The organism is Acidovorax sp. Leaf191, assembly GCF_001424425.1.
Lineage (GTDB): Bacteria > Pseudomonadota > Gammaproteobacteria > Burkholderiales > Burkholderiaceae_C > Acidovorax.
This window is the reverse complement of record NZ_LMPT01000021.1, coordinates 169178-225876: the sequence shown is the minus strand read 5'-3', so window position 1 is coordinate 225876 and position 56699 is coordinate 169178. Positions and strand designations below refer to the sequence as shown.

54 protein-coding genes and 1 tRNA gene (1 of these 55 cut by a window edge) are annotated in these 56699 nt (G+C 64.7%); 18 read left to right on the top strand and 37 right to left on the bottom strand.

Translation table 11 applies throughout. The features are described 5' to 3' along the window. Window positions 1-50: 50 nt before the first annotated feature. Together ASG27_RS22460 and ASG27_RS22455 are read right to left on the bottom strand one after the other, a co-directional pair. Window positions 51-782 (bottom strand): ABC transporter ATP-binding protein, encoded by a 732-nt coding sequence (locus ASG27_RS22460; protein WP_056421058.1) that lies wholly within the window; start codon window positions 780-782, stop codon window positions 51-53. Between the two features lie 238 nt (window positions 783-1020). Continuing rightward, window positions 1021-1791, bottom strand: a complete 771-nt coding sequence (locus tag ASG27_RS22455) for an ABC transporter ATP-binding protein (protein WP_056421055.1) — start codon at window positions 1789-1791, stop codon at window positions 1021-1023. Window positions 1792-2288: 497 nt separating this feature from the next. Between ASG27_RS22455 and ASG27_RS22450 the strand changes: the two genes are divergently transcribed. After that, window positions 2289-4103: an ABC transporter transmembrane domain-containing protein gene (locus ASG27_RS22450; protein WP_056421052.1), complete on the top strand. Its 1815-nt coding sequence runs from the start codon at window positions 2289-2291 to the stop codon at window positions 4101-4103. A gap of 222 nt (window positions 4104-4325) precedes the next feature. On the opposite strand, the gene ASG27_RS22445 is transcribed toward ASG27_RS22450, so the two are convergent. The 22 genes from ASG27_RS22445 to rpsO form a co-directional block, all read right to left on the bottom strand. Further along, a complete protein-coding gene (locus tag ASG27_RS22445) occupies window positions 4326-4829 on the bottom strand; it encodes a DUF1178 family protein (protein WP_056421048.1) in 504 nt (167 codons plus the stop codon). 57 nt (window positions 4830-4886) lie between these two features. Beyond that, window positions 4887-5192, bottom strand: coding sequence for a DUF2818 family protein (locus tag ASG27_RS22440; protein ID WP_056162380.1), 306 nt, complete (start codon window positions 5190-5192; stop codon window positions 4887-4889). A 19-nt stretch (window positions 5193-5211) separates the two neighbouring features. Next, complete coding sequence (nuoN, locus tag ASG27_RS22435; protein ID WP_056421046.1) at window positions 5212-6705, bottom strand: NADH-quinone oxidoreductase subunit NuoN; 1494 nt, start codon at window positions 6703-6705, stop codon at window positions 5212-5214. Between the two features lie 29 nt (window positions 6706-6734). Beyond that, a complete protein-coding gene (locus ASG27_RS22430; protein ID WP_056421044.1) occupies window positions 6735-8210 on the bottom strand; it encodes an NADH-quinone oxidoreductase subunit M in 1476 nt (491 codons plus the stop codon). Between the two features lie 13 nt (window positions 8211-8223). Continuing rightward, entirely contained in the window at window positions 8224-10278 is a 2055-nt protein-coding gene (gene nuoL / locus ASG27_RS22425; protein WP_082486073.1) for an NADH-quinone oxidoreductase subunit L, read from the bottom strand. A 31-nt stretch (window positions 10279-10309) separates the two neighbouring features. Then, window positions 10310-10618, bottom strand: a complete 309-nt coding sequence (gene nuoK, locus ASG27_RS22420; RefSeq protein ID WP_005793248.1) for an NADH-quinone oxidoreductase subunit NuoK — start codon at window positions 10616-10618, stop codon at window positions 10310-10312. Next, on the bottom strand, window positions 10615-11289 hold the full coding sequence (locus ASG27_RS22415; RefSeq protein ID WP_056421037.1) for an NADH-quinone oxidoreductase subunit J: 675 nt from the start codon (window positions 11287-11289) through the stop codon (window positions 10615-10617). The genes nuoK and ASG27_RS22415 overlap by 4 nt, the downstream gene beginning before the upstream one ends. Window positions 11290-11339: 50 nt before the next feature. After that, window positions 11340-11852, bottom strand: coding sequence for an NADH-quinone oxidoreductase subunit NuoI (gene nuoI, locus ASG27_RS22410; RefSeq protein ID WP_056421034.1), 513 nt, complete (start codon window positions 11850-11852; stop codon window positions 11340-11342). Between the two features lie 13 nt (window positions 11853-11865). Continuing rightward, on the bottom strand, window positions 11866-12942 hold the full coding sequence (nuoH, locus tag ASG27_RS22405) for an NADH-quinone oxidoreductase subunit NuoH (RefSeq protein WP_056421031.1): 1077 nt from the start codon (window positions 12940-12942) through the stop codon (window positions 11866-11868). Then, window positions 12939-15086 carry an NADH-quinone oxidoreductase subunit NuoG gene (gene nuoG / locus ASG27_RS22400; protein ID WP_056421028.1) on the bottom strand — a complete coding sequence of 716 codons (2148 nt, stop codon included), beginning with the start codon at window positions 15084-15086 and terminating at the stop codon, window positions 12939-12941. Before nuoG ends, nuoH begins: the two co-directional genes overlap by 4 nt. A gap of 14 nt (window positions 15087-15100) precedes the next feature. Further along, on the bottom strand, window positions 15101-16456 hold the full coding sequence (gene nuoF, locus ASG27_RS22395; protein ID WP_056421024.1) for an NADH-quinone oxidoreductase subunit NuoF: 1356 nt from the start codon (window positions 16454-16456) through the stop codon (window positions 15101-15103). After that, complete coding sequence (gene nuoE, locus ASG27_RS22390) at window positions 16453-16989, bottom strand: NADH-quinone oxidoreductase subunit NuoE (RefSeq protein WP_056421021.1); 537 nt, start codon at window positions 16987-16989, stop codon at window positions 16453-16455. The genes nuoF and nuoE overlap by 4 nt, the downstream gene beginning before the upstream one ends. After that, on the bottom strand, window positions 16986-18239 hold the full coding sequence (locus ASG27_RS22385; protein WP_056421019.1) for an NADH-quinone oxidoreductase subunit D: 1254 nt from the start codon (window positions 18237-18239) through the stop codon (window positions 16986-16988). The genes nuoE and ASG27_RS22385 overlap by 4 nt, the downstream gene beginning before the upstream one ends. Before the next feature lie 27 nt (window positions 18240-18266). Further along, window positions 18267-18875: an NADH-quinone oxidoreductase subunit C gene (locus ASG27_RS22380; RefSeq protein WP_056421122.1), complete on the bottom strand. Its 609-nt coding sequence runs from the start codon at window positions 18873-18875 to the stop codon at window positions 18267-18269. A gap of 10 nt (window positions 18876-18885) precedes the next feature. After that, window positions 18886-19365, bottom strand: coding sequence for a NuoB/complex I 20 kDa subunit family protein (locus ASG27_RS22375; protein ID WP_007849129.1), 480 nt, complete (start codon window positions 19363-19365; stop codon window positions 18886-18888). Window positions 19366-19395: 30 nt separating this feature from the next. Further along, entirely contained in the window at window positions 19396-19755 is a 360-nt protein-coding gene (locus tag ASG27_RS22370; protein ID WP_055393226.1) for an NADH-quinone oxidoreductase subunit A, read from the bottom strand. 74 nt (window positions 19756-19829) lie between these two features. Next, window positions 19830-19914, bottom strand: a tRNA-Leu gene (locus ASG27_RS22365). 114 nt (window positions 19915-20028) lie between these two features. After that, the gene (gene secG, locus ASG27_RS22360) at window positions 20029-20406 is read right to left on the bottom strand and encodes a preprotein translocase subunit SecG (RefSeq protein ID WP_056421016.1); all 378 of its coding nucleotides are present in this window, start codon (window positions 20404-20406) and stop codon (window positions 20029-20031) included. Between the two features lie 42 nt (window positions 20407-20448). Continuing rightward, a complete protein-coding gene (tpiA, locus tag ASG27_RS22355) occupies window positions 20449-21207 on the bottom strand; it encodes a triose-phosphate isomerase (RefSeq protein WP_056421120.1) in 759 nt (252 codons plus the stop codon). 2 nt (window positions 21208-21209) lie between these two features. Continuing rightward, entirely contained in the window at window positions 21210-22196 is a 987-nt protein-coding gene (locus tag ASG27_RS22350; RefSeq protein WP_056421013.1) for an NAD(P)H-quinone oxidoreductase, read from the bottom strand. 107 nt (window positions 22197-22303) lie between these two features. Next, complete coding sequence (gene pnp / locus ASG27_RS22345; RefSeq protein WP_056421010.1) at window positions 22304-24556, bottom strand: polyribonucleotide nucleotidyltransferase; 2253 nt, start codon at window positions 24554-24556, stop codon at window positions 22304-22306. Between the two features lie 215 nt (window positions 24557-24771). Further along, the gene (gene rpsO / locus ASG27_RS22340) at window positions 24772-25038 is read right to left on the bottom strand and encodes a 30S ribosomal protein S15 (RefSeq protein WP_005793232.1); all 267 of its coding nucleotides are present in this window, start codon (window positions 25036-25038) and stop codon (window positions 24772-24774) included. A 179-nt stretch (window positions 25039-25217) separates the two neighbouring features. On the opposite strand from rpsO, the gene ASG27_RS26260 reads away from it, so the two are divergent. The 11 genes from ASG27_RS26260 to ASG27_RS22300 all read left to right on the top strand — a co-directional run bounded on the left by ASG27_RS26260 (window position 25218) and on the right by ASG27_RS22300 (window position 38095). Further along, on the top strand, window positions 25218-25556 hold the full coding sequence (locus ASG27_RS26260) for a hypothetical protein (protein WP_156370865.1): 339 nt from the start codon (window positions 25218-25220) through the stop codon (window positions 25554-25556). A gap of 97 nt (window positions 25557-25653) precedes the next feature. Next, a complete protein-coding gene (locus ASG27_RS22335) occupies window positions 25654-26280 on the top strand; it encodes a GspH/FimT family pseudopilin (protein WP_235504117.1) in 627 nt (208 codons plus the stop codon). A 24-nt stretch (window positions 26281-26304) separates the two neighbouring features. Continuing rightward, window positions 26305-26892, top strand: coding sequence for a GspH/FimT family pseudopilin (locus tag ASG27_RS26255; protein ID WP_082486072.1), 588 nt, complete (start codon window positions 26305-26307; stop codon window positions 26890-26892). Then, on the top strand, window positions 26880-27533 hold the full coding sequence (gene pilV / locus ASG27_RS22330; RefSeq protein WP_235504116.1) for a type IV pilus modification protein PilV: 654 nt from the start codon (window positions 26880-26882) through the stop codon (window positions 27531-27533). Before ASG27_RS26255 ends, pilV begins: the two co-directional genes overlap by 13 nt. A gap of 1 nt (window position 27534) precedes the next feature. Continuing rightward, the gene (locus ASG27_RS22325) at window positions 27535-28494 is read left to right on the top strand and encodes a PilW family protein (protein WP_268751105.1); all 960 of its coding nucleotides are present in this window, start codon (window positions 27535-27537) and stop codon (window positions 28492-28494) included. 8 nt (window positions 28495-28502) lie between these two features. Further along, on the top strand, window positions 28503-29276 hold the full coding sequence (locus ASG27_RS22320; protein WP_056421005.1) for a pilus assembly PilX family protein: 774 nt from the start codon (window positions 28503-28505) through the stop codon (window positions 29274-29276). Window positions 29277-29355: 79 nt separating this feature from the next. Continuing rightward, the gene (locus tag ASG27_RS22315) at window positions 29356-32967 is read left to right on the top strand and encodes a pilus assembly protein (RefSeq protein ID WP_056421003.1); all 3612 of its coding nucleotides are present in this window, start codon (window positions 29356-29358) and stop codon (window positions 32965-32967) included. Window positions 32968-32991: 24 nt separating this feature from the next. Beyond that, complete coding sequence (locus ASG27_RS26250) at window positions 32992-33447, top strand: type IV pilin protein (protein ID WP_082486071.1); 456 nt, start codon at window positions 32992-32994, stop codon at window positions 33445-33447. Between the two features lie 47 nt (window positions 33448-33494). Continuing rightward, window positions 33495-34586: a bifunctional diaminohydroxyphosphoribosylaminopyrimidine deaminase/5-amino-6-(5-phosphoribosylamino)uracil reductase RibD gene (gene ribD / locus ASG27_RS22310; RefSeq protein ID WP_442854102.1), complete on the top strand. Its 1092-nt coding sequence runs from the start codon at window positions 33495-33497 to the stop codon at window positions 34584-34586. Window positions 34587-34825: 239 nt separating this feature from the next. Continuing rightward, a complete protein-coding gene (locus ASG27_RS22305) occupies window positions 34826-36028 on the top strand; it encodes an ammonium transporter (RefSeq protein ID WP_056420999.1) in 1203 nt (400 codons plus the stop codon). A 150-nt stretch (window positions 36029-36178) separates the two neighbouring features. Then, window positions 36179-38095, top strand: coding sequence for a phospholipase D family protein (locus tag ASG27_RS22300; RefSeq protein WP_056420992.1), 1917 nt, complete (start codon window positions 36179-36181; stop codon window positions 38093-38095). Window positions 38096-38161: 66 nt separating this feature from the next. Here ASG27_RS22300 and ASG27_RS22295 read toward each other — a convergent pair whose 3' ends face one another. After that, complete coding sequence (locus ASG27_RS22295; RefSeq protein WP_056420989.1) at window positions 38162-39115, bottom strand: tRNA dihydrouridine synthase; 954 nt, start codon at window positions 39113-39115, stop codon at window positions 38162-38164. Between the two features lie 271 nt (window positions 39116-39386). Between ASG27_RS22295 and ASG27_RS22290 the strand changes: the two genes are divergently transcribed. Continuing rightward, complete coding sequence (locus ASG27_RS22290) at window positions 39387-39977, top strand: hypothetical protein (protein ID WP_056420986.1); 591 nt, start codon at window positions 39387-39389, stop codon at window positions 39975-39977. 104 nt (window positions 39978-40081) lie between these two features. On the opposite strand, the gene ASG27_RS22285 is transcribed toward ASG27_RS22290, so the two are convergent. The 3 genes from ASG27_RS22285 to ASG27_RS22275 all read right to left on the bottom strand — a co-directional run bounded on the left by ASG27_RS22285 (window position 40082) and on the right by ASG27_RS22275 (window position 42773). Continuing rightward, window positions 40082-41290 carry a methyltransferase gene (locus ASG27_RS22285; RefSeq protein ID WP_442854101.1) on the bottom strand — a complete coding sequence of 403 codons (1209 nt, stop codon included), beginning with the start codon at window positions 41288-41290 and terminating at the stop codon, window positions 40082-40084. 171 nt (window positions 41291-41461) lie between these two features. Further along, window positions 41462-41986, bottom strand: coding sequence for a GNAT family N-acetyltransferase (locus ASG27_RS22280; RefSeq protein ID WP_056162314.1), 525 nt, complete (start codon window positions 41984-41986; stop codon window positions 41462-41464). A gap of 187 nt (window positions 41987-42173) precedes the next feature. After that, on the bottom strand, window positions 42174-42773 hold the full coding sequence (locus ASG27_RS22275) for a hypothetical protein (protein WP_056420983.1): 600 nt from the start codon (window positions 42771-42773) through the stop codon (window positions 42174-42176). 181 nt (window positions 42774-42954) lie between these two features. Here ASG27_RS22275 and ASG27_RS22270 point away from each other — a divergent pair, with 181 nt between their 5' ends. Both ASG27_RS22270 and ASG27_RS22265 read left to right on the top strand, forming a co-directional pair. Then, on the top strand, window positions 42955-43590 hold the full coding sequence (locus ASG27_RS22270) for a response regulator (protein ID WP_056420980.1): 636 nt from the start codon (window positions 42955-42957) through the stop codon (window positions 43588-43590). Then, window positions 43577-45526 carry a hybrid sensor histidine kinase/response regulator gene (locus ASG27_RS22265; protein WP_056420976.1) on the top strand — a complete coding sequence of 650 codons (1950 nt, stop codon included), beginning with the start codon at window positions 43577-43579 and terminating at the stop codon, window positions 45524-45526. The genes ASG27_RS22270 and ASG27_RS22265 overlap by 14 nt, the downstream gene beginning before the upstream one ends. Here ASG27_RS22265 and ASG27_RS22260 read toward each other — a convergent pair. From ASG27_RS22260 to ASG27_RS22240, 5 genes are all read right to left on the bottom strand, one after another. Beyond that, window positions 45498-46937, bottom strand: coding sequence for a coniferyl aldehyde dehydrogenase (locus ASG27_RS22260; protein ID WP_056420974.1), 1440 nt, complete (start codon window positions 46935-46937; stop codon window positions 45498-45500). The two genes, ASG27_RS22265 and ASG27_RS22260, sit on opposite strands and share 29 nt — an antisense overlap. A gap of 273 nt (window positions 46938-47210) precedes the next feature. Then, entirely contained in the window at window positions 47211-47576 is a 366-nt protein-coding gene (locus ASG27_RS22255; RefSeq protein WP_056420970.1) for a hypothetical protein, read from the bottom strand. Between the two features lie 86 nt (window positions 47577-47662). Next, a complete protein-coding gene (gene clpB, locus ASG27_RS22250) occupies window positions 47663-50269 on the bottom strand; it encodes an ATP-dependent chaperone ClpB (RefSeq protein WP_056420967.1) in 2607 nt (868 codons plus the stop codon). Window positions 50270-50520: 251 nt separating this feature from the next. Then, the gene (locus ASG27_RS22245; protein WP_056162627.1) at window positions 50521-50997 is read right to left on the bottom strand and encodes a molybdenum cofactor biosynthesis protein MoaE; all 477 of its coding nucleotides are present in this window, start codon (window positions 50995-50997) and stop codon (window positions 50521-50523) included. Window positions 50998-51032: 35 nt separating this feature from the next. Then, complete coding sequence (locus tag ASG27_RS22240) at window positions 51033-51263, bottom strand: hypothetical protein (RefSeq protein ID WP_056420965.1); 231 nt, start codon at window positions 51261-51263, stop codon at window positions 51033-51035. A gap of 77 nt (window positions 51264-51340) precedes the next feature. Here ASG27_RS22240 and ASG27_RS22235 point away from each other — a divergent pair, with 77 nt between their 5' ends. The 3 genes from ASG27_RS22235 to dapA all read left to right on the top strand — a co-directional run bounded on the left by ASG27_RS22235 (window position 51341) and on the right by dapA (window position 53256). Further along, on the top strand, window positions 51341-51595 hold the full coding sequence (locus ASG27_RS22235) for a hypothetical protein (protein WP_056162292.1): 255 nt from the start codon (window positions 51341-51343) through the stop codon (window positions 51593-51595). Between the two features lie 11 nt (window positions 51596-51606). Then, on the top strand, window positions 51607-51984 hold the full coding sequence (locus ASG27_RS22230; protein WP_056420964.1) for a hypothetical protein: 378 nt from the start codon (window positions 51607-51609) through the stop codon (window positions 51982-51984). Between the two features lie 351 nt (window positions 51985-52335). After that, a complete protein-coding gene (dapA, locus tag ASG27_RS22225) occupies window positions 52336-53256 on the top strand; it encodes a 4-hydroxy-tetrahydrodipicolinate synthase (protein WP_056420963.1) in 921 nt (306 codons plus the stop codon). Window positions 53257-53289: 33 nt separating this feature from the next. Here dapA and moaD read toward each other — a convergent pair whose 3' ends face one another. From moaD to thrC, 4 genes are all read right to left on the bottom strand, one after another. Then, window positions 53290-53544 (bottom strand): molybdopterin converting factor subunit 1, encoded by a 255-nt coding sequence (gene moaD / locus ASG27_RS22220; RefSeq protein ID WP_056420962.1) that lies wholly within the window; start codon window positions 53542-53544, stop codon window positions 53290-53292. Beyond that, on the bottom strand, window positions 53541-54776 hold the full coding sequence (locus tag ASG27_RS22215; protein WP_056420961.1) for a molybdopterin molybdotransferase MoeA: 1236 nt from the start codon (window positions 54774-54776) through the stop codon (window positions 53541-53543). Before ASG27_RS22215 ends, moaD begins: the two co-directional genes overlap by 4 nt. Window positions 54777-54807: 31 nt before the next feature. Then, a complete protein-coding gene (gene mobB, locus ASG27_RS22210) occupies window positions 54808-55362 on the bottom strand; it encodes a molybdopterin-guanine dinucleotide biosynthesis protein B (RefSeq protein WP_056420958.1) in 555 nt (184 codons plus the stop codon). 278 nt (window positions 55363-55640) lie between these two features. Continuing rightward, window positions 55641-56699: the 3' portion of a threonine synthase gene (gene thrC / locus ASG27_RS22205; protein ID WP_056420955.1), read on the bottom strand. 378 nt of this gene lie beyond the right edge of the window; only the last 1059 of its 1437 coding nucleotides appear in the window; its start codon lies off the right edge, out of view — the gene reads right to left on this strand; it ends in the stop codon at window positions 55641-55643.

Here is a 56699-nt window from a genome sequence, read left to right as displayed (position 1 = left end):
GGTGTGGTTGGTTGAAGAAAAGAAAATGGGGATCGCTGGCGGACCTGTGGTCAGACACCCAGCAGTTCGGTGAGCACGGGCATCTTCTCCGCCAGTTCGGACGCGCCGAACTTCTCGACGATGCGGCCGTGCTCCATCACATAGAAACGGTCCGCCAGCGGCGCCGCAAAGCGGAAGTTCTGCTCCACCATGACCACGGTGTAGCCCTTCTCGCGCAGCATGGTGATCATGCGGGCCAGCGCCTGCACGATGACCGGGGCCAGGCCCTCGGAGATCTCGTCGAGCAGCAACAGGTTGGCCCCGGTGCGCAGGATGCGCGCCACGGCCAGCATCTGCTGCTCGCCACCCGACAGGCGCGTGCCCTGGCTGTTCTTGCGCTCGGCCAGGTTGGGGAACATGGCGTAGATCTCTTGCACCGACATGCCGGGCGTGCCGGTCTTGAGCGCCGGCGGCAGCAGCAGGTTTTCTTCGCACGACAGACTGGAGAAGATGCCGCGCTCTTCCGGGCAGTAGCCCACGCCCAGGTGGGCGATGCGGTGCGTGGGCATGTTCACGGTCTCCACGCCATTGATCTTGACCGAGCCCTTGCGTGCACCGGTCAGGCCCATGATGGCGCGCATGGTGGTCGTGCGGCCGGCGCCGTTGCGGCCCAGCAGCGTGACGACTTCACCGGGCTGCACGACGATGTCCACGCCATGCAGCACGTGCGACTCGCCGTACCAGGCTTCGAGGCCCTTGATTTCCAGCGCAGGCACGCCGTTCTTGATTGGGGTATTTGCCATTTCAGTTATCCATTGCGCCGCACGCTGTCCGCCGCAACCGTCGCGATCGAAGCCAGCGCCCCCGCGCAAGGGCCGCCCCGCCGCGCTGGGGGCGTCCCCCTCCCGACTCGCGCAGCGAGACGAGAGAAGGGCTGAGGGCCGAGGTTCCAATCCTGCCTGCGCAGGATTGGACGTGCCCGAAGAGACACCGCCTCTGGCGGTGGCACCGAGGCGCGAAGCGACTCAGGGGGAGCTTCATCTAATGCGCTCCCTGAAGTTGGCCGTCGGTGGTGCCCATGTAGGCTTCCATCACCTGCGGGTTGCTCGACACTTCGGCATACGGCCCCTCGGCCAGCACCGCACCGCGCTGCAGCACGGTGATGCGGTCGGCGATGGTGGAGACGACTTTCATGTTGTGTTCGACCATGAGGATGGTGCGCCCCACAGACACCTTCTTGATGAGCTGGGTGACGCGGTCCACGTCCTCGTGGCCCATGCCCTGCGTGGGCTCGTCCAGCAGCATGAGTTCGGGCTCCATGGCCAGCGTGGTGGCGATCTCCAGCGCGCGCTTGCGGCCGTAGGGCAGGTTCACGGTGACCTCATCGGCCATGTCGGCCAGGCCCACTTCGGCCAGCAGCTGCATCGCGCGGCCATCGAGCTGGTGCAGGCTGCGCTCGCTGCGCCAGAAGTGGAACGACGTGCCCAGCTTGCGCTGCAAACCCAGGCGCACGTTTTCCATCAGCGTGAGGTGCGGGAACACCGCGGAGATCTGGAAAGAGCGGATCACGCCACGGCGCGCGATCTGCGCGGGCTGCTCGCGGGTGATGTCGTGCCCGTTGAACCGGATGGTGCCGGATGTGGGTGTGAGGAACTTCGTCAGCAGGTTGAAGCAGGTGGTCTTGCCTGCGCCATTGGGGCCGATGAGTGCATGGATGGACCCCCGGCGCACGGCCAGGTTCACGTCGCTGACTGCGGTGAATCCCTTGAACTCTTTGGTCAGGCTGTGGGTTTCAAGAATGACGTCGCTCATTGCGCCAGGGTCGCTCCGTAAGGGGGCTGAGGAAGAAAGCCTTGGCCAGCAAGGCTCCCATGCATGCGTTGTGTCGCCGTGCATCGTATGCCTGCCTACCCCGCGGTAGATACTGGGACTAATGCCTATGTATAAACGCCTACGGGTCAGGCTCGCCGGCGGTGCACGGGTTGACGGTCATCAACGCGCGCGCCGTGCGGGGCCCGCCTGTGCCTTGCCCGGTGCGGGTTGCGGGCACTTGCCGACGCGCGAAAAAGCCTCGCTCGGCCATGCGATGCGAACCTGGGAGCCTGCAGCGCTTGCTTACAACTGCATGACGGCAAGACAAGGGGTGCGCGGGTGGGCAGACTCCGCGGCGCTGAAGATTTCAGGGCCCTGCCCCTTTCCTGCATCAGCGCAGCGCCCGCGGCGGCAGCGCCTGCCCGGTAGCCCGCAGGTGTGCAGGGCCGCCCTGTGGCAGGCACGTCCGGACAGGCACGCCCGCCTACACTTCGCGCATGGCCACCCTCCCCTCCACGCCCGCGCGCGGCGCACCCCGGTCCCTCAGCGGGCTCTTCCCCTTTCTGCGTCCGTACCGCGCACGCATCGCCCTGTCGGTGGTGTTCCTGGTGCTGGCGGCCCTGGCCACGCTGGCGTTTCCGCTGGCGCTGCGCAACTTGGTGGACTCGGGCCTCGTCAGCGCCGACAAGGGCGCGCAGACCATGGCGCTGCGCAATCACTTCGAAGCGCTGTTCGCGGTGGCCGTGGCTCTGGGGGTGTTCTCGGCGGCGCGCTTTTACATGGTGAGCTGGCTGGGCGAGCGGGTGACGGCCGACCTGCGCAACGCGGTGTACGGCCACGTGCTGCAGCAAAGCCCGCAGTTCTTCGAGACCACGCAGACCGGCGAGGTGCTGTCGCGGCTGACGGCCGACACCACGCTGGTGCAGACGGTGGTGGGCTCATCGTTGTCGATGGGGCTGCGCAACGCCGTGATGGGCATCGGCGCACTGGCGATGCTGGTCTGGACCAACCCGTACGTGATGTCGATCGTGCTGGTGGCCGTGGTGTTGGTGGTGCTGCCGACCATGTGGATCGGACGGCGCGTGCGCCGCCTCTCGCGCGACAGCCAGGACCGGGTGGCGGACTCCAGCGCCATCGCGGCCGAGGTGTTGAATGCCGTGCCGGTGGTGCAAAGCTACACGGCCGAGCCGCGCGAGACGCGCCGCTTCACACAGGCCACCGAAAACGCCTTCCAGGTGGCCGTCACGCGCAGCCGGGCACGCGCCCTGCTGGTGGCCTTCATCATCATCGCCAACGCAGCGCTGCTGCTGTGGGGCCTGTACCGCGGCACCGAGGCTGTGCTGGCGGGCCAGATGACCGCCGGGCACCTGGGGCAGACGGTGGTGTACGTGATGCTGCTGGCAGGCGCCGTGGCCGTGCTGGGCGAGGTGTATGGCGACCTGCTGCGCGCCGCGGGCGCCACCGAACGCCTGATGGAGCTGCTGGCCAGCCGGTCACCGGTGGCAGACCCTGCCGCCCCCAGGGACCTGCCGCTGTCGGGCCAGGGCCTGGCCGTGGAGTTCGACAACGTGCTGTTCCACTACCCCTCGCGGCCCGACCAGCCCGCGTTGCATGACTTCACGCTGCGCCTGTCGCCTGGCGAGACCGTGGCGCTGGTCGGCTCCAGCGGTGCGGGCAAGACCACGGTGTTCCAGCTGCTGCAGCGCTTCTACGACGTGGACACCGGCCCGTATGGGCGGCCGGCGGGCCGGATTCGCCTGAACGGCGTGGACATCCGCGACCTGCCGCTTGCCACGCTGCGCGCCAGCACGGGCACCGTGCCGCAGGACGCCGTGATCTTCTCCGCATCGGCCATGGAGAACATCCGCTACGGCCGCCCGGACGCCACCGACGAGGAAGTGATGGCCGCCACGCGCGCCGCATTCGCGCACGACTTCCTGATGGCGCTGCCGGAGGGCTATGGCACGTTTCTCGGCGAGCGAGGGGTGCGCCTGTCGGGCGGGCAGCGCCAGCGCATCGCGATTGCACGGGCCATGCTCAAAGACCCGCCCTTGCTGCTGCTGGACGAGGCCACCAGCGCCCTGGACGCCGAAAGCGAACGCATGGTGCAGGCCGCGCTGGACACGGCCATGCAGCGCCACACCGGGCGCCGCACCACCCTGGTCATCGCCCACCGGCTGGCCACCGTGCAGAATGCCGACCGCATCGTGGTGCTGGAGCATGGGCGCATCGTGGAGCAAGGCACGCACACGGCGCTGCTCGCGCAAGGCGGGGTCTATGCCCGGCTGGCGGCGCTGCAGTTCACGTCGTGAAGGCGGGCGGGCAGCGACTGCCGGGCGCCTTCCGGTTGCCGCTGCGGGAGCAGTAAAGAGGAAGTGGAGTTCTCAGCGCCGATGCCGTGCAGCAGCTGCTATTAAAAGCATAGCTGCTAGCGCGCTCTGGTAGCGCGGTAGAGCCTCAAAACACTCAAAAACCGCATTCACCGGACTTCGCGGAGGCTTGCCAAGCCCTCCCGCGCCCTGGCCCACGCCCCTCTACTGCAGGGTTTCCTTGGCAGAAGCGGGCAGAGGCAACGGCATCACCGCGATGCCCTCTTCGATCAGTTGCACGGCTTCGTCGGGCGTGGCCTGGCCGCGGATGGCGCGCTCCTCGGCCTCGCCATGGTGCATGCGGCGTGCCTCCTGGGCGAAGCGCGATCCCACGTCCTCGGTGTTGGCGACAATCTTGCGCGCCAGGTGCAGCCAGGCGGCTTGCAGGGCGGGTGGCAACACCCCTGCGTCGAGAGCTGCAGTCGTACCAGCGGGATTGGTCGGCACCACCTGCCCTGCCGAAGGCGGCGCCTGCGTTGCAGAGTTTCCCGAAGGCTCCCGCGCACCCAGGTTCAGGCGGGGTGCGCTCAGGCGCTTTTCAATGTGGTCGTCCGCGCACATGGGGCATTGCACCAGGCCGCGCTCGCGCTGGCCCTGGAAATCGTCCTCCGACGCGAACCAGCCTTCAAAGACATGGCCGTGGCGGCATTGGAGATCAAGCACCTTCATGGCAACGCTGCAACGGGCGAGAAGGACAAGGCGGCAACCGGTGGCACTGCGGGCGCGTCAGCCGTGGCGGCGCAGCAGGTACCGGTAGACGAAACCCGGAAAGGCCAGGGTCAGGAACAAGGTGCCGGTGATGGCGTAGAACTCCCAGCCCTGGGGAGCGATCTGCCCGGCGCGGCGCTCCAGCAGCAGCGCAAGACCCCCGACCAGAAAGTACAGCACGATCAGCTCCGCCAGCCGCCCCGCCAAAGGCTTGCGGGGCGCAGCGGCCGGGCCCACGGCCAGCCAGCGGTGGTTCACGAACGGCAGGTTCGCGGCGATGAGCGCCGCGATGATGACCAGCCAGACAGATCCGGTGAGAGACACAGTGCGACAGCGGGCGAGGTCAGGTCGCCAGTGCGCGCACCACGGCGTCGGCGCACAGCGCCATCAGCCCGCCGGGCAGCAGGCCCAGCACCAGCAGCAGCGCGCCGTTCAAGGTCAGCACCACACGCACGTCTGCGGGTGCCGACACGCTGGAGGCGGTCAGCGGTGCATCGAAGTACATGACCTTGACCACGCGCAGGTAGTAGAAGGCGCCGATCAGCGACATGATCACCGCGAACACGGCCATGGCGATGTACAGGGTCTGGCCCGAAGCCACCAGGGCCTGCAGCACGGCCAGCTTGGCGTAAAAGCCCACCAGCGGAGGAATGCCGGCCATGGAGAACAGGCACACGGCCATGATGCCGGCGTACAGCGGGCTGCGCTGGTTGAGGCCGGCAAAGTCCGAAATCTCTTCGCTCTCGAAACCCTCGCGCGCCAGCAGCAGCATCACGCCGAATGCGGCCAGGGTCGTCAGCACATAGGTCACCACGTAGAACATGGACGCGCTGTAGGCGTTCTCGACGGCCGTGGCATCGACGTTGCCGTTCACCACGCCCGACATCAGGCCCAGCAGCACGAAGCCCATCTGCGAGATCGTGGAGTACGCCAGCATGCGCTTGAGGTTGGTCTGCGCGATGGCAGCCAGGTTACCCACCAGCAGCGAGCCGATGGCCAGCACCGCCAGCATCTGCTGCCAGTCGATGGCCAGCGGCAGCAGGCCGTCCACCAGCAGGCGGATGGTGATGGCAAACGCCGCCAGCTTGGGCGCGCCGCCGATCATCAGCGTGACGGCGGTCGGAGCACCCTGGTACACGTCGGGAATCCACATGTGGAAAGGCACCACACCCAGCTTGAAGGCCAGGCCCGAGACCACAAACACCAGGCCGAACACCAGCACCTGGTGGCGGATCTGGCCGGAATTGACGGCCTTGAACACCTGGCCGATATCGAGCGAGCCGGTGGCGCCGTAGATCATGGACAGGCCGTACAGCAGGAAACCGCTGGCCATTGCGCCCAGCACGAAGTACTTCATGGCCGCTTCGGTGGCCGTGGCGTTGTCGCGGCGCAGGGCCACGAGCGCATAGCTCGACAGGGTCAGCAGCTCCAGGCCCAGGTAGATCACGAGGAAGTTGTTGCCCGAGATCATGATGAACATGCCCAGGAGCGCGAACATCGAGAGGGTGAACATCTCGCCGCCGCGCAGCATGCCGCGGTCTGCCGCATAGGGGCGCGCATACACCAGCGTGACCATCATCGCCACCGTGGCAAAGCACTTGAGCCAGTTGCCCATGGCATCGCTCACCACCATGTTGCCAAAGCCGTAGAAGGTGTTGCCGCTGCTGGCGTACATCGCCTGCAGGGCCGCCACGACGGCCAGGGTCAGCATGGTCAGCACGTAGGTAGCGGTGCGGCGGGTGCTGTGCACCCCCAGGTCGACCAGCGCTATGACGCAGGCCATGGCCAACAGCACGATTTCAGGGTAGATCGCTAGCCAGCTGATGTTGTCAATCATCTCGTATCTCTCAGTTCAGTCTGGTCAGGTCAGTTCAGCTTGGGCTGCGCGACATGCTTGAGCAGTTCGGCGACCGACGTGTCCATCACGTCCGTGAACGGACGGGGATACAGGCCCATGGCCAGCACCGCGATGCCGAGCACCGCCAGCACCAGGAATTCGCGGCTGTCGATGTCGGTCAGGCCCTTGACGTTGTCATTGCCCACGGGGCCCAGGTACACGCGCTTGAACATCCACAGGGTGTAGGCCGCACCGAAGATCAGCGCCGTGGCCGAGGCCAGGCCGATCCAGAAGTTGGCCTTGGTTGCGCCCAGGATCACCATCCACTCGCCCACGAACCCTGCAGTGCCCGGCAGGCCGCAGTTGGCCATGGCGAACAGCAGCGCGAAGGCCGTGAAGTTGGGCATGGGGTTGACCACGCCGCCGTAGGCTGCGATTTCACGCGAGTGCACGCGGTCGTACAGCACGCCGATGGACAGGAACATCGCACCCGAGACGAAGCCGTGCGCAATCATCTGCACCAGGCCGCCGGACACGCCCAGGTCGTTGAAGATGAAGAAGCCCAGCGTGACGAAGCCCATGTGAGCGACGGACGAATACGCCACCAGCTTCTTCATGTCCTTCTGGACCATGGCCACCAGGCCCACGTAGATCACGGCGATGAGCGACAGCGCGATCATCAGCCAGGCCCACTCGCGCGATGCGTCGGGGGCGATGGGCATGGAGAAACGCAGGAAGCCGTAGGCACCGAGCTTCAGCATGATCGCGGCCAGCACGGCGGAGCCGCCGGTGGGCGCTTCCACGTGCACGTCGGGCAGCCAGGTGTGGAACGGGAACATCGGCACCTTGACCGCAAAAGCGGCAAAGAATGCGAAGAACAGCATCGTCTGCGCGCGGGCGCTCAGGGGCAGCTGGTGCCACGTGGCGATGTCGAAGCTGCCGCCGGACTGGTTGTACAGGTAGATCAGCGCGATCAGCATGAGCAGCGAGCCGAGCAGCGTGTACAGGAAGAACTTGAACGCCGCGTAGATCTTGTTCGGACCACCCCAGATACCGATGATGAGGTACATCGGGATCAGCGTGGCTTCGAAGAACACGTAGAACAGCATGCCGTCCAGCGCCGTGAACACGCCGATCATCAAACCGGACAGGATCAGGAACGCGCCCATGTACTGGTTCACGCGCTCGGTGATGGACTCCCACGACGCGACCACCACGATCACCGTGATGAAGGCGGTCAACGGCACGAACCAGAACGAGATGCCGTCGACACCCAGGTGGTAATGCACGTTGAAGCGCTCGATCCACGCGGCCTTCTCGACGAACTGCATCGCTGCGGTACCGAGCTGGAAGCCTTCGTACAGCGGCAGCGTCACCAGGAAGCCGATGACGGCGCCCACGAGTGCGAGCCAGCGAACGGCGCGGGCATGTTCATCCCGCCCAATGGCCAGCAGCAGCACACCGAATGCGATCGGTGACCAGATTGCAAGACTCAACAGACCCATTTTGTTGTTTTCCTTATTTGATGAGCTGCAGGAACACGTCGCCCCAGACAAACCAGGTCATCAGCGCGAAGACCCCCAGGATCATCACCAGCGCGTAGTGGAAGATGAAGCCGGACTGCATCCAGCGCACGACGCCGGACACGCTGCGCACGACCTTCCAGGAGCCATTGACGAGCGTGCCGTCGATGATGGCCTGATCGCCACCCTTCCACAGGCCCGTACCCAGGGCACGCGCGCCGCGGGCCAGGATGTTCTCGTTGATCCAGTCGAGGTAGTACTTGTTTTCGAACAGCGTGTAGATCGGCATGCAGGTGCGCTTGATCGCTGCAGGCAAAGCCGGGTTCACCATGTACATGTAGTACGACAGCGCCACGCCCGCCACCGCCAGCCAGAAAGGCGCGGTCTGCAGCCCGTGCACGGCCATCGCCACCGGGCCGTGGAAGATCTCGGCCAGCTTGGACATCGCAGGGTGCTTGGCTGCGTCGACAAAGATCACGTCCTTGAAGAAGTCGCCGAACAGCATGGGCTGGATGAACATGAAGCCCACCACCACCGAAGGAATGGCCAGCAGCACCAGCGGCACCGTCACGACCCAGGGGGATTCGTGCGGATCATGGCTGTGATGGTCATCATGGCCGTGGCCATGGTCGTCGTGGTGCGCATCATGGTGGGCATCGGGGTTCTGGTCGTAGCGCTCCTTGCCGTGGAAGACCAGGAAGTACATGCGGAACGAATAGAACGCCGTGATGAACACGCCGGCCAGCACCGCGAAGTGCGCGAAGTGCGCCGCCGGCAGGTGGCTGAAGTGCACGGCCTCGATGATGCTGTCCTTGGAGTAGAACCCCGAGAACAGGGGCGTGCCGATCAGTGCGAGCGAACCCAGCAGCGAGGTGATCCAGGTGATGGGCATGTACTTGCGCACGCCGCCCATCCAGCGGATGTCCTGGTTGTGGTGCATGCCCATGATGACCGAGCCTGCGCCGAGGAACAGCAGCGCCTTGAAGAACGCGTGGGTCATCAGGTGGAACACGGCCACCGAGTAGGCGGAGGCACCCAGGGCCACGGTCATGTAGCCGAGCTGCGACAGCGTGGAGTACGCCACCACGCGCTTGATATCGTTCTGGATGATGCCCAGGAAGCCCATGAACAGCGCCGTGATGGAGCCGATGATCAGGATGAAGTTGAGCGCGGTGTCCGACAGCTCGAACAGCGGCGACATGCGCGACACCATGAAGATGCCGGCGGTCACCATGGTGGCCGCGTGGATCAGCGCCGAGATGGGGGTCGGGCCTTCCATCGAATCGGGCAGCCACACGTGCAGCGGGAACTGCGCGGACTTGCCCATCGCGCCGATGAACAGACAGATGCAGATCACGGTGATCAGCATCCAGTCGGTACCGGGGAACGCCAGGCCACCGAGCTCACCCGATTTGGCGAAGATTTCGCTGTAGTTGAGCGTGCCCGTATAGGCAGCAATCAGGCCGATGCCCAGGATGAAGCCGAAGTCACCCACGCGGTTGACCAGGAACGCCTTCATGTTGGCGAAGATCGCCGTGGGCTTGTTGAACCAGAAACCGATGAGCAGGTAGGACACCAGGCCCACGGCTTCCCAGCCGAAGAACAGCTGCAGCAGGTTGTTGCTCATGACCAGCATGAGCATGGAGAAGGTGAACAGCGAGATGTAGGCGAAGAACCGGTTGTAGCCGTCGTCCTCTTCCATGTAGCCGATGGTGTAGATGTGCACCATCAGCGACACGAAGGTCACGACCACCATCATCATGGCGGTCAGGCTGTCGATCAGGAAACCGACCTCCATCTTGAGGCCGCCCACCACCATCCAGGTGTAGAGCGTCTCGTTGAAGCGGGCACCGTCCAGCGCCACGCTCTTGAGCGTCATCGCCGACAGCACGAACGCGACCAGCACGCCCAGGATGGTGAGGGTGTGCGAGAGCCGGCGACCGATCCAGTTACCACCGAAGGTCGTGCCGAAAATGCCGGCCAGCAAGGCGCCCGCCAGCGGTGCCAGCGGCACGGCCAGGAGCGTTGAAGCAGAGAGGGTTTGACTCATTCTTGAGAACCTTGGGAATGCTGGTGACCCATCAACCCTTGAGGGTGTTGAGGTCTTCCGCGTTGATGCTGGACTTGTTGCGGAACAGGAGCACCAGGATGGCCAGACCGATGGCCGACTCGGCAGCTGCCACTGTCAGGATGAAGAACACGAACACCTGGCCATGCATGTCGCCCAGGTAGTGCGAGAACGCCACGAAGTTCATGTTGACCGCCAGCAGCATCAGCTCGATCGCCATCAGCAGCACGATCAGGTTCTTGCGGTTCAGGAAGATGCCGATCACGGCCAGCGCGAACAGCATCGCGCCCAGCGAGAGAAAGTGGCCCAATGTCAGCGTCATGCTTTTTTCTCCTCGGTGGCAGCAGCAGGCTCGGCAGGCACTTCAGGCGCTGCCTTCTGGGTGGCGGCCACCTTCACGACTTCGAGGCGATCACCAGCGCGCACGCGGATCTGCTGCGACGGGTTGATGGCCTTGCTGTCCTTGCGCTGGCGCAGGGTCAGCGCAATGGCTGCAATCATGGCGACCAGCAGGATCACGGCCGCGATCTCGACGGGGTACAGGTACTCGGTGTACAGCAGCTTGCCCAATGCCTTGGTGTTGGAGTACTGCACCACATGGCCCGCAGCATCGAGCGCCGTGGCGACGGCCTTGGGTTCGTCCATGCCGCGGAAACCGCCCATCAGCACGGCGGCCATTTCCAGGGCGATCAGCGCACCCACCGTGGCGGCCAGGGGGAAGTGTTTCCAGAACCCCTTGCGCACGGTGTCGATGTGGATGTCCAGCATCATCACCACGAAGAGGAACAGCACCATGACGGCGCCCAGGTACACCAGCACCAGCGCGATGGCCAGGAACTCGGCCTTGAGCAGCAGCCACACGGCAGCGGCCTGCGAGAACGCAAGGATGAGGTACAGCACTGCATGCACGGGGTTGCGGGCAGTGATCACCCGGAAGGCTGCAAACAGCAGCACCACCGAGAAGAGATAGAAGAAACCAGTCTTGGCGTCCATGAATCGGGTCTTTATAGAAAGTCTGGCAAAGAGGCCGCGCTCTGCACCGCTCAGCGGTACTTCGCGTCCGCAGCCTTGGCTGCCGCGATTTCGCCTTCGTACCGGTCACCCACGGCCAGGAGCATGTCTTTCGTGAAGTACAGGTCGCCACGCTTTTCGCCGTGGTATTCCAGGATGTGCGTCTCGACGATGGAGTCCACCGGGCAGCTTTCTTCGCAGAAGCCGCAGAAGATGCACTTGGTCAGGTCGATGTCATAGCGCGTCGTACGGCGCGAACCATCGGCACGCACATCCGATTCGATGGTGATGGCCATGGCGGGGCACACGGCCTCGCACAGCTTGCACGCAATGCAGCGCTCTTCGCCGTTTTCGTAACGGCGCAGCGCGTGCAGGCCACGGAAACGCGGCGACAGAGGGGTCTTTTCTTCAGGGAACTGGACCGTCACCTTGCGGCGAAAGGCGTAGCGACCGGTCAGGGCCATGCCCTTGAGCAGTTCCACGAGCATGAAGCTCTTGAAGAAGTCTTTGAACGAGAAAGGTGCAGCAGCAACAACGGCAGTCATTTTGTGTCCCCGCTTATTTCCAGATGTTCCAGGGCGACAGCAGCCATCCGCCCACGAAGAGCAGATACACCAGGGTCACCGGGATGAAGATCTTCCAGCCCAGACGCATGATCTGGTCGTAGCGGAAGCGCGGGAAGGTGGCGCGGATCCAGATGAACATGGACACCACGAGGAAGGTCTTGATACCCAGCCAGATCCAGCCCGGGATGAACGAGAGGAACTCGACCGGAGGCAGCCAGCCGCCCAGGAACATGAGCGCGGCCAGGATGGACACGAGCCACATGCTGGCGTATTCCGCCAGGAAGAAGATGGCAAAGCCCATGCCCGAGTACTCGACCATGTGGCCGGCCACGATTTCGGCTTCGCCTTCGACCACGTCGAAGGGGTGGCGGTTGGTCTCGGCCACGCCGGAGATCAGGTACACCAGGAAGATGGGCAGCAGCGGGAGCCAGTTCCACGACAGGAAGGTCAGGCCCATGTTGGCGGCCATGCCGCGGCTTTGGGACATGACGATCTCGGTCAAGTTCATGCTGCCCGACACCATGATCACCACCAGGAAGCAAAAGCCCATGGCGATTTCATAGCTCACCATCTGCGCAGACGCACGCAGCGCACCCAGGAAGGCGTACTTGGAGTTCGATGCCCAGCCGGCAATGATCACGCCGTACACCTCGATGGAGGTGATGGCCATCACCAGCAACAGGCCGGCATTGACATTGGCCAGGGCCACATCGGGGCCGAAGGGAATCGCCACCCAGGCGGCCAGCGCCGGCATGATGGCCATGACGGGCCCGAGCACGAACAAACCCTTGCTCGCAGCGGTGGGCTGGATGATTTCCTTGGTCAGCAGCTTGAGCGCATCGGCAATGGGCTGCAGCAGACCCATGGGGCCCACCCGGTTGGGACCGTGCCGCACCTGCATGAAGCCCAGCAGCTTGCGCTCCCACAGCGTGAGGTAGGCCACGGCACCCATCAGCGGCGCCAGAATGCAGACGATCTTGATCAGCACCCAGAGCACAGGCCAGACGGCGCCCGTCCACCAGCCGAAGGCCAGCAGGTTCAGGCCCGCGTTGTAGATCGCGTCGATCATGCGGCGACTCCTTCACGTGCCGTGCGCGCATCGGCGGTGAGCTGCAGCGACGTGGAACGGCGCACGAGGCCGTCGAGTTGATAGATGGAAGCGACCACAGGCTCGCCCGCGGTTGCCGTGGCTGCTGCGGCGGCAGCAGCAGGCACCGCAGTCACCAGGTTCGACAGCTGTTCAGCAGGCACGTGCGTGACGGTGCCGGCCGCGGCATTGGTGGCGCGTGCCAGCACGTCCTGCGAGGTCTCGAAGTCGAAACCGGACACACCCAGCAGGTTGGCCAGCACGCGCAGGACCTTCCACGCGGGGCGGGTATCGCCCAGGGGGCGCACCACCGCATGGAAGCTCTGCAGGCGGCCTTCGGCGTTGATGAAGCTGCCGGAGGTTTCGGTGAAGGGAGCAATTGGCAACAGAACGTCACTGAACTCCAGGTTGGCCTTGAAGGGGCTCAAGGTCACCACCATCTCTGCACCAGACAGCGCAGCAGCAGCGTTGGCACCGGCCGCCGAGTCATGGACAGGCTCGGTGTTGAGCAGCACAGCCGCCTTCAGTCCACCCGAGAGCATCTGGCCCGCATTCAATCCACCGTTCACAGGATGAGCACCCGCAAACTGGGCACCCACCGTATTGGCAGCTTCCGTGAGGTATCCCACCGAGGCGCCCGTGTGCTCGCCGATCCAGTTGGCCAGTGCCAGCAGTTGCGTGGCCTGCGCGTGGTGCGCGGCGGCGTTGCCCAGCAGCACGGCTTTGCGCTCACCGCCGAGCAGCGCGCGCGCGATGGCCTGGGTGGCGTCGTTGTGGGCTGCAGCGCCCTGGGGAGCGGTCACGCCCTTTTCCTGTGCGACTGCAGAGGCGATGCCGCCGAGTGTCTGCACCCATTCGCTGGCGCTTTGCGCAACGAACGACGACACCGGCATGGCCCAGTCGTGGGCCACAGAGCCCACAGCCGCGACCTGGCAGCCATGGCGGGCAGCCTGGCGGATGCGCTGCGCGAACAGCGGATGGTCCTTGCGCAGGTTGGAGCCCACCACCAGCACGCGTTGCAGCGTGGACAGCGAAGCGATGGACGTACCGAGCCAGCGAATGCCTTCGGGCGCAGCGAACTCGGCGTTGCGCAGGCGGTAGTCGATGTTGTCGCTGCCCAGGCCACGCACCAGTGCGCCGGCCAGGTACAGCTCTTCGACCGTGCTGTGCGGGCTCACCAGAGCGCCGATGCTTTGGGCACCGTGGTCGTTCTTGATGTTCTTGAGGCCGTTGGCCACGTATTCGAGCGCGGTCTGCCAGTCGACTTCCTTCCACACCCCGCCCTGCTTGAGCATGGGCTGGGTCAAACGGTCGTCGCTGTTGAGCGATTCGTACGAGAAGCGATCGCGGTCGGCGATCCAGCATTCGTTGACGGCTTCGTTCTCGAGCGGCACCACGCGCATCACCTTGTGGTTCTTGACCTGAACGATCAGGTTGGAGCCGGTGGAGTCGTGCGGGCTGACGGAGCGGCGGCGCGAGAGCTCCCAGGTGCGGGCGCTGTAGCGGAACGGCTTGCTCGTGAGCGCGCCCACGGGGCAGATGTCGATCATGTTGCCCGACAGCTCGGAGTCCACGGTATCGCCCACCACGGTGGTGATCTCGGAGTGCTCGCCGCGGTGGATCATCCCGAGCTCCATCACGCCGGCCACTTCCTGGCCGAAGCGCACGCAGCGGGTGCAGTGGATGCAGCGGCTCATCTCTTCCATGGAGATCAGCGGGCCGACGTCCTTGTGGAAGACCACGCGCTTTTCTTCCTCGTAGCGCGAGGACGAACCGCCGTAGCCGACGGCCAGGTCCTGCAGCTGGCACTCACCGCCCTGGTCGCAGATGGGGCAGTCCAGCGGGTGGTTGATCAGCAGGAACTCCATGACCGACGCCTGGGCCTTGATGGCCTTGTCGCTCTTGGTGCGTACGATCATGCCCTGCGTCACCGGCGTGGCGCAGGCAGGCATGGGCTTGGGAGCCTTCTCGACGTCCACCAGGCACATGCGGCAGTTGGCGGCGATCGAGAGCTTCTTGTGGTAGCAGAAATGCGGAATGTACGTGCCCGCCTTCTCGGCTGCATGCATCACCATGCAGCCTTCGGCGACTTCCACTTTCTGACCGTCCAGTTCAATTTCAACCATATGTCTTCTCGCGATCAGGCGGAGGTCGCGGCCTGGGAGGCGTTGTTCCGGATCAGTGCTTCAAACTCGGGACGGAAATGCTTGATCATGGCGCGCACCGGCATCGCGGCAGCGTCGCCCAGCGCGCAGATCGTGCGGCCCTGGATGTTGTCTGCCACCGAATTGAGCAGGTCCAGGTCGCCCGAGCGGCCCTGGTTGTGCTGGATGCGGTCGATCACGCGCCACATCCAGCCGGTGCCTTCGCGGCAGGGCGTGCACTGGCCGCAGGATTCGTGCGAATAGAAGTACGACAGGCGCAGCAGGCTTTCGACCATGCTGCGGGAGTCGTCCATCACGATCACGGCGCCCGAGCCCAGCATGGAGCCGGCCTTGGCGATGGAGTCGTAGTCCAGCGTGCATTCCATGATGATGGAAGCCGGCAGCACCGGCGAGGACGAGCCGCCCGGGATCACTGCCTTGAGCTGGCGGCCCTTGCGCACGCCACCGGCGAGCTCGAGCAGCTTGGCGAACGGCGTGCCCATGGGCACTTCGTAGTTGCCTGGTTTTTCCACATCGCCCGAGACCGAGAAGATCTTGGTGCCGCCGTTGTTGGGCTTGCCGCACTCGAGGTACGCAGCTCCGCCGTTGCGGATGATCCACGGCACGGCCGCGAATGTCTCGGTGTTGTTGATGGTGGTCGGCTTGCCGTACAGGCCGAAGCTGGCCGGGAACGGCGGCTTGAAGCGCGGCTGGCCCTTCTTGCCTTCCAGCGATTCGAGCAGCGCGGTCTCTTCGCCGCAGATGTAGGCGCCGAAACCGTGCGCTGCGTGCAGCTGGAAGCTGAAGTTGCTGCCCAGGATCTTGTCGCCCAGATAGCCCGCTGCGCGTGCTTCTTCGAGCGCTTCTTCGAAGCGGTCGTAGGTCTGGAAGATTTCGCCGTGGATGTAGTTGTAGCCCACGGAGATGCCCATCGCGTAGGCCGCGATGATCATGCCTTCGATGACGATGTGCGGGTTGAACTGCAGGATGTCGCGGTCCTTGCAGGTGCCCGGTTCGCCTTCGTCGGAGTTGCAGACGAGATACTTCTGACCGGGGAACGAGCGGGGCATGAAGCTCCACTTGAGGCCGGTCGGAAAGCCCGCGCCGCCACGGCCGCGCAGGCCTGATTCCTTGACGGTGGCGATGACCTGGTCCTGCGTCAGCGGCTCGCCGCCGTCGGTGCCCAGAATCTTGCGCAGCGCAGCGTAGCCGCCGCGCGCTTCGTAGTCCTTGATGCTCCAGTTCGTGCCGTCCAGGCCCGCATAGATCTGCGGGTTGATGTGGCGGTCGTGGAAGCAGGTCTGGACGCCGGTGGCCTGGAACTGCGAGAGGATTTGTGCGGCAGTGGTCATGCTTGCCCCTCTGCGGCCTTGAGCCCGTCGACCAGCTGGTCGAGCTTGTCGTTGTCCATGAAGCTGCACATGGTGCGGTCGTTGACCAGCATCACGGGCGCGTCGGCGCAGGCGCCCAGGCACTCGCACTGCTGCAGGGTGAACAGGCCGTCCGGCGTGGTCTCGCCCATGGTCACGCCGAGCTTCTTCTCGAGGTGGTGCAGCGCCTTCTGGCCGTCGCGCAGTTGGCAAGGCAGGTTGGTACAGACGTTGAGCTTGTACTTGCCCGTGGGCTGCTGGTTGTACATGTTGTAGAACGTGGTGACTTCGTGCACCGCGATCTGGGCCATGCCCAGGTATTCGGCGATCACGGCCTCGCTCTCGACGCTGACCCAGCCCTGCTCCTGCTGCACGATGGACAGGCAGGCCATCACGGCGGACTGCGCCTGCTCGGGCGGGTACTTGGCCACTTCGCGCGCAAAACGGGCGCGCGTCGCCTCGGTGATGGCGGTGGTGCCCGCCGTGGGGTTCTTCGATTCGGTCGTACTACTCATCGGTCAATCTCCCCGAACACGATATCCATGGTGCCGATGATGGCCACGGCGTCGGCGATCATGTGGCCGCGGGCCATTTCGTCGAGCGTGGCCAGGTGGGCAAAACCCGGCGCGCGGATCTTCAGGCGGTAGGGCTTGTTGGCGCCATCGCTCACGAGATAGATGCCGAACTCGCCCTTGGGATGCTCGACGGCGGCGTAAGCCTCGCCCTCGGGCACATGGAAACCTTCGGTGAACAGCTTGAAGTGGTGGATCAGCTCTTCCATGTTGGACTTCATGGACTCGCGCGACGGTGCAGCCACCTTGTGGTTGTCGGTGATCACCGGGCCGGGATTGGCACGCAGCCAGTCCACGCACTGCTTGATGATGCGGTTGGACTCGCGCATCTCCTGCACGCGCACGAGGTAGCGGTCGTAGCAATCGCCCGTCTTGCCCACCGGCACGTCGAAGTCCATGCGGTCATAGACGTCGTAGGGCTGCGTCTTGCGCAGGTCCCAGGCAATGCCTGAGCCCCGCAGCATGGGGCCGGTCATGCCCAGGTTCAGCGCGCGCTCCGGGGGCACCACGCCGATGCCGACGGTGCGCTGCTTCCAGATGCGGTTGTCGGTCAGCAGGGTCTCGTACTCATCCACACAGGCGGGGAAGCGCTGCGTGAAGTCGTCGATGAAGTCGAGCATGGAACCTTGGCGGTTCTTGTTCATGGCCTCCAGGGCCTTGGCGTTCTTGATCTTGCTGACCTTGTACTGCGGCATGGAATCCGGCAGGTCGCGGTACACGCCGCCCGGACGGAAGTACGCCGCGTGCATGCGCGCGCCGGAGACGGCTTCGTACATGTCGAACAGGTCTTCACGCTCGCGGAAGGTGTAGATCAGGATGGTGGAGCTGCCGCAATCGTTGCCGTGCGAACCGAGCCACATCAGGTGGTTCAGCAGACGGGTGATTTCGGAGAACATCACACGGATGTACTGCGCGCGGATGGGCACTTCCAGGCCCATCAGCTTCTCGATGGCCAGACAGTAGGCGTGCTCGTTGCACATCATCGAGACGTAGTCCAGCCGGTCCATGTAGGGCAGCGACTGGATGTAGGTCTTGTGCTCGGCGAGCTTTTCGGTCGCGCGGTGCAGCAGGCCGATGTGGGGGTCGGCGCGCTGCACGACTTCGCCGTCGAGCTCGAGCACCAGCCGCAGCACGCCGTGTGCTGCCGGGTGCTGCGGACCAAAGTTCAGGGAGTAGTTCTTGATTTCAGCCATGGTGGGTCACGTGGGGCGCAGGGCGCCTTAGTGCAGGCCTCCGTACTTGTCTTCGCGGATGATGCGCGGCGTGATTTCACGCGGCTCGATCGACACGGGCTCGTACACCACGCGGCGCTGCTCGGTGTCATAGCGCATCTCGACGTGGCCCGACAGCGGGAAGTCCTTGCGGAAAGGATGGCCGATGAAGCCGTAGTCCGTCAGGATGCGGCGCAGATCGTTGTGGCCGTCGAACACGATGCCGAACAGATCGAACGCTTCGCGCTCGTACCAGTTGGCAGAGCTCCAGAGTTCGGACACGGATGCCACCACCGGAAAATCGTCGTCCGCGCAGAACACCTTCACGCGCACGCGCTGGTTCAGGCTGACGGACAGCAGGTGCGACACCACGCAATAGCGCGCGCCTTCATGCACCTGGTCGGCGTAGGAGGAGTAGTCCACCCCGCACAGATCCACCAGTTGTTCGAAACGGCAACCTTCGGCATCGCGCAGGACGCGCATCGCTTCGAGGTAATCGGCCGCAGCGACCACCACGGTCACCTCTTCCAGGGCGATCGAGATCTGGCGCACCTTGGAGCCCAGGGCCGCGGCGATGTGGTCCTTGAGTTTTTCAGGCCGAATGGCAACAGAAGTCATCATCAACCCTTCAGACACGAGCAATGGTGTTGGTGCGGCGGATCTTCTGCTGCAGCTGGATGATGCCGTAGATCAGCGCTTCCGCCGTGGGCGGGCAACCCGGCACGTAGACGTCCACAGGCACGATGCGGTCGCAGCCACGCACCACGGAGTAGCTGTAGTGGTAGTAGCCGCCGCCGTTGGCGCAAGACCCCATGGAGAGCACCCAGCGGGGCTCGGACATCTGGTCGTACACCTTGCGCAGAGCCGGTGCCATCTTGTTGCACAGCGTACCCGCCACGATCATCAGGTCGGACTGGCGCGGGCTGGCACGGAACACCTCGGCGCCGAAGCGGCCGATGTCGTAGCGCGCTGCCGCCGCATGCATCATCTCCACCGCACAGCAGGCCAGGCCAAATGTCATGGGCCACAGGGAGCCCGTCTTGGCCCAATTCACCACGGAGTCATAGCTCGTGGTGATGAAGCCTTCCTTCATCACGCCTTCAATCATTGCATCATCCTTGCTTGCAGCCGAAGCCACTCATTCCCAATCCAGGGCGCCCTTTTTCCATTCGTAGGCAAAACCCACGACAAGGATGGCCAGGAATATCACGACCGCCACGAAACCAGCGATGCCCACCTCGTGCAAGGTGACGGCCCACGGGAAGAGAAAGGCGATTTCCAGATCGAACAGAATGAACAAGATGGCCACGAGGTAGTAGCGCACATCGAACTTCATGCGCGCGTCCTCGAAGGCCTCAAAGCCGCATTCGTAGGGGGAGTTTTTTGCGGCATCCGGGCGATTGGGGCCCAGTATGTAGCCTAGTACCAAGGGGACAACGCCAACGGCGATGCCAACCAAGATGAACAAAAGGACGGGGAGGTACTGATCGAGGTTCATCTTGAGGATGTGCTCACCGCTGTGGCCTGGCCCGACATGTCCCTTGCCAGGACATGTCGGGGAGGCCTTTGTTTTGGTGCCGTCGGCGAGACTCGAACTCGCACAGCTTTCGCCACTACCCCCTCAAGATAGCGTGTCTACCAATTTCACCACGACGGCTGATGTGTGCATCTGGATGGCATGAGGAACCTTGCGGTTTTGGCTTTCCAGACAATCCGGGATTCTACTCCGGAAAAACCCTGCTTCGGCTTAGCCGAACCAATTTAGCGCAGATTATTTGGTCGGAATCTGGGCAGCGCCCGATGCCGGAACAGCAGGCGCCACGGCAGCACCCGGCGCCGACGCGGCGGGCGCGGAGCCGGCAGGAACTGCTGCAGCCGGGGTCTCCAGCACGCTGCCCGCACCGGCAGGACGTGCATTGCCGAAGTAGGCCAGCGCCAGCGTTGCCACGAAGAACACCGCCGCCAGCACCGCCGTGCTGCGCGACAGGAAATTGGCACTGCCGCTGGCCCCGAACAAGCTGCCCGACGTACCGCTGCCGAAGGCAGCACCCATGTCGGCACCCTTGCCGTGCTGGACCAGCACCAGTCCGATCATCCCCAGCGCCGACAGCATCTGCACCGCCAAAACCACATTCACGATCACGTTCATTCTCTGTTCACTCCTGATTGAATAGCTCTTGGGACCACCACCTCAACGGGCAGCGGCAATGATTTGTAGAAAGTCGGGGGCCTTCAGGGATGCGCCGCCGACCAGCCCGCCATCGATGTCGGGCTGAGACAGCAGCTGCGCCGCGTTGGCGGCATTCATGCTGCCACCGTACAGCAGGCGGATGCGGTCGGCGTGCTCGCTGGCCGCGGCCAACTGGGCCCGCAGCACTGCATGCACCGCCTGCGCCTGCTCGGGCGAGGCCGTGCGGCCCGTACCGATGGCCCACACCGGCTCGTAGGCCACCACCACTTCGCTGATGCAGTGGCCATTGAGATGGATCACGGCAGCGAGCTGGCGCTTGACCACCGACTCGGTCTGGCCCGCTTCGCGCTCCTGCAGGGTTTCACCCACGCAGATGATGGGGGTCACACCCGCCGCCAGTGCACGCTGGGCTTTTTCTGCCACCACCACGTCGGTTTCCCCGTGGTATTGGCGGCGTTCGGAGTGCCCCACCAGGGCATACCGCACGCCAAACTCCTTGAGCATGGCCACCGACACCTCACCGGTGAAGGCGCCCGCCTCATGCTGCGACACGTCCTGTGACGCTACAGCCACCGCAGACCCGAAAGTGAGCGACTGCACCTGCGCCAGATAAGGCGCAGGCACTGCCACCGCCACATCGCACGCCGCACCACCGCCATCACCCAGGCCCGCCATGATGGCCTTGAGCAGAGCTTCGTTGGCTGCCAGGCCGCCGTTCATCTTCCAGTTGCCGGCGATGAGTTTCTTCTTGCTGTTCATGATCACCACGTCAAAACGATCTTGCCAATGTGCTGGTTCGACTCCATCAGCGCATGCGCATCGGCCGCGCGGGCCGCTTCGAACGTGCTGTGGATGACCGGCCGCACCTTGCCTTGCGCCAGCAAAGGCCACACGCGCTCGCGCAGCGCTTGCGCAATGGCACCCTTGAAAGCCACGGACCGCGGGCGCAGCGTGGAGCCGGTGATGGTCAGGCGGCGGCGCAGGACCAAACCCGCGTTGAAACCACCCTTCACCCCACCCTGCACAGCGATGATGACGATGCGGCCATCCTCTGCCAGGCACTCCACTTCGCGCGCCACGTAGTCGCCAGCCACCATGTCGAGCACCACGTCGACACCTTTGCCATCGGTGATGCGCTGGGCCTCCGCCACGAAGTCCTGGGACTTGTAGTTGATGGCATGGTGCGCACCCAACTCCAGGCAGGCTGCGCACTTGCTGTCGCTGCCCGCCGTCGCGATCACAGTCGCACCGAACGCACGGCCCAGTTGCACCGCGGTCACGCCGATGCCGCTGGTGCCGCCCTGCACGAGCAGGCTCTCGCCCGCCTGCAGCCGCCCCCGGTCGAAGACATTGCTCCAGACGGTGAAGAAGGTTTCAGGCAGCGAGGCCGCCTCGACATCGCTGAACCCTTCGGGCACCGGCAAACACTGCACCACGGGAGCCACGCACCATTGCGCATAACCGCCACCGGCGACCAGCGCACACACGCGGTCACCGACACGGATGCCGGCCGCCGCCATGGCGGCGGCATCACCCGACTCCACCACACCAGCCACTTCCAGACCGGGCAGGTCTGACGTGCCCGGCGGCGGGGCATAGTGCCCCATGCGCTGCAGCACATCCGGGCGGTTGATGCCGCTGGCGGCCACCCGGATCAGCAGTTCACCCGGCCCGGGCTGCGGCACAGGCCGCTCGCCCAGACGCAGCACCTCCGGCCCACCAAAAGCGGAGATCTCCACAGCGTGCATAGTGCGGCTCATCGGACAATGAAGGTATGAGTGATTTTGGCCGCTACCGCTTGATCAACAAGCGGCAGCAGCTACAAAATCAATAGCAAATAGACCCGTCAGCCGGATCAGCCCACCACCTGCTCGGACGCACCGTCCGAAGCCAGGGATTGCTGTTGCTGCTGCTGTTGGTCAGCCGATGGGCGGCCACCGTCGCCACGACCATGGTCGCGGCGGGGTTCGCGGTCACCACGCTCTGCAGGTGCAGGACGATCGCTGCCACCGGCAGGACGGTCCGACAACACCTTCATCGACAGCTTGATGCGGCCCTTTTCATCGGTTTCCATGACCTTGACCTTCACGATCTGGCCTTCGGTCAGATAGTCGGACACCTTCTCGACGCGCTCGTGCGCGATCTGGCTGATGTGCAGCAGGCCATCCTTGCCAGGCAGCAGGTTGATCAGCGCGCCGAAGTCCAGGATCTTCGTCACGGGGCCTTCGTAGATCTTGCCGATCTCGACTTCGGCCGTGATCTGCTCGATGCGCTTCTTGGCAACGTCGGCCTTCGCGGCGTCGGTCGCGGCGATGGTGATCGTGCCGTCTTCCTCGATGTTGATCTGGCAGCCGGTTTCCTCGGTCAGCGCACGGATCACCGCACCGCCCTTGCCGATGACGTCACGGATCTTCTCGGGGTTGATCTTCATCGTGTAGAGTTTGGGCGCGAAGTTGGACACCTCGGTCTTGGCTTCACCCATGGCTTCCTGCATCTTGCCCAGGATGTGCATGCGCGCTTCCTTGGCCTGCGCCAATGCGACCTGCATGATTTCCTTGGTGATGCCCTGGATCTTGATGTCCATCTGCAGCGCGGTGATGCCGCTGGTGGTGCCGGCCACCTTGAAGTCCATGTCGCCCAGGTGATCTTCGTCACCCAGGATGTCGGTCAGCACGGCGAAGCGGTTGTCTTCCTTGATCAGGCCCATGGCGATACCGGCCACGTGGGCCTTCATCGGGACGCCGGCGTCCATCATCGACAGGCAGCCACCGCAGACCGATGCCATGGACGAAGAACCGTTGGACTCGGTGATTTCCGACACCACGCGGATGGTGTAGGGGAACTCTTCCTTGGTCGGCAGCACGGCGACCAGCGCGCGCTTGGCCAGACGGCCGTGGCCCACTTCGCGGCGCTTGGTGGAGCCCATGCGGCCCACTTCGCCGGTGGCAAAGGGAGGCATGTTGTAGTGGAACATGAAGCGGTCTTCGAACTCGCCAGCCAGCGCGTCGATGCGCTGCGCGTCACGTTCGGTGCCCAGCGTGGAAATCACCAGCGCCTGGGTTTCGCCACGCGTGAACAGTGCCGAACCGTGGGTGCGGGGCAGCACGGAATTGCGGATTTCGATGGGGCGCACGGTGCGCGTATCGCGGCCGTCGATGCGGGGCTCGCCGGCCAGGATCTGGCTGCGCACGATCTTGGCTTCGATGTCGAACAGCAGGCCTTCGACCTTCACGGCGTCGAATTCAGCGCCTTCGGCCTTCAGCGACGACAGCACGGAAGCGGTGGCTTCGCGCAGAGCGTGCGTGCGGGCTTGCTTGCTGCGGATCTGGTAGGCAGCGCGCAGCTTTTCTTCGGCCAGTTGCGAGACCTTGGCGATGAAGGGCTCGTCCTTGGCGGGCGGTTGCCAGTCCCACACGGGCTTGCCGGCTTCGCGCACCAGTTCATGGATGGCGTTGATGGCAGCTTTGCCTTGCTCGTGGCCGAACACCACGGCGCCCAGCATCACGTCTTCGGGCAGTTGCTGCGCTTCGGACTCGACCATCAGCACGGCCGCTTCGGTACCGGCGACGACCAGGTCCATCTGCGAGTTCTTGCGGGCGGTCTGGCCGGGGTTCAGCACGTATTCGCCGTTGATGTAGCCCACGCGCGCGGCGCCGATGGGGCCGTTGAACGGCAGGCCGGAGATCGACAGAGCGGCGCTCACGGCGATCATCGCGGCGATGTCGGCGTCCACTTCAGGGTTCAGCGAAATGGTGTGGATGACCACATGCACGTCGTTGTGGAAGCCTTCGGGGAACAGCGGGCGGATCGGGCGGTCGATGAGGCGGCTGGTCAGCGTTTCGAGTTCGCTGGGCTTTGCTTCACGCTTGAAGAAGCTGCCGGGGATCTTGCCGGCGGCGTATGTCTTCTCGATGTAGTCGACGGTCAGCGGGAAGAAATCCTGGCCGGCCTTGGCGATCTTGGAGCCCACCACGGTGGCCAGCACCACGGTGTCGTCGATGTTGACCAGCACGGCACCGGAGGCCTGGCGTGCGATTTCACCCGTTTCCATGACGACGGTCTTGTCGCCCCACTGGAAGGACTTGGTCACTTTGTTGAAGATGGTCATGATGACTCCTTTTGCTTCGGTTTATGTAGCTGGCTACGCAGAGCCAGCAAGGGCCGGAGGCAATTCAGAACACGATGCCATTCCAGGGAGCCTGTCACCCGCAACCGGTGCGTCAGGATCCGTGGAATGACACAGCTTCGCTCTGTTTTGCGTCTCCGAAGTAAAAAACGCCTGAGCTAGCGTGCTAACCCAGGCGTTTTGACATGCGAATGCGCTTACTTGCGCAGACCCAGCTTGGCGATCAAAGCCGTGTAACGGTCAGCGTCCTTGGCCTTCAGGTAGTCCAGCAGCTTGCGGCGGCGGCTCACCATGCGCAGCAGGCCGCGGCGACCGTGGTGGTCCTTGGCGTGCGTCTTGAAGTGAGGGGTCAGTTCGTTGATGCGAGCGGTCAGCAGGGCCACTTGCACTTCTGGGCTACCGGTGTCGTTGGCAGCGCGGGCGTTGGCCTTGACGACTTCGGCCTTGATGGAGGATGCGATCATTGGATTTCCTTGGATTGGGCCTGCAGGGGACTGCGGGCCGTGGTTTTTACTTGCGCCGACGGCTGGAACGGCCAGCGGCGTGCGTTTTGCACCGTGCAAAACCTTGCCATTATAACTCCCAGCAAAAGCCTGAGCCCGCCAAACCCCTTCCCACCAACGCTCCGAAGGCCACTTTCACCTTGAACATCTTGAAAAATCACATGCAAAACTTCAAAAACTTCTCTTCGCTTCAGAGCACAAGCACCGCCTCCGCATTCAGCGCCCTCATTGGCGCTTTTACCTTGGCCGCCGCCCTCGCCTTCTCGCTGATTCCGACTACGGGGCTCGCCAAAACCTCTGGAGACAAGCCGACCGGTGCCATGAACAACCCAGCAAGCCCCTCCAAAAAGAAGGGGCCGAAGAAAGTGACTTACCAACGCAGCAGCTCCGAAGAGTCTCCAGGCGAGCGTGACCGCCGGATGGCGAGGGAATGCAAGGGGCTGCACAACGCCGGCGCTTGCCGAGGCTATACCCGCTAGGCGCCCCACGTCACGGCGAGCGCCGTTCATCTACAGCCGACTGCCACCCGTCAGGAGGAAGAGTGTGGTGCAACGAGATGCAACTAGCATCCACTTCATGCAGAAACTGCGCCACTCCATTCGCTGCCAGCACCGCGCTTTCCCAGGCGGGATGCCGCGAGCCCAACAAGGGTTCACCATCATTGAACTCATGGTGGTGATTGCCATTTTTGCCACCCTGGTAGCGCTGGCCGCGCCCAGCTTCAGGCCTCTGGTGGAACGCTGGCGGGTGCGTGACGCAACTGAAACACTGCAATCCACGATTTACTACGCCCGCTCCGAAGCCATCAAGCGTAGTGGCAACGTCATTATCATCAAAGGCGGCGACACCGCAGTCTGCAGCACAATGACCACCGCACAGTGGAGTTGCGGGTGGAGCGTTTTTTTTGACGCCAACGGCAACGGCACCCAGGACACGTGCGTGCCTGGCGCTACACCGAATGAGTGCGAGCTTCAGCGAGTAGAAGCCCCGACCCGGCTTAACATCAACCTACCTGGCAGCACTGGGAGGATCACCGTAGACCGATGGGGCATGCTGTCGAATACGGGGGGAGCGGCAGTGCCCACCGCCATGGCTTTTGAGCTGATTCCCAAGGACAAGACCATTGCGGATGTCAGTGCTGCGCGTGTTTGCGTTGCCAGCAGCGGTCGCATAGCTCGCAAGAAAGGCAGTGAGGCCTGCTGAAGACAGCGGTCTCTTGATATTGCCATGCCTAGAACTCTGCACTCCTTCCGGCAGCATTGGACGCACAGCCGATCTCTTCAAGGCGGATTCACAGCCGTCGAGTTGATGGTGGTCGTCAGTATCCTGGCGGTCCTGGCCGGATTGGCAGCCCCCTCTTTGACCTTGCTGACCGAAAGTTGGCGAGTTCGTGCCGCCCAAGAAGCTCTAAGTTCCACATTGCTGCTGGCTCGCTCTGAAGCCATCAAACGCGGGGGACGTGTGACCGTCCAGAAGATTCCGAACAATACCGGAGGCTGCACGACCGCCAGAAGCAATCGAGACTGGGATTGTGGCTGGATCGTCTGCGAGGACCTGGATAACAACAGTTCCTGCGGTTCTACAGAACCAGTTCTTCAGCGCATCAATGCCCCTGCGAAGGTGCAAATCACCCGAACCGGTGGAGGCGCCAGCATCAAGTTTGATCGTTGGGGCCTTGTGGACGGTGTTTGGCTTGGCTTCAGCCTGGTACCTGTTGACAAATCGACCAACCACCCTGGCGCACGCGGCGTCTGCATGAGCTCCGGTGGACGTATACACACCATTCTTCCAGAGGCCATTCCATGTACCGGATGAACCCTACTTACACAAAACTTCCCAAGCCGCAGCACGGCATCACAATGATCGAGTCCTTGGTCGCCATTGTTGTCATGACCCTTGGCATTCTCGGGATCCTGGGTGTCCAAATGCGCAACCTGTCCGACACGTCGACAACGGTGCGCCGAGCGCAAGCCATACGGCTGATCGAAGACCTGGGGGAGCGCATGCGCATCAACCCCAACGCGCTGGCCAACCTGGGCAACTATGTGTCGACATTCGCCACCACGCCGTCGACCACATCGTGCGCCAGCGGCTGCGACAACGGCGCACTGGCTGCCTACGACGTGGCTGCCTGGAAGAAGGCCGTTCGCGACACATTGCCCCTGGGGCAGGCTGAAGTCTTCATTCCTCCAGCAGAAACAGCGCTGGGAGCAGGGCAAAGACGACAGCTCGGCGTCATGATTGCGTGGCGAGAAAACGAGGGGCAAGGCCGCAAGACCGACGACATCGACGCCACCAAGATTCGCGACAACAGCGGCGCTTTGACGGCAGGTGCGGGAGCTTTGACCTGCCCGGCGAACTTTACCTGCCACCTTCAATACATTCCCGTATCTGCGCGTTGCGCGCCATACGCCCCAGGCGGGAACAGTGCCGCCTATTTCTGCCCCGGAGCCTGACATGCACGCCAACTCCCATCCACTGTCCATGGCCGCCGCAAAAAGGTCGACCGATCAAAAAGCGCGTCGCTTGGTGAATCCATGGCAAACCCAGAGTGGCGTCACATTGATCGAGTTGATGGTCGGCCTTGCCATCGGACTGCTTGTCATTGCGGTGGCTATGGGGGCCCTGATGGTTTCCCGCGGCGTGTCAGGAACAGTCAGCGATGCGAGTGGTATTCAGCAACAGGGTGCTTATGCGATGCGGCTTTTTGGTCAGCAGCTGCGGCAGGCTGGCTCGATGCGGCTGAATCTCAACCCTGGAACGGCAGTCACCGAAAGCGCCTACCTGGCTCCAGTCGCGTTTGAAACAGCCGCGGAAGCAGCGTCCAATCCGACATTCAGCTATACCGCCAACATGCCCACCCAGACCATATCGGGCAATGCCTCGCCGGTCACACTGACTGTGGGTTTTCGGCGGTATACCGAACCCGTGTTTACGAATGCTGCGGAGCGTTCACTGACACGCAATTGTATTGGCGGGCCAGAAGATGCCACGAATAACGACCAGCGGATAGAAAGCATTTTTGATTTAGACACAGCCAACAATGTGCTGCGCTGCAGCGGCAATGGAGCAGCTACGCAACCCATTTTGCAGAATGTCGCCAACTTCCAGGTGCGCTACCTGATGCAAGACAGCAGCTCTACGCCAGGCATCCCAAAAATAAAGACGGTGGATGCCACCGGAGTGGGCGCCAACTGGGCTCAGGTACAGGCTGTCGAGGTGTGTGTGGTTCTCTTCGGCAGTGAGCCAATCGATCTTCCCGCGGGCAGCAACTACACCGACTGCGATGGCGCTACAAGTGTCGACATGAGCACCCTCACTGGCGCACGCGCCAAACGTATGCACCTTGTGTTTCGCAATGTCTTTCAACTGCGCAGCCAAGGGCTCGTTGGCTCGGTGCTTCAACCTGCGACGTAATACCCATCATGCAGCAACCCCAGCTCATTCCCACTCCCCCCCGCCTACGTCGGCAGCAAGGCGTAGCACTTTTCGTGGTGATCGTTTTCGTCATGCTGTCGATGCTCCTGGCATTGTGGGCTTCGCGCACGTCGATGTTCAACGAACTGGTCGTTGGCAACGATGCCGACTACCAAAGGGCGTTCGAGGCCGCCCAGTCGCTGCTGCAAGACGCCGAATTGGACATCCGCAGCGAAAGCCCTGATGGCAACCCCTGCATCGACGCAAACTGCCGCGACAACATGGTTGCAGCTTACAAGATTCCACTGGACAAGCAGGAGGTGACTCCATTGCTGGCGGATTTGGATCAACAAGCGACCAAATGCCGGGACGGGCTGTGCGCCAAGCGGGCGGGACGCCAAGATTTCTGGAATGCAACCAATACGACAGTGCTTGCTACCGGCGAAGCAAAGCTAGCTGATATGACCCAGCCTAATGTCGGCGCCCGCTATGGTCAATATTCCGGCGCAAAAGCTGGAGATGCTGCCAATCCTGCCAACCCCATCTTGGCCGATACAAGCGCCAACAATCGCGGCGGATGGTATTGGATAGAAGTAATGCCTTACGACGAGAGCAGCAAGAATTCCGGCCTTATTGTTGGCGGCGCCAACACCAATAATCTGCTGCGCTTGAATTTGAAGCCCAATGTGGCTTATCGGATCACTGCTTTGGCTTATGGCCGCAAACCGGGCACCATGGCCGTCCTCCAACAGACCTATGTTCGTCAGGTGCGAGCCAATTAATGTTATCGATGTAGTGGCACTGCAATTACGCCATTAATCACTGCAATATCTCCAACTTACACAACCCAAGGAGCAAGCCATGCCTCGCACCGCTGCCCCCCGTTTTCGCAAAAGCCTGCTTGCAATGGCCGCAAGCGCCGCACTCGCTCCCACTGGCGTCTGGGCGGTGGATTTGGCCGAAGCGCCTCCAGGCGTTGTAGAGCCTTATGTACGGCCCAACGTCATCATTTCCGTTGATGACTCCGGGAGTATGGCGTCTCGAGTGACCAGTACAGCGACCGGCAGTGCCACTGTCGTGGCCCCCAATGCTGATGGCACATGGCCCGTGACTGCGCAGCGCATGAACGTATTGAAGTACGCGCTGAAGTCGGTGTTCGACCCAACCCATCCCGAGTACGACGCCTCGCTGATGGCTGACAAGAAAATCCGCTTGGCTTGGCAGGTGATGTGGAATAACGGCAACGCCTCCAATGCAGCCAGCGTCAACAGCACGAACATGAACACCAATTCGATGCGGATACTGCAGGGTACGCACCGAACCAATTTCTTGAACTTCGTCACGAGCCTGACCCCCAGCAACACGACGCCATCGCACCTGATGTTCAGCCAGGCTGACGCTTACCTGCGGCAACCGCTGGGCACCAACAGCGCCTGGGCGAGTGACCCTGGCACCACAGGCTCGCCCTATCTCGCCTGCCGACGGACCTATCACATCTTCATGTCGGACGGTCGGTGGAATGGTGGCGTATCGGGTGGCGCGCAGGACAACTCCACCAACAAGATTCTGCCGGACGGCATGGTGTATGGCGGGTCAACGACCACAGACCAGGCCAAGACCAGGCTGTACCGTGACAGCTTCAACAACACGCTGGCAGACTGGGCCTTCTACAGCTGGTCAACCGCCATGCAGACCTCTGGCATGACCGGATCCATGCAGCCCGCTGCAGACTACCGCGCAGCGCCCACGACAGAGAGCTTTGGGAATGACAAGGCGGGTAATCCTGCGGTTCTGGAACGCTACTGGAATCCACGTTACAACCCTGCCACTTGGCCTCACATGGTGACGTATACCATTGGCTTCAGCAGCGATGCAACCACATGGCCCGGCGCTCCAGGCATCATTGCACCGCCAGCCAATGAACGACTTCCCTTCAGTTTCAACAACGCCAGCAGTTTTCCTGATTTGGTGACTGGCAATCATCAGTGGCCCAACATGGGCAACGGTGAAAACGTGCGCGCTCTCGACTTGTGGCACAGCGCACTCAACGGACGTGGACGCTATTACGCCGTGACGCAAGGCCAGGATCTGGAAAAAGCTTTCCGCGACATCTTTGCCCAAATCAACACTGCTACCGACCCTGACTTGAGTTCAAGTGCCACCAGCGGCTCCAATGTGTCGCGCAGTGAAGTCGGCAAATACACTGCCGCGTATGAGCCCGAAAAGTTCTGGAAAGGCTTCGTGACGGCCGACAAGGTGAGGAAGGATGGGACGACTTATCCTGACCCCAGCTGGAATGGCAAGACCACTGCCGACTTGCTGGATGCAGCGACGGTCAGTTCCCGCATGGTGCTGACCTGGAGCGACAAGTGGTCCGGCTCAGCCTACCAAGGAGGCGTGCCTTTCCGGTGGGCTTCGGATGAAACCCGCTTGAGTAACAACCAGAAGCTCTGGCTGCAGAAAAACATGAGCGGTTCCGATGACGGCGCCGCCAAAGGCCAACAACGGCTCGACTACATCCGGGGCGACAAGTCACTGGAAGGCGTCGACCCGTCAGGCTATACGACGGCCAAGCCATTCCGCCAACGCCAAAGCATCCAAGGCGACATCATCAACTCCGACGTCTGGTTCACGGGGGCACCCGCATCGGACTACCTGCTCAAGGGCTACACCGCGTTTGTCCGCAACAACAGGGCGCGTCCCGGCATGCTCTATGTGGGCGGCAACGACGGGATGCTCCATGGTTTCGCGTCGCTGAACGGCCAGGAAAAGCTTTCCTATGTGCCGCGCGGTGTGATTCCAACGCTCACACTACTGACTGATCCGCAGTACAACAACAAGCACAAGTATTACGTCGATGGCTCTCCCATGACCGGTGACGTAGATCTCAACGGCGGCATACAGGATCCGAGCGACCCCAACTACGGCACCTACACCCCGAACTGGCGGACGATGCTGGTAGGCACCTTGGGCCTGGGTGGCAAAGGCTACTATGTGCTTGACGTCACCAATCCTACGGGAGCGAACCTGGCCGATGGAACCCCGGGCTTCACGGAAGCGAATTCCGCACAACTGGTCCGGTTGGATCGCACCCGCGGGTCATCCGAAAACGCGCCGAATTGCGCGGTGCTCACCGGCACTGAAAAAACCGTCTGCCAGCAGATGGTGGACGAGGACAAGGACATCGGCCACATCACAGCACGCCCTGTGCGGGACGATAACGACGGTATGCGCACCACGCAGATCGCCCGTCTGAACAACAACCGCTGGGCTGTGGTGCTCGGCAACGGTTACAACAGCTCCAATCAAAGGCCCGTCCTTCTCGTTCAATACCTTGATGGCGCCAAAGAGCTTGTTCGCTTTCCTGTCACCACCGACGCCCCGGGCACGGGCAAGGCCAACGACAATGGCCTGGCTTCACCCCGACTCGTGGATATCAACGGCGACGGTCTCGCTGACGTGGTGTACGCCGGCGACAATCTGGGCAACATGTGGAAGTTCGACCTCACCAGTTACAACCCCACGAATTGGAAGGTGGCTTTGGGCGGCAATCCATTGTTCACAGCACAAGGCCCGGCCGCTCTGAATGGCCCCCGCACCAAGGTCCAGCCTATCTTTGCGGCGCCCACTGCACGCGCCAATGACCGCCAGATGGTGGTGGGCTCGGGACCATCCGCAAAAACCATGGATGTCGGTGGCATGATGGTTTCGTTCGGCACCGGCCGCAACGTCAGCAAGACCGACCCCTCCAGTATCGATGTACAGAGCCTGTATTCGGTGCTTGACAATACCCGCTACCGCCAGGTCGTCACACCGCTGGGCAAACGCGTGGAAGTCCACCCTGGCGGCGGGACTTGCCCCGGCATCACCTGCGTTCCCACCCCGACCGCGCTGGGCACAGGAGTCAACACGGCCAAACTGGCCAAACGTGAATTCATCGAGATTGACAGTGGCGCATATGGGGCTATCAAGGAGGTTGACGTCCTGAGCAAGGCGACCTGGGCCAACTGGAATGGTTGGTATCTGGATCTGCCCGCTGTTGGGGAACGGCTGTTGAAGCCTTTCGATTTCTACGATGCCAGCAACCTGCTCACGGTGTGGTCTCAAGTTCCAGCCAAGGGATCGAACGTGGATCCCAACGTGGAGAGCTGTGAATCGACCTCCGTTGACAGCGAGCGCCAATACCGAACTTTTGTCAATATCATGGATGGCAAGGCGCCGTCTATCGCAGTGGTGGACAAGGACAAGGATGGCAAGTTCACCATGGGAACTCTTGCCTCACCCGGTGGCGATGCCGTTGCCAGTGGAACGACCCTCATCAGCATTTCTCGTGCGAAGGTTGCAAAGGGTCCTCACAGTATTGTCAAAAAGAATAAATTCGAGAATGCGGACATTGATGCCAAAAATAACAAAGAAAATCTCGCCGCCATGCCCGAAGAGACACTGCGCCCAAGCTGGCGTCAAATTCAATAACTGGAAAACTTGTGGGATGCCTCTATGAATCTTAAAGTCTCCATGCGCCAAAAGGGTTTTACACTCATTGAGGTGATGATTGCGGTAGCCATCGTCGGAATCCTTTCCGCGATTGCCTACCCTAGCTACACCGAATATGTTCGCCGCGGCCACCGCGCAGATGCGCGAGCTGGTTTATTGCAAGCACAACAGTGGTTAGAAAGGGCAGCGACCGCAACAGGCGTCTATCCCATAACAGGTAGCGCACCGTATTACGCCCTGCCTACTTCGCTGACCTGGAGTGCGGACGCCAGCAAGCGGTACACGATCGGGTTTGTCGGCGCACCAACTGCTGGTGCTTACACCCTGGTCGCTACGCGCAAGGCGGGTACGTCACAGGCCGGTGATAAATGCGGTGACTTCACGCTGACTAACGTCGGCATACGGAGTGCGGGCCCGTATACCCTCGGTGCCACGCTTGAGGATTGTTGGGGCAAATAATTAAGTCTGCGCTACCATCGCAGCGGTCTATGACCCGCCTTTCTCCCATGAACGAAGCGCTTGGGCTCGCTGCCCAAGCGCTTTTTGTTTCCAACCCCAATCCCCGCGTAGGCTGTGTGATCGTTGCGCCGGATGGTGCCGTACTGGGCCGCGGATCCACGCAACGTGCGGGCGAACCCCACGCCGAGATCATGGCGCTGCGGGATGCTGCTGCCGCAGGCCATGACGTTCGCGGTGCCACCGCCTACGTGACACTGGAACCATGCTCCCATCACGGGCGCACAGGCCCCTGTTGCGACGCGCTGGTGGAAGCAGGCATTGGCAAGGTGGTGGCTGCCATCGGCGACCCCAATCCGCTCGTATCCGGCAAAGGGTTCCAAAGGTTGCGTGCCGCAGGGGTGCAGGTACAAATCGGCACAGGTGCAGCGGCATCCCGCGAGCTCAACATCGGTTTCTTCAGCCGTATGGTGCGAGGCACGCCCTGGGTCCGCCTCAAAGTGGCCGCTTCGTTGGATGGTACGAGCGCCTTGCACAACGGCGTGAGCCAATGGATCACGTCCACCCCAGCCCGCGCTGACGGCCATGCGTGGCGCGCGCGGGCCTGCGCAGTGCTGACGGGCATAGGCACCGTGCTCGATGACAACCCCCGCCTCGACGTGCGCGATGTGGCCACACCCCGACAACCCCATGTGGTGGTGGTGGACAGCCGGTTGCAAACCCCGCCAGACGCCAACATCCTGAAGAGGGAGAAGGGCAGCACCTGTTTCATCTATGCCGCAATGCAGGACCAGGCGAGAGAGGCTGCATTGGCCGCGCGGGGCGCCGCGGTAATCCATCTCCCTGGCGAGCACGGCAAGGTGGACTTGGCCGCCATGCTGCAAGACTTGGGACGGCGCGGGATCAATGAGCTGCATGTAGAGGCCGGCCACAAGCTCAATGGATCCTTGCTCCGCGAAGGGCTGGCGGATGAACTACTGGTGTATCTGGCCCCTAGGCTGCTGGGCCCGGGCCTTGGCATGGCGAATTTCGGTCCGTTGTCCCAGTTGGCGGATGGCATTTCGCTGGATTTTGTATCCACCGAAGCCATGGGACCGGATATACGCATCCTCGCTAGGGTACGGGGTCGCGACCTCTTCTAGCGGCCAGCCAGCCCCTTTCCGTCTCCGCGAGAGCGGAAGCGGGGGGCACGTGTCAGCCCCCGACCCGAACACGCCGGTCCCAGGGACTCCCACGCTATTTTTACAAGCCTCACGCTGAACGCACCCATTGGTGCACGCCCGCACCATCATTTGGCGCAATTCTTGCTTCACATTGGTGCAATTCTGGTTTCTTCACAAGTGATGCACCAGAAAAGATCAATTCAACGCAAGAGGACATTATGGAAGCACTCAAACAGGGCACGGACGCCTTGTTCATTCTCCTGGGCGCCATCATGGTGCTGGCCATGCATGCCGGGTTTGCCTTTCTCGAACTGGGCACGGTCCGCAAGAAGAACCAGGTCAATGCGCTGGTAAAGATCCTGGTGGATTTCTCGGTGTCCACCGTGGTGTACTTCGTGGTGGGCTACAGCGTGGCTTACGGAACGCACTTCTTTGTGGGTGCGGAATCGCTGGTCCAGCAAAGCGGCTACTCACTGGTCAAATTCTTCTTCCTGCTGACTTTTGCTGCGGCCATTCCGGCCATCGTGTCGGGTGGCATTGCAGAACGCGCAAAATTCTGGCCTCAACTGATGGCAACGGCGGTGATCGTCGGCTTTGTGTACCCCTTTTTCGAAGGCATCGCCTGGAACCAGCACTTCGGGGTGCAGGCCTGGATCAAGGGCCTGACCGGTGAGGAATTCCATGACTTTGCAGGCTCCATCGTGGTGCATGCCATGGGCGGCTGGATCGCGCTGCCCGCGGTGATCCTGCTGGGCTCGCGCGCCAACCGGTACCGCAAGGACGGGGCGATCTCGGCGCACCCGCCGTCCAACATTCCGTTCCTGGCACTGGGGGCCTGGGTGCTGGTGGTGGGCTGGTTCGGGTTCAACGTGATGAGCGCGCAGACGGTGGACAAGCTTTCGGGCCTGGTCGCTGTGAACTCCCTGATGGCGATGGTGGGCGGTACGCTGGCCGCGTTGGTGCTGGGCAAGAACGACCCCGGCTTCGTGCACAACGGCCCGCTCGCCGGCCTGGTGGCCGTGTGCGCTGGCTCCGACCTGATGCACCCGCTGGGCGCTCTGGTGGTGGGCGCTGTGGCGGGTGCGATCTTTGTGCTGATGTTCACCCTCACGCAGAACAAGTGGAAGATCGACGATGTGCTGGGCGTGTGGCCTTTGCACGGCTTGTGCGGCACCTGGGGCGGGCTGGCCGCGGGCATCTTCGGCACCAAGGCGCTGGGGGGCCTGGGCGGCGTGAGCTTCTCGGCGCAGCTGATCGGCAGCACCCTGGGCGTGGTGTGGGCGCTGGTGGGCGGGTTCGTGGTGTACGGCATCCTGAAGAACACCGTGGGCCTGCGGCTCACCCAGGAAGAGGAGTTCGATGGTGCCGACCTGTCGGTCCACAAGATCAGTTCCACGCCCGACCGGGAAGTGAGCTGGTAATAGTTACGGAGGGCGGTGACCGGCCTGGACGGCGGTCGGGCCGCTGAAGCCAGCAACGGCTGAACGCTTGTGTCTGCCGTCCGATGGCGATGGGTGGGTAGGCGCGGCGTCCGACAGGCACGGCACGCGGTGCGCGGTCACAATCGCGCCATGCCGCGCACGCACACAGCCCCCGCCTTTCTGACCGCCACCGCCCGCTATGGATGGCTGGCCCTCCTGGCCGTGCTGCTTGCCGGGGCCATCACGGGTTGCGCCGGTCTGCCCAAGGATGTGGACAGACCGGTCTCGAGCGCGCTGGCCTCTCCTGCGGGTACGGCACTGGGCCAGTTGGTGGACGAGCGGCGTGCCGCCTTGGGCGGCCGCCATCCTTCCGGGTTCCTGCTGCTCAGCGGCCCGCAGGCCGCCTACGGCAGCCGCCTGGCGCTGGTGGATGCCGCACAGAAGACCCTGGATCTGCAGTACTACGCGATCCATGCCGATGCGAGCAGCGAACGGCTGTTGCTCAGCGTGGTGTCCGCGGCCCAGCGCGGCGTGCGCGTGCGCGTGCTGCTCGACGATTTTCACAGCACTGGCCGCGATGCGCAGGTGATGCGCCTGGCCTTCGTGCCGAACATCGAAATGCGCATGTTCAACCCGCTCACCGGCGCGCGGGGCTCACCCATCGGGCGCATGTTCAGCGTGATCGGCGATTTCTCGCGCGTGCAGCAGCGCATGCACAACAAGCTCTTCATTGCTGACAACGCCATGGGTGTGACCGGCGGGCGCAACCTGGGCGATGCGTATTTTGGCAATGCCGATTCGGGCAACTTCGTCGACCTGGACGTGCTGGCCGCAGGGCCCATCGTACAGGACCTCTCGCGCAGCTTCGACAGCTATTGGAACAACGAACGTGCCTACCCGGTGCAGTCCCTCATCACCCGCGAAGAGCTGGATGCACTGCGCGAACGCATGCGCACCACCGACGCGGCGCAGCAAGAGCGCATCAAGGGCCAGGGGGGCACGCTGGCGCCGGACAATCAACCGGCCGCCGACGGACGCCGCGCCACCGCCACCCAGCGCGCGCGCATCTGGGACCAGCAGCCCATGGACCTCGCCCAGGCACAGTTCACCTGGGCGCCCGCGGCGGTGCTGGTGGACAAACCCGCCAAGATCCCGCCAGATGGCGCATCGACCCCCACGCTGCCAGAAAAGGCACCGGCAAAAGCCACGCCCCTATCCATCGCGACTGGGGGAGCGCCAGCGGTAACGGCACGGGCAGGCGCCTCGTTCGCAGCGCCTGCGCCGCCGTCGGCTTCGGCCACCGCACCGGCCAGCACGGCCTTCACAGACCCCGCGCGCGATGCACCGCCGGCCGACCGCCCCGCGAGCGAGGGCGAGGGTGAACTGCGCGAGGCCCAGACCGACACCGTGGTGGACGGCCTGCTGCAGCTCATGGGGCAGACGAAGCGCGATCTGCTCATCATCTCGCCGTACTTCGTGCCAGGGCCCGACATGAAGCAGGCGTTTGCCGCAGCGCGTGCGCGCGGCGTGCGGGTGCGCGTGCTCACCAATTCGCTGGCCTCCAACGATGCGCCGATTGCCCACGCAGGCTACGCACGCCATCGCACCGAGCTGCTGGCCATGGGCGTGGAGCTGTACGAGATGCGCAGCGAGCTGCCCGGCGTGCTCAGCGGCTCTCTGGGCTCCACCGGCAGCAGCGGTGGCAAGGGCGGCAGCGCAGGCGGCTCGATGGGCAGCTCGCGCGCCATGCTGCATTCCAAGCTGCTCATCATGGACGGGCGCCTGCTGGCCATCGGCTCGATGAACCTTGACATCCGCTCGCAACGGCAGAACACCGAGATCGCACTGCTGATCCGCAGCGGCGATCTCTCGCGCCGGGCCACCGCGCAAATCGACAGCGCGCTGCGGGACGCTGCCTGGCATGTCGAACTGAACGACGGCCGCCTGGTGTGGCGCGCCCCCGAAGGCAGCGGGCTGCCCGACGCGACGTCGGAGCCGGACGCCAGTGCCCCGCTGCGCCTGATGCTGCAGTTGCTGGGGCCGCTCGCCCCCGATCACCTGCTCTGACGCGCTCTGACGCGCTCTGACGCACCCGGCCGCACCCGGCCGCAACCCAAGCGGCGGTGCTTGCGCCTACGGCTGCTGGGCCGCCACCCAGGCCGTGATCGCGCGCTGGTCGGTCATCGTGCGCACGTGCTGGTAGGCCACCTCGGCCTCGGAAAAGCGCCGGCGCAGAAGGTTCAGCCATTGCTTGATGCGCCCTGCCCGCTGGCGGGGCTCGAGGTCATCGCACACCAGCCGCCAGAACGCCGCTATGTGCGGCAACAGTTCCGCCCACGTGACGATGTCCGTGCCTGGCCGGCCTCCGTCGGCCGCACGAATGGCCCGGGCGAGCCCCGGGTCGGCCACGATGCCGCGGCCCAGCATGAGTGCACCGCAGCCCGATACCTCGCGGCAGCGCTGCGCGTCGGCCACCGTCCAGATCTCGCCATTGGCCACCACCGACACGCGCACCGAGGCGCGCAGCGCGGGGATGTGCTCCCAGTAGGCGGGCGGGCGGTAGCCGTCGGCCTTGGTGCGCGCGTGCACCACGATTTCACAGGCGCCACCGGCCTCCATGGCCTGGGCGCATTCGCGCATCAGGCCGGTGTCGTTGAAGCCCAGGCGCATCTTGGCCGACACCGGCAGCTGCGCCGGCACTGCGCGGCGCACGGCAGCGACCACGGCGACGATTCTTTCCGGGTCTTGCAGCAAGGCCGCACCACCGCCATGGCGGTTGACGACCTTGGCGGGGCAGCCGAAGTTCAGGTCGATCCCCTCCGGGCCCAGCGCCGCCAGGCGGGCGGCGTTCTCGGCCATGCTGACCGGGTCGGAGCCCAGCAACTGCGCGCGCACCGGCACCCCCGCCAGGGTGCGGCTGCCGTTGCGCAGCTCGGGCACGTAGCGCAGAAACACTTTGTCTGGCAGCAGCGTGCCGGTGATGCGGATGAATTCCGAGACGCAGCGGTCCACGCCGCCCACGCGGGTCAGCACGTCACGCAGCACAAAGTCGAGAAGCCCCTCCATCGGGGCCAGCAGCAAGGTCATCGCGGTTCGGTTCAGGGGGCCTCGCCGGCCGCCGCCCGTGGCATGCACGGAATGCGAACGGCAAGGCGTTCAGCCAGACTATGAAATAAAAAGGGCTCTACCGCTTATTAGACGGTCGCTAGCAGCTATAAAAAATATAGCAATCGCACATCCAGCAGTTTCTGCGGCCATTAAGGCAATCACGGCAGCCCGCCATTGTGCGGCACGGGGTCATCACAGCGTCATCGCCGGGTGATGCAATCGCGGCCATCACCCGTGACAAGGACGCGCCATGCTGCTGCAAAAAACCGACAAAGCCCGCCTGGAGCTGTCCCCCGGCGTGCGCACCCTGAGCCTGCGCGAACGCTCGCTGCTGCTGCTGGCCGATGGCAAGCCGCTGTCGGACCTGCAGGCCATGTACAACGGCATTGGTGCGCAGATCGTGGACAACCTGATGCGGCAGGGCTACCTCACCGGCCCGGCCGACCTGCCGCCGGCGCCAGACACCGCCGGTGGCAAAACCCCGGCCAGCCCGGCCAGCCCGCCCGCATCACCCGCCCCCACCCCTGCAGCCCAGCGCCAGGAGCCCGCGGAAGCCCTGCGTTCGCTGGCGGGCGCGCGGATGTATCTGTTCGACACCTGCGAGCGCCTGTTCGCCCGCCGCGACCCGGTGATGGCGCAGCAGTTTCGCGAAGCCCTGCGCGCAGCCAAGGACCAGGACAGCATGCTCGATGTGGGCGAGGCCATGTTCGATGAAGTGGCCCTGGCCGCAGGCGCGGAGCGCGCCGCCAGCCTGCGCGAGCGGTTCGAGCAATTGCTGCCCGCGGCCGCCACGGTGGCTCTCAAGCCTTTCGACAACACCCAGCCCGCGGTACTGACCTGAGCAGCCCCCCCACGACCAACGAAAGTCGATGATGGGGCCAGCCCGCAAGCCCTGCGCTTCAGGCCATCAGCGCATCGACCGGCAGATGGCCGCCGGTCGATCCGTCAGGCAGCAGAAGCAGAAGCTGAAGCAGAAGTGGAAGCGGACGCAGCAGCGCCCAGCCGCCACAACGACGTGACCTCGGCCGCACGTGCCGCATGCAGTGCATCGCCTGGATCCGCCGCCTTGGCATGGCGCGGCTTCACATCGTGCCGCCCGCGCACCACCAGGCCCGCCTCGGCGATCCAGCCCAGCAGTTGGTCGCGCGGGCGCAGGCCCAGGTGCTCTGCCAGGTCCGACAGGATCAGCCAGCCTTCGCCGCCGGGCTCCAGGTGGTCGGCCAGCCCGGCCAGAAAGCCCCGCAACATGCGGCTGCCTTCGTCGTACACCGCATGCTCGATGGGCGAATTGGCGCGGGCAGGCAACCAGGGCGGGTTGCACACCACCAGCGGCGCACGGCCCGGCGGAAACAGGTCCGCCTGCAACAGCTCCACGCGGGGCAGCACGCCCAGGCGCTGCAGGTTGTCGCGAGCGCAAGCCAGCGCACGCGGGTCCTGGTCAGTCGCCACCATGCGCTGCACGCCACGGCGGGCCAGCACCGCCGACAGCACGCCGGTCCCGACACCGATGTCGAAAGCCAGCTCTTTGGACGGCAGGGGTGTGTTGGCGATCAGGTCCACATACTCGCCCCGCACGGGCGAGAACACACCGTAGTGCGGGTGGATGCGGTTGAGCGGCGCCGCACCCAGTGCAGGCACTTCCACGCCCTTCTTGCGCCATTCATGCGCGCCCAGCAGGCCCAGCAGCTCGCGCAGCGTGGCCACCGACCGCTCGCCCGTGGCAGGGCCCCAGGCCTCCGTGCAGGCCTGTCGCCAGTCGGGCGCGCGGCGCAGCGCGATGCTGTAGTCACCCTCGAGCGGGATCAGGATGGCCGCGAGCACGCGGGCACGCTGGGCCTGCGCCTGGCGGTGCAGGTGGAAGGCCTCTGCGGGTGTCGCCACCGCCAGCTTCTGCGCCGAACGTGCGGCCGCCTTGCGCGGCTTGCGGTCGGCCCGGCGCATCAGTGCCTGCAGCAGATGGCGCGCGTTCTGAAAGTCGCCCTCCCACAGCAGGCCCGTGCCCTCGGCCGCCATGCGAAAGGCGGTGTCCGCGGCCAGGGTGTCATCGGCGGTGACGACACGGCGCGGCACGGGAGCGCCGCTTTCGGAGCGCCACTGGGCTTGCCGGGGCTCGCCTTGATGGGTCCACGCGATCAGGGGAAGAGAGGTCGACATGGAATCCTTCACGGCGCTGCGTGTACCACTGACAGGTTGCACCAGCACGGCGTGGGCCATGGGTGCCGGGCCAGAACCGCTGGCTGGCGACAGCGTTCCCGTGCCCGCACCGCGCTGCACAGCACAAGCGGAGGGAACGCGCCCAGCGGCTCGGGGAGGGGGTTCAAATCATCAGGCGTTGATCGGGCGCTTCAGGCGCACTTCTTCGATCTTGACGCCGCCGATCACGGCGGTCTTGGCGGTGGACAGCTCACGCTTGAAGCCGGCCATCTCGTGAAAACGCAGGGCACGCTCGTTGCGCAGCGGCACCCACGAGGTCACGTTGGTGCAGCCTTCTTCCTGAAGGCCGTCACGGGCGGCGTCCCACAGGGCCAGGCCCACGCCCTGGTTCCAGTGCGTGGGGGCGGCGTAGATGGCCCAGATCTCACCAGTGGTGGGGCGGGACTTTTCATCGCGGGAACGGTCGTAGCCCACGAAACCGACGATCTTTTCGCCGTCGATGGCGACCTGGACCTGCGGTTCGCAATATTCAATGGCCTCGCGCCAGTAGGCCTGGCGCTTTTCGACCGACGACATGGACTTCAACTGCTCGTCTGGCACCAACCCTTTGTAGGCCTCTTGGGCAGAGACGGTATGGATCTGGGCGATGGCTTTTGCATCGCGAAGCGTAGCGGGACGAACCTGGATACTGGACATGGAAAAACCGAACGAAAACGGGGGATGAAAATACGAAAGGACCGGCATTGTCGCCGCAAACGGTTTTTCACCCCGTAGAGGGCCCTGCTTTGCCCTCGTCAAACGTTCAGATTCGCCCCCAGGGGGCCTACTTTGTGGCAGGCAGCGCAGGCCCTCCGTGGGGCTGCGGGCGTGTGCGAAGCCGCGTTCAGGCCATTGCCATCGAGCCCGTGAGCGCCGAGGATGACGACGCCGCAGCGGCTGCGGCCGCCCGCTGCACCAGCGCGCGCTTGTTGCGCGGGCGGGGCACGTGGACAGCGGGCGGTGTGCCGTTGATGGCCGCCAGACCCAGCACCAGGGTCACGGTGCGCGAGCCGTCTTCACGGTCGTCGCTGGCGTACGCGCGGTAGCTGCCGTTGCCCTGCCCGTGGCTGCGCTGCACGGTGTGGAAGGCCACCCGCACACCACTGACCCGGTGGCCACCAAAAGGCAGCACGCGCAGCCGCGCATCACGGTCCAGCGCCAGGCCCAGGTTGCCGGGGCGGTTGACGAGATCGGTGCGCACCGGGCGCCAGGTCTGCCCATCGTCGATGGAAAACTGCCAGGTGCCCGCCTGGGCGTCGAGGTGCTCGATCACCACACCTGCCGACGCGAGCATGCCCGGGCAGTTTTCTTCGACGATGAGATCCACCGAATTACCGCCTAGGCCGTTGGCGCAGGACGCGGCGCCGGGTGCGGGACGCCGCTCGGTGCGGGGCTGGCGGCTGGCAGCGGTGGCAGAACCTTGGATGGATGCATTCACAGACATTGGAGTCCCTCTCAAGTGCAGGATGTGAAAAAACAAAGGTGCGCATTGGTTTTCACCCCATCGATGCCTTCCAACAAGATGCTTTTCAATGCTTGACGGAAAGTCTAAAAATTGACCTATCCGGCGTCCATCGCACAAATGGACTAGTCAACAACAGCTTTTTGTGCGTAATACTTGCCGGATGACTGCCCGTCTCTTGCTCGTGGACGACCACAACCTCTTTCGCACCGGGTTGCGCCTGATCGTCCAGGACCATGCCGGCGTGGGAGCGATCGCCGAGGCGGGCTCGATCGCCGAAGCCTGCGCCCTGCAGGCCGTGGACACCGACCTGGTGCTGCTGGACATCCAGCTGCCCGGCATGAATGGCCTCGATGGCCTGCGCCCGCTGCGCCAGGCCTGCCCCCGCGCGCGCATCGTGCTGGTGTCGGCCAGCGTGGCGCCCGATGCGATCCACGAGGCACGCGCGCGGGGTGCGGACGGTTTTCTCTTCAAGTCGGCCAGTGCGCAGGACATCCTCGACGCCATCACCTGTGCGCTGGCAGGCCAACCCTGCTTTCCGATCCACAACAGGCACGGCGCTGCGGCACGCGCGCCGGACGCGCCGTCGCTCACTGCGCGGCAACTGGAGGTGCTGGCCCTGTTGTGCACCGGCAAGCCCAACAAGGTCATCGCCCGCGACCTGGGCCTGAGCGAGAACACCGTGCGCGTGCACGTGGCCGCCATCTTTGCGCAACTGGGCGTCAACAGCCGCAGCGCCGCGCTGCTGGCCGCGCAGCGCATGGGGCTGTCCACCCCGCAGCTCCATGACACCCTCTGACGCCGTGCCGGGCCAGCAGGCCGCCACGCCAGCCCCACGCTGGAGCGACTGGGCGGCGCGGGCCGGCTGGCCGGTGTGGGAGCGCGACGAGGTGCTGCGCGAGCAGGCCGCCCTGCTGCGGCAGAACTTCCCGATGACGCTGCTGGCATCGCTGGCCACGGCGCTCGGTACGCTGTGGGTCATGGCCCCCGTGGCCGACACGCAGGCCACCACCATCTGGCTCGTTTTGCACGCCATGGTGGTGCTCGGGGTGTACATCACGCTGCGCAGCATCGCCCCCTTCACCGACCCTGCGCCCCAGGCGGCGCGCAAGCTGATTGCCTGCATGGCAGCGATGGGGCTCAGCTGGGGCAGCCTGGGCTATGTGGTGCTGTACTGGGGCACGCAGGAGAGCGTGATCTATGCAATCGGCATCATCAGCACCGTGTCGTCGGGTGCGCTCGGACTGGGCGCACCGCTGTACCGGGCCTATGTGACCTACCTCACCTGCGCCATGGGCGGCGTGATGATCGCGGTGGCGGCGGAAGGCGGCACGGTGATGTGGCCCGCGCTCTTCCTGACCAGCGTCTACTTCGCATTGACCTGCATGCAGGCGCGCACGGCCGACCGCGCCACGCGGCGCAGCATCGCGCTCAAGCTCGAGAACGACCGGCTGGTGACCGAGCTGCGCGCCGAGTCCCAGCGCGCGCTGGCAGCGCAAGAGGCCGCCGAGCGCGCCGACCGCGACAAGTCCCGTTTTCTGGCCGCCGCCAGCCACGACCTGCGCCAGCCGCTGCACGCCATGGGGCTGTTCCTTGAATCGCTGCAGCGCAGCCCGCTGAGCGACCACCAGCGGACCGTGCTGGGCCATGCGCACGCAGCATCGGGCGCCGCGGCCGAGATGCTCACCACGCTGCTCGACTACTCGCGCCTGGAGGCCGGGGTGGTCAAGGTGCATCCTGCCCCGTTTGCGGTGCAGCCGCTGCTGAGCGCGCTGGAGCAGGAGTTCGGCGTACAGGCCGACACGGCCGGGCTGGTGTACCGCACCCGCGAGACCTCGGCCGCCGCGCATGCAGACCGGGCCCTGGTGGGTCTGGTCATGCACAACTTCATCTCCAACGCCCTGCGCTACACCGCGCGCGGCGGCGTGCTGATTGCGTGCCGCACGCGGGGCAAGCGCCTGGCGCTGGAGGTGTGGGACACCGGCGCCGGCATACCGCAGCACCAATGGGAAGACATCTTTCGGGAATTCCACCAGCTGGGCAACCCCGAGCGCGACCGGCGCAAGGGCCTGGGCCTGGGCCTCGCCATCGTGCAGCGGCTCGCGCGCGAGATGGGCACTTCGGTGGAGGTCCTGTCACACCCCGGCCGCGGCTCCGTGTTCCGTCTGTGGCTCGACCGCTGGCAGGGCGCGCTGGAGGACGACAGCGCCGCCACATCCCCGTCTGCGGATGCGCGCAGCCTGAACGGCCTCAAGGTACTGGCCATCGACGACGACGAGGCCGTGCGCACCGGCATGCAGTCGCTGCTGCAAAGCTGGGGGTGCCTGTGCATCACGGCCGAGTCGAGCAAGGATGCGCTGGAGTGCCTGGAAGACCCCGCGCTCGACATCGTACCCGACCTGATCATCACGGACTTCCGCCTGCGCCATGAAGAGACCGGCAAGCAGGTGCTGCAGGCCCTGCGCGCCTACCTGGGCACGCCCGTGCCGGCGATCATCCTGACGGGCGACACATCGCCCCAGCGCCTGCGGGACGCGCAATCCACCTCGGCCCTGCTGCTGCACAAGCCCGTATCCACCACCCAGCTGCGCGACGCCATGGTGCAGCTCATCACGCAGCCGCACCTGCACACGCCAGCCGCCGCTGCGGCAGACTCCGATGACGACGGCGAAGGCGGCGATGACGTCGAGCGCGCGGCCACCAGCGCTACAGCCAGCGCCGAAGCAGCCCCATGACCTGGTCGAACTTCGCGCCGTAGGGCGGGTAGAACATCGACCCCATCGACCAGCGCGACTGCACCAGCACCGACTTCTGGTGGCAAAAGCGCAAGAAGCCCTGCTCGCCATGGTAGGCACCCCAGCCGCTGTCGCCCACGCCGCCAAACGGCAGGTTGTCGTGAGCGATGTGCATCAGCGTGTCGTTCACCGTCACGCCACCGCTCACCGTGCGGCGCAGCACGTCGTCGCGCACGGCTTCGTTCTGGCCGAACCAGTACAGCGCCAGCGGGCGCGGGCCGGCGTTGATGTGCGCGATGGCGTCGTCCAGCCGCTCGTACGACACCACGGGCAGGATGGGCCCGAAGATCTCTTCCTGCATGAGCTGCATGGCCGACGTGGCGCCGAACACCAGCGTGGGCAGCATCTGGCGGCTCGCGCCGTCGCCCAGCGTGCCCACGGTGGGCACCGCGGGCTTGCCGGCGGCGGGGTCGATGGTCTGCACCTCGGCGCCCTGCGTCTGGGCCTGCTGCAGCATCGTGCGCAGCCGGGCATGGTGGCGCGGCGTGATGATGGAGGCGTAGTCGCCGTTGCCCTCGATGGTGGGGAACAGCCGCGCCACGGCCGTGCGGTAGGCCTGGGCGAATTCGCCCTCGCGCCCGCGCGGCAGCAGCACGTAGTCGGGCGCGATGCAGGTCTGCCCGGCGTTGAGCAGCTTGCCGTGCGCGATCTTGAGCGCCGCGTCCTGCATGTCGCAGTGCCCGTCGATGATGCAGGGCGACTTGCCGCCCAGCTCCAGCGTGGTGGGCGTGAGGTGCTGGGCCGCGGCCTGCGCCACCTTGCGGCCCACGGCGGTGGAGCCGGTGAACACCAGGTGGTCGAACGGCAGCGACGCGAACAGCGCCGACAAATTGGCATCGCCCTGCACCACGCAGAACTCGTCCGGCGTGAAGAACTGCGCCACCAGCGCGGCCAGTTGGGCGGATGTGTGCGGCGTGAGCTCGCTGGGCTTGAGCATCACGCGGTTGCCCGCCGCCAGCGCGGTGATGGCCGGCGCCAGCGCCAGTTGCACGGGGTAGTTCCACGGAGCAATCACACCCACCACGCCCAGCGGCTGGCGCTGGATGTGGGCACTGGCGGGCTGCAGGAAGATGGGCGTGCGCACCTTGCGCGGCTTCATCCACTTGGCCAGATGGCTCAGCGTGTGCGACAGCAGGGTGCGCAGCACGAAGAAATCCGCCACCTCGGTCAGGCGCGGCGACCGCATGCCGAAGTCGGCCTGTACCGCCGCCGCCAGCACCGGCCCGTTCTCGTCCAGCATCTTGGACAGGCGCAGCAGGCGCTCGCGGCGTACCAGCAGGGGCACATCGACGTGCTCGCGGCTCGCCTGGCGTTGAAGATCGAAGTGGGCGTGGATATCGGCTGGTGTCATGGCTGAATGATAAGGAGGTGCCACCGGCCCACCGGGCCCTGCGCTGACGAGCACGCATGCATGCAGGGCCGGCGCCTGCGCGGTGCGGGCGGAAGCATGTCGCAGTATCGGGCCGCAGGGCCCGCGTGCGGTGTCAAAAAGCTCTGTCTAGAGAGCTGCGTCGATGCGGACAGGTGAGGACGGAGGGGGAAGGATGCAGGTCCATCCTGCGCCGCGGTCGCCACGACCGCTGCCAGCCCAAGTTGCCAGCGCGCCAGTGCCCCAAAGCACCGATCAGCGCAGCTCCCGCGCCTCCACATCGGTCACCTGGGCCGCACCGGGCAGGATGCCGCCCCGACGCGATGCTGCTGGGTCGTCCACGCCATCGCCGTGCTCCGACGCATGCTGCGGGCCGGCCGGCGCCCCCGACGACCAGCGCTGGGTGGAGCGGAACGCGGTGCTGAAGCCGGTGCGCGGGTCCATGCGCATGACCCAGGGGGTGACGGGCCTGCCGGTGAGCCGGGCCCAGCCTGCGCGCAATGCCCAGACCAGCGCCAGCACCATGACACCCGCGAGCAGGCTCAAGAACAGCACCAGGCCCAGCGCCACCACCACCAGGCGCACCACAAAACGCAAAACCCCTGCAACAAATTCGTTCAAACGACACCTCTCCTTCACAACTGGGCCAACGCCGCCCGGGCCTCGTGAGAGCCCCGGGCGGCGTGCGCGTTCAACACATCAGCGTGTCAGCCCTGCGCTGCGGCGCCGAACTGAAAGACACCGGGCTCCAGCACCGGGTTCACCGTGACCGGGATCACGCTCTTGGGCGGGAAGCGGCCTTCCAGCAGCAGCTTTGACAGCGGGTTCTCCAACCGCTGCTGGATCGCCCGCTTGAGCGGCCGCGCACCGAACACGGGGTCGAACCCCACCTTGGCCAATTCTGCCAAGGCTGCGTCCGACACCTGCAAGTCCAAATCCATCTTGGCCAGCCGGGATTGCAGCTGCTGCAGCTGGATCTTGGCGATGGCGGCGATGTGTTGCGCGTCCAGGCCATGGAACACCACGGTCTCGTCGATGCGGTTCAGGAACTCGGGGCGGAAGTGGTTCTTGAGCTCGCCCCACACCGCTTCCTTGATGTCCTCGGCGTCCTGCCCCACCATGGCCTGGATCAGGTGCGAGCCGATGTTGCTCGTCATCACGATCACCGTATTCTTGAAGTCCACGGTACGGCCCTGCCCATCCGTCAGGCGGCCGTCGTCCAGCACCTGCAGCAGCACGTTGAACACATCGGGGTGGGCCTTTTCCACCTCGTCGAGCAGCAGCACGCTGTAGGGCTTGCGGCGCACGGCTTCGGTCAGGTAGCCGCCCTCCTCGTAGCCCACGTAGCCGGGCGGCGCGCCGATCAGGCGGGCCACCGAATGCTTCTCCATGAACTCGCTCATGTCGATGCGAATCAGGTGGTCTTCGCTGTCGAACAAGAAGCCCGCCAGCGCCTTGCACAGCTCGGTCTTGCCCACGCCTGTGGGGCCCAGGAACAGGAACGAGCCCGTGGGCCGGTTCGGGTCCGACAAGCCCGAGCGCGAGCGGCGGATGGCGTTGGCCACGGCGGCAATCGCCTCTTCCTGGCCGACCACGCGCTCGTGCAGCTTGTCTTCCATCTGCAGGAGCTTGTCCTTTTCGCCCTGCAGCATCTTGGACACGGGAATGCCCGTGGCGCGGCTCACCACTTCGGCGATCTCTTCGGCGCCCACCTGCGTGCGCAGCAGGCGGCGCGGGGCAGGAGCACCGTCCTTGCCATCCTCTTGCGCCTGCGCTTCTTTCAGCTGGCGCTCCAGGTCCGGCAGCTTGCCGTACTGGAGCTCGGCCACTTTGTTGAAGTCGCCCTTGCGGGTGAATTCCTCGATCTGGAACTTGAGCTTGTCGATGGCTTCGCGCACGTGCGCGCTGCCCTGGGCCTGGGCCTTTTCGGCCTGCCAGATCTCGTCGTAGTCGGCGATCTCCTTTTGCAGCTTGGCGATCTCTTCCTCGATCAGCCCAAAGCGCTTGAGCGACGATTCGTCCTTCTCGCGGCGCACGGCCTCGCGCTCGATCTGCAGCTGGATCAGGCGGCGGTCCAGGCGGTCCATGACCTCGGGCTTGGAGTCCATCTCGATCTTGATCTTGGAGGCAGCCTCGTCGATCAGGTCGATGGCCTTGTCGGGCAAAAAGCGGTCGGTGATGTAGCGGTGGCTCAGCTCGGCCGCAGCCACGATGGCCGGGTCGGTGATGTCCACGCCATGGTGCACCTCGTATTTTTCCTGCAGGCCGCGCAGGATGGCGATGGTGGCCTCCACCGTCGGCTCGCCGACCAGGATCTTCTGGAAGCGGCGCTCCAGCGCAGCGTCCTTCTCGATGTACTTGCGGTACTCGTCGAGCGTGGTGGCACCCACGCAGTGCAGCTCGCCGCGCGCCAGCGCCGGCTTGAGCATGTTGCCCGCGTCCATCGCGCCCTCGCCCTTGCCGGCGCCCACCATGGTGTGCAGTTCGTCGATGAAGACGATGGTCTGGCCCTCGTCCTTGGCCAGCTCGTTGAGCACGGCCTTGAGGCGCTCTTCGAACTCGCCGCGGTACTTGGCACCGGCCAAGAGGGCGGCCATGTCCAGGCTAAGGACGCGCTTGCCCTTGAGCGATTCGGGCACCTCGCCGGCCACGATGCGCTGGGCCAGGCCTTCGACGATGGCGGTCTTGCCCACGCCGGGCTCGCCGATGAGCACGGGGTTGTTCTTGGTGCGGCGCTGCAGCACCTGGATGGCGCGGCGGATCTCGTCGTCACGGCCGATCACGGGGTCCAGCTTGCCGATGCGGGCGCGCTCGGTCAGGTCCATGCAGTACTTGGCCAGGGCGCCGCGCTGGCCCTCGGCCTCGGCGCTGTCCATCTTCTGGCCGCCGCGCACCGCGTCGATGGCGGTCTCCAGGCTCTTGCGGGTCAGGCCGTTTTCCTTGGCGATGCGCGCCGCCTCGCCCTTGCTGTCGATCACGGCCAGCAGGAACAGCTCGCTCGCGATGAACTGGTCGCCGCGCTTGATGGCTTCCTTCTCGGTGGCCTGCAGCACGCGGCCGAGCTCCGGGCCGCCCTGCACCTGGTCGTTGCCCTGCACCTGGGGCAGGCGCTGCACAGCGGACTCTGCCGCGGCCAGCAAACCTTGCACATTGACGCCAGCGCGCTGCAGCAGCGCCCGCGGGCCGTCGTCCTGGCGCAGCATGGCCACGATGACGTGGACGGGCTCGATGTAGGCGTGGTCACTGCCCAGGGCCAGGGTCTGGGCGTCGCTCAGGGCTTCTTGAAACTTGGTGGTGAATTTGTCGAGACGCATGGGTGAATGTCCTCCGAATTGCAGACCAATTGGGGCGGGAAATGCCCGATTTCAAGACAGTCACCTCGCCCGGGGATGACGTGGATCAGCAAACTCTCCTGAGTGCGCCGCATCCCGTTGCTATATTTTTAATAGCTTCCAGCGCTTATCCCAAGCGCGGCAGAGGCATTTTTGACCTGAAATGCTCTGATTGCACCCATGCGCCAGGTGCACCGCAGCCGAACGGCAGCTTGCGGCAGCCCCGGGCAGCCCTATGCGTTCTGCGCCGTGATGCCCCAGCGTGCCAGCGCCGCGTCGTCGCTCACCCGCGCATCCACCCAGCGGGCGCCCTGCGGGGTTTCTTCCTTCTTCCAGAACGGCGCCTGGGTCTTGAGGTAGTCCATCAGGAATTCGCAGGCCTGAAAGCTCTGGCCGCGGTGCGCGCTGGTCACGGCCACCAGCACGATCTGGTCGAGCGGCTGCAGCAGCCCCACGCGGTGGATGATGCGCGCGCCGAAGATGTCGAAGCGGCGAAGCGCCTCGTCCACCATGGCCTCGATGGATTTTTCGGTCATGCCGGGGTAGTGCTCCAGCTCCATGGACGACACGGCATCGCCTTCATTGCGATCCCGCACCGTGCCGATGAAACTGCAGACGGCCCCCACGCCCTTGTTGTGGCTGCGCAGCGCAGCGATTTCGGTGGACAGGTCGAAGTCCTGCGTCTGGATGGAAACGCGGGGCGACGCCATGGTGACGGCACCCGGGGACAAGTCGCGCGGCGTGGTCATGGCGAGCGGTGCAGCCGGGGCGCGGCCAGCAGGGCGAGCTCTTCTTCGACCACTTTGTTCAACTGCGCGAGCGCCGGCTTTGGCGGCAGCTGGGCCAGCAGCGCCTGCAGGCGCGTCACGTCGCCCACGGTAGGGGCCACCTTGATCTGGGCGATGGCGGCGTCGATGTTGCCGCCCTGCACCAGCGCCAGGACTTTGCCGGGCCATTCACTTTTGGGTTTTGCCATGGAGGATGTGTGATTGTCTGTACGATGGGCCCGCACTTTACCCCCAGTGCCCGCTCGCAGGGCGCTTCCCCACCTCCATGGCCACGCAAACCATCACCACCGACCTCTACAAGCTCTACCCTTCGCCGCGCAATGCGCACAAGGACGTGTTCGAACACCAGGTCTTCGTGCCCTACCCTTACGCCATCATCGACCTCGATGTGATGGACCTGGCGGGCAAGACCACGCTGTTCGCGGCGTGCCGGCTGTCGGACATGAAGATGGGCCAGGTGGTGAGCTTCGAGCTGCCTGCCGACCAGGCCCGGTTCGAGCGCCTGTTCACGCCCGATTGAGCGAGACGCCCATGGATGACGACAACCAGATCCACGTCCCGCCCTCCTTCATGGCCGTGTACAGCGACACCCGCAACCGGCTGACGGAGAAGCCCGCCGTGGTGCGCACCCGCTACGAACTGTGCGAGGACCTGGCGGGCCACCTGGTGGAGCATGCGCAGACGCTGTACCACGTGCAGGCGCCGTCGGAGGCCGAGATCTTGCGGCGCATCCACGCCGGGCTGTGCAGCGCCGAATCCGGCGTGTCGGTGGCCGAGGCGACGTGGATCGTCACGCGCCTGGCCGAGATGCTGAACTGGCCTTGCCCGGAGCTGCTGCCGCCGCCTGCCGAGGACCCAGTGAACCCAGCAGGCCCAGCGGAAGCACCCGCAACAGGCCCGGTGCACTAAGGCTGGCTACCTGCAAACCGCGACGAGCGCTTCCGGCGCCGCGCTGACCCCTCACGAGCCCGCTGCCTGCCGTAGCGCCCATCAGACAGCTTTTTGCAGGCGCGTCGCTATACTGCGCCCCATGCCCACGCACCGCATTTCTGCCCTGATCACCGCTCCCGCGGTGGCCTTGCAGTGCGTGGTCAAAGCCAAAAAACCAGAGCTCATCTGACCGGAGCTGTGGTTCCGTCCGGATGAGCGACGGAACCACCTGGTAGAGAAATCCTGCTTTCTTTTTCTTCCCTCCCCGGCATTCCGCGCGTTCTTTTTCGGACGGTTCTTCCCTTGGTCGAACCTGAAAGAACCCTGCGCATGCCCACACTGACGACACCTTCTTCCGCTGCCCTCACCACTACACCCGAGGTCACACTCCCTGCGCCCACCCGCACCATCTTCAGCGGGCTGTGGATCGCCTTGGTCACGCCGTTCAAGGACGGTGCCGTGGACCATCCGGCCCTGGCCGCCCTCACCACCCGACTATGTGCCGACGGTGTTGCGGGCTTCGTGGCCTGCGGCTCGACCGGCGAGGCGGCAGCCCTCGACAAGGCCGAGCAACTGCAGGTGCTGGAGACCGTGCTGGGCGCCGCCCAGGGGTTGCCCGTGGTGATGGGCCTGTCGGGCTACCACCAGGGCCAGATGCTGGAGCAGGTGCGTGCGCTGGCGCACTACCCGGTGGCGGGCCTGCTGGTGTCCGCCCCCCACTACATCCGCCCCTCGCAGGAAGGCCTGCTGCACTGGTTCCGCACGCTGGCCGACGCCAGCGCGGTGCCCGTGCTGATCTATGACATTCCCTACCGCACGGGTGCCACGATCAGCACCGAGACGCTGCTGGCGCTGGCGGCGCATCCGCGCATCCAGGGCATCAAGGACTGCGGTGGCAGCCCCGCCAAGACGCAGGCCCTGATCGCCGATGGCCGGCTGCAGGTGCTGACGGGCGAAGACGCGCAGATCTTCCATACGCTGGCCCTGGGCGGCGCCGGCGCCATCTCGGCCAGCGCGCACTGGCAGACACCCCAGTTTGTGGAGTTGACGGCTTTGCTGCGCTCAGGCGACCTGCCCGCAGCCCGCCCGGTGTGGCAAGCCTTGCAACCCTGGGTGGAGGCATGTTTTGCCGAGCCCAACCCGGCCCCGCTCAAGGCGATGCTGGCGCATGCGGGGTGGATGCGCAGCGAACTGCGCGCGCCGATGATGCCGGCCTCGAAGGCGCTGCAAGATCGTTTGCAGGCGCTTTGAGGTGACTGGCCGCGCGCGAGAAAGTGCGCCGGGCTAACCGCCCGTCACCGGCGGAAAGAACGCCACCTCGGCGCCATCGGCCAGGATGGCGGATTCATCGCTCAAGGTCTGATCGAGCGCCATGCGCACGGCCCGGCCGCGCGCCAGGCTGCTGGCGTGGGCCCCGCCGCGTGCAATCAGTTCGTCGCGCAGGGCCCCCAGCGTGGCGGCAGAGGTCTCAACCGCCTCGCTGCCGTGCCCAATGGCCTCGCGGATGGAGGCGAAGTAACGCACAGAGATCTTCTTCATCCCAGAAGCTCCGAGAAAGCGATGAACCGCACCGTATCGCCAGCGGCAATCGTCTGGCCCGCCGGGTTGTCCACCGCGCCATGGCCCCAAGCGGCCGAGGTGAGCACGCCCGAGCTCTGGTTGGCGAACAGGTCGAGCCCGCCGGCTGCGTTGTGCCGCACGCGCAGGAATTCGCGGCGTTTGTCGGCTTTGGGCCAGTTGAAATCGGCGCGGGCAGCGATGGACCTGGGGGCAACGTCCTGCACGCCCTGCAGGCGCAGCACGAACGGCCGCACCAGCAGTGCAAAGGTCAGAAAGCTCGACACGGGGTTGCCGGGCAGGCCCATGAAGTGCGCAGCGCCCTCTGCCCGCGGGATCTGGCCGTAGGCGAACGGCTTGCCGGGCTTCATGGCGATCTGCCACAGATCGAGCCGGCCCAGCGACTCGACAGCGGGCTTGATGTGGTCTTCTTCGCCCACCGACACCCCGCCGCTGGTGAGGATGAGGTCGTGGTCTGCGCTGGCGCTGCGCAGCGCCTGTACCGTCGCGTCGCGCCGGTCCGGGACGATACCCAGGTCGGTCACCTCGCAACCCAGGCGCTGCAGCATGGCGCGCAAAAAGAACCGGTTGCTGTTGTAGATGGCCCCGGGGCGCATCTGCTCGGGCGGCACCTCGCCGGGCATCACCAGTTCGTCGCCGGTGGAAAACAGCGCCACGTGCGGCCGGCGTGCGACCTGCAGCACGTGCAGGCCGATGCTCGCGGCCAGGCCCAGCTCGGCGGGCGACAGGCGCGTACCCCGCGCCAGCACCACGGCACCGCGGGTGATGTCTTCGCCGGCGCGGCGGATCCACTGGCCGGTCTGGGGCACGGCGTTGATGCGCACGCTGCCCTGGTCCGGCAGGGCTTCGCAGTCTTCCTGCATCAGGATGGCGTCGGCGCCCTCGGGCACCGGCGCGCCGGTGAAGATGCGCGCTGCCGTGCCGCTTTGCAGCGGCTCGCCCGCGCTGCCCGCGGCAATGCGCTGCGACACCGGCAGCACCGTGCCCGACGCGGGGACGTCGGCCCGGCGCACCGCGTAGCCGTCCATGGAGCTGTTGTCCTGCGGGGGCACGTGCAGCGCCGAGGCGCAGTCCTGCGCCAGCACGCGGCCGTCGGCGTCGAAGGTGGAGACCGCCTGCGTGGCTGTCGGCGGCACTGCGTGCGCCAGCAGCTCGGCCAGCGCGTCGTCCAGGGATTTGAGGGGACGATTCATGGTGGTGGTGGTTCCCGTCGCTTGAATGGGACTACATCCCCGCCCCGTAGAGCTCTTCGTTGTACTCGAACCGCTGTTCGTTCTGCACCAGCCAGTCCACCACCGCGGACGGGGCGTTGAGGTCGAGCAGGGGCAACTGCGTGGGCACCGTGAGCGCACCGGGCGCGTCGGTGGCGACAGCCACCACGAAGTCGTCCTCGGGGTAGCGCACGGGCTTGGCCGTCTGGCCGGCTTCGGGCGCGCGCCAGACTTCGATCTTGAGCAGGTCGCTGTCCTTGAAGCCTTCCACCAGCACCCAGTCCACGCCCGCGTACAGCTCGGCGATCAGGTGATGCACGGAGAGCGTGGCGGGGCGCTCGAACTCGCGCACCAGCATCAGGCGTTTGTCGGACGCCGCCACCACTTCGAACGCACCGGCCTCGCGGTGGCGGTAGGTGTCCTTGCCGGGGTGGTCCACGTCGAAGCTGTGGTGCGCGTGCTTGACCACCGACACCCGCAGCCCGCGCAAGCGCAGCTCGGGGATGAGTTGCTCGACCAGCGTGGTCTTGCCACTGCCGGAGAAGCCTGCAAAACCGATCACCTTCATCCATCGCTCCTTGCAGTCGCTACATTTTTAATAGCTGCTTGCGCATGCCTATCAAGCGGTAGCGGCCATTTTTATGCTCAATAACGCTCTGCAGCGCTGCTCTCGGGGCCGTCAAGCCGCGCGGTGGCGGCCAGGCAGCGGTGCCGCGAGGGCCGCGACGGCTGCTTGGCGGCGCCAGCGCGGCGCCGGGGCCCTGCCGATCCGCTGAATCCGCCTGCAGTGCCACGGCCAAGGCACGCCAGCACCTGGCCCCTGCCCCGCTGCGCTGGATTGCTCACTCAGGCGTCATCGCACACCCGCTGGATGTACGCCTTGACCTGGTCCACATCGGCGGGCATCACCTGCACGCGCTTGGGCAGGTCTTCGATGCCCGCGAACTTCTCGGGCCGCTCGGGCGCGTGTCCCAGGGCTTCTTCGATGGTCTCTGCAAACTTGATGGGCAGCGCGGTCTCCAGCACGATCATCGGCACCGATGCGTCGCCACGGTGCTCACGCGCCACCTTCACGCCGTCGGCGGTGTGGGTGTCGATGGTCACGCCATGGCGCTGGTGGGTGTCGCGGATGGTGGCCAGGCGGTCGGCGTGGGTGCTCTTGCCGCTTTCAAAGCCGTACTTGCCCGCCGCATCGGCGAACAGCGGATCGGCGCTCAGATCGAACCGGCCATAGGTCTGCAGCGCGGCGCTGAACAGGGCCTTGGTGCGCTGGCCGTTGCGGCCCAGCAGGTCGAAGATGAACCGCTCGAAGTTGCTGGCCTTGCTGATGTCCATCGACGGGCTCGACGTCTCGTGCGTGTCGGCTGCGGCGCGCACGCGGTACGAGCCCGTGCGAAAGAACTCGTCGAGCACATCGTTCTCGTTGGTGGCGACCACCAGCTTGGCGATCGGCAGACCCATCTGGCGCGCCACGTGGCCCGCGCAGACGTTGCCGAAGTTGCCCGACGGCACGGTGAAGCTGACCTTCTGGTCGTTGGTCTCGGTGGCCTGGATGTAGCCCGCGAAGTAGTACACCACCTGCGCCAAAAGACGCGCCCAGTTGATGGAGTTGACGGTGCCGATCTTGTACTTGCGCTTGAAGTCGAGGTCGTTGCTCACGGCCTTGACGATGTCCTGGCAGTCGTCGAACACGCCTTCGATGGCGATGTTGTGGATGTTCTCGTCCTGCAGGCTGAACATCTGCGCCTGCTGAAAAGCGCTCATGCGGCCGTGGGGCGAGGTCATGAAGACGCGCACGCCCTCTTTGCCGCGCATGGCGTACTCGGCCGCGCTGCCGGTGTCGCCGCTGGTGGCGCCCAGAATGTTCAGCTCTTCGCCGCGGCGCTTGAGTTCATACTCGAACAG

Bases quoted from the DNA above. Each gene is read 5' to 3' on its own strand.
- ASG27_RS22415 (WP_056421037.1), bottom strand. From the start codon at position 11,289: ATGGACGCCAAGACTGGTTTCTTCTATCTCTTCTCGGTGGTGCTGCTG.
- nuoF (WP_056421024.1), bottom strand. From the start codon at position 16,456: ATGACCACTGCCGCACAAATCCTCTCGCAGTTCCAGGCCACCGGCGTC.
- ASG27_RS22385 (WP_056421019.1), bottom strand. From the start codon at position 18,239: ATGGCTGAAATCAAGAACTACTCCCTGAACTTTGGTCCGCAGCACCCG.
- ASG27_RS22235 (WP_056162292.1), top strand. From the start codon at position 51,341: ATGGCCACGCAAACCATCACCACCGACCTCTACAAGCTCTACCCTTCG.
- nuoG (WP_056421028.1), bottom strand. From the start codon at position 15,086: ATGGTTGAAATTGAACTGGACGGTCAGAAAGTGGAAGTCGCCGAAGGC.
- ASG27_RS22285 (WP_442854101.1), bottom strand. From the start codon at position 41,290: ATGTCGACCTCTCTTCCCCTGATCGCGTGGACCCATCAAGGCGAGCCC.
- nuoN (WP_056421046.1), bottom strand. From the start codon at position 6,705: ATGATTGACAACATCAGCTGGCTAGCGATCTACCCTGAAATCGTGCTG.
- ASG27_RS22370 (WP_055393226.1), bottom strand. From the start codon at position 19,755: ATGAACCTCGATCAGTACCTCCCCGTCCTTTTGTTCATCTTGGTTGGC.
- ASG27_RS22325 (WP_268751105.1), top strand. From the start codon at position 27,535: ATGCACGCCAACTCCCATCCACTGTCCATGGCCGCCGCAAAAAGGTCG.
- ASG27_RS22230 (WP_056420964.1), top strand. From the start codon at position 51,607: ATGGATGACGACAACCAGATCCACGTCCCGCCCTCCTTCATGGCCGTG.
- ASG27_RS22265 (WP_056420976.1), top strand. From the start codon at position 43,577: ATGACACCCTCTGACGCCGTGCCGGGCCAGCAGGCCGCCACGCCAGCC.
- ASG27_RS22270 (WP_056420980.1), top strand. From the start codon at position 42,955: ATGACTGCCCGTCTCTTGCTCGTGGACGACCACAACCTCTTTCGCACC.
- dapA (WP_056420963.1), top strand. From the start codon at position 52,336: ATGCCCACACTGACGACACCTTCTTCCGCTGCCCTCACCACTACACCC.
- ASG27_RS22305 (WP_056420999.1), top strand. From the start codon at position 34,826: ATGGAAGCACTCAAACAGGGCACGGACGCCTTGTTCATTCTCCTGGGC.
- clpB (WP_056420967.1), bottom strand. From the start codon at position 50,269: ATGCGTCTCGACAAATTCACCACCAAGTTTCAAGAAGCCCTGAGCGAC.
- ASG27_RS22375 (WP_007849129.1), bottom strand. From the start codon at position 19,365: ATGATTGAAGGCGTGATGAAGGAAGGCTTCATCACCACGAGCTATGAC.
- ASG27_RS22315 (WP_056421003.1), top strand. From the start codon at position 29,356: ATGCCTCGCACCGCTGCCCCCCGTTTTCGCAAAAGCCTGCTTGCAATG.
- ASG27_RS22335 (WP_235504117.1), top strand. From the start codon at position 25,654: ATGCAGAAACTGCGCCACTCCATTCGCTGCCAGCACCGCGCTTTCCCA.
- nuoE (WP_056421021.1), bottom strand. From the start codon at position 16,989: ATGAGTAGTACGACCGAATCGAAGAACCCCACGGCGGGCACCACCGCC.
- ASG27_RS22215 (WP_056420961.1), bottom strand. From the start codon at position 54,776: ATGAATCGTCCCCTCAAATCCCTGGACGACGCGCTGGCCGAGCTGCTG.
- ASG27_RS22455 (WP_056421055.1), bottom strand. From the start codon at position 1,791: ATGAGCGACGTCATTCTTGAAACCCACAGCCTGACCAAAGAGTTCAAG.
- nuoH (WP_056421031.1), bottom strand. From the start codon at position 12,942: ATGATCGACGCGATCTACAACGCGGGCCTGAACCTGCTGGCCTTCGGC.
- ASG27_RS22280 (WP_056162314.1), bottom strand. From the start codon at position 41,986: ATGTCCAGTATCCAGGTTCGTCCCGCTACGCTTCGCGATGCAAAAGCC.
- mobB (WP_056420958.1), bottom strand. From the start codon at position 55,362: ATGAAGGTGATCGGTTTTGCAGGCTTCTCCGGCAGTGGCAAGACCACG.
- ASG27_RS22380 (WP_056421122.1), bottom strand. From the start codon at position 18,875: ATGACTTCTGTTGCCATTCGGCCTGAAAAACTCAAGGACCACATCGCC.
- ASG27_RS22430 (WP_056421044.1), bottom strand. From the start codon at position 8,210: ATGGGTCTGTTGAGTCTTGCAATCTGGTCACCGATCGCATTCGGTGTG.
- ASG27_RS22245 (WP_056162627.1), bottom strand. From the start codon at position 50,997: ATGGCGTCGCCCCGCGTTTCCATCCAGACGCAGGACTTCGACCTGTCC.
- rpsO (WP_005793232.1), bottom strand. From the start codon at position 25,038: ATGATCGCATCCTCCATCAAGGCCGAAGTCGTCAAGGCCAACGCCCGC.
- tpiA (WP_056421120.1), bottom strand. From the start codon at position 21,207: ATGAACAGCAAGAAGAAACTCATCGCCGGCAACTGGAAGATGAACGGC.
- ASG27_RS22260 (WP_056420974.1), bottom strand. From the start codon at position 46,937: ATGACACCAGCCGATATCCACGCCCACTTCGATCTTCAACGCCAGGCG.
- moaD (WP_056420962.1), bottom strand. From the start codon at position 53,544: ATGAAGAAGATCTCTGTGCGTTACTTCGCCTCCATCCGCGAGGCCATT.
- nuoK (WP_005793248.1), bottom strand. From the start codon at position 10,618: ATGACGCTGACATTGGGCCACTTTCTCTCGCTGGGCGCGATGCTGTTC.
- ASG27_RS22350 (WP_056421013.1), bottom strand. From the start codon at position 22,196: ATGCACGCTGTGGAGATCTCCGCTTTTGGTGGGCCGGAGGTGCTGCGT.
- secG (WP_056421016.1), bottom strand. From the start codon at position 20,406: ATGAACGTGATCGTGAATGTGGTTTTGGCGGTGCAGATGCTGTCGGCG.
- ASG27_RS26255 (WP_082486072.1), top strand. From the start codon at position 26,305: ATGCCTAGAACTCTGCACTCCTTCCGGCAGCATTGGACGCACAGCCGA.
- ASG27_RS22450 (WP_056421052.1), top strand. From the start codon at position 2,289: ATGGCCACCCTCCCCTCCACGCCCGCGCGCGGCGCACCCCGGTCCCTC.
- ASG27_RS22295 (WP_056420989.1), bottom strand. From the start codon at position 39,115: ATGACCTTGCTGCTGGCCCCGATGGAGGGGCTTCTCGACTTTGTGCTG.
- ASG27_RS22275 (WP_056420983.1), bottom strand. From the start codon at position 42,773: ATGTCTGTGAATGCATCCATCCAAGGTTCTGCCACCGCTGCCAGCCGC.
- ASG27_RS22240 (WP_056420965.1), bottom strand. From the start codon at position 51,263: ATGGCAAAACCCAAAAGTGAATGGCCCGGCAAAGTCCTGGCGCTGGTG.
- pilV (WP_235504116.1), top strand. From the start codon at position 26,880: ATGTACCGGATGAACCCTACTTACACAAAACTTCCCAAGCCGCAGCAC.
- ASG27_RS22460 (WP_056421058.1), bottom strand. From the start codon at position 782: ATGGCAAATACCCCAATCAAGAACGGCGTGCCTGCGCTGGAAATCAAG.
- nuoI (WP_056421034.1), bottom strand. From the start codon at position 11,852: ATGACTGCCGTTGTTGCTGCTGCACCTTTCTCGTTCAAAGACTTCTTC.
- nuoL (WP_082486073.1), bottom strand. From the start codon at position 10,278: ATGAGTCAAACCCTCTCTGCTTCAACGCTCCTGGCCGTGCCGCTGGCA.
- ASG27_RS22445 (WP_056421048.1), bottom strand. From the start codon at position 4,829: ATGAAGGTGCTTGATCTCCAATGCCGCCACGGCCATGTCTTTGAAGGC.
- ASG27_RS22290 (WP_056420986.1), top strand. From the start codon at position 39,387: ATGCTGCTGCAAAAAACCGACAAAGCCCGCCTGGAGCTGTCCCCCGGC.
- ribD (WP_442854102.1), top strand. From the start codon at position 33,495: ATGAACGAAGCGCTTGGGCTCGCTGCCCAAGCGCTTTTTGTTTCCAAC.
- pnp (WP_056421010.1), bottom strand. From the start codon at position 24,556: ATGACCATCTTCAACAAAGTGACCAAGTCCTTCCAGTGGGGCGACAAG.
- ASG27_RS22300 (WP_056420992.1), top strand. From the start codon at position 36,179: ATGCCGCGCACGCACACAGCCCCCGCCTTTCTGACCGCCACCGCCCGC.
- ASG27_RS26250 (WP_082486071.1), top strand. From the start codon at position 32,992: ATGAATCTTAAAGTCTCCATGCGCCAAAAGGGTTTTACACTCATTGAG.
- ASG27_RS22320 (WP_056421005.1), top strand. From the start codon at position 28,503: ATGCAGCAACCCCAGCTCATTCCCACTCCCCCCCGCCTACGTCGGCAG.